Here is a 57,671-nt window from a genome sequence, read left to right as displayed (position 1 = left end):
TGACAGGGTGACGTTGAGGGCAGGGGAGATCACCTCGATGATCAGGCTGGCGTTGGCGGCCGTGGTGCCGGTCACACCGAGCTTGGGCGACAGCGGGTTGAGACTGGCATCCACCGCGAAATTGCCAACCGTCACTGGTTGCAGATTGGTGCCCACCCCCAGGCCTATCTGCGCGATATTGCTGGGGTTGCCCGCCTGATCTCGAGCGGAGACTCCTACCTGCGCACTGATCAGCTGATCCCAGGTCAGGCCGATATTGAGACCGGTCAGCAGGTTCAGCGAAGCGATGCCGGTGTTATTGGCGGTCACCGTTTGCGTTGCAGTCACGCCTCCGACATTGACGCTGATCGTCAGAGCAACGCCGGGGTCTGCGGATATGGTCAACAGGCTGCCAGCCAGCGATAGCACGGGCGTCGCCGGTGCGATGGTGTCGATGACGAAGCTCACCGGCGCGCCGTCTGCGCCATTGTTCACGTGAGCCGTGACCGTGGCGGCCCCTTGCGGATAGGCTCCATTGCCGGCCGAGGGCGTGAGCGTGGCAGAAAAGCTGCCAGCCAGCACTTCGGCGGCGGTGACTACATGCGTCTGGGTGAAGGTGAAGCCACCCTGGCCACGGAATGTGAGCGTCACGCTATCGCCCACGCGCATGCCGGGTTGCAGGCCGACCTGCACCTGGATGCCATCGGCAATCTCGGCAGCGTTGATGTAGGTGTCCGCCGCCTCGGCCACGGTAATGCTAGGCGGGGTCAGATTGGGCGCCTGAACCTGCGCGGCAGTGCTGGTATTGCCCGCCGCGTCGGTGGCGGTGATCTGCACGTTCTGGCCCCCTGTCAGAGCCGGTGACAGCGGTACCGTGAAGGTGCCATCGCTGGCTGCAGTGACCACGATGGGGGTACCGCTGCCGCCTATCAGGATGGATAGCTGGCTGTTGGCCTCGGCGAGGCCGGTCAACAGGGTACCGTTGGCGGATATCTGCCCCGTCGGTGTCAGGGGGGCCTGGGCATCTACCACCGCGTTACCGGCGACGCTGACGTTTCCGGAGGCATCGGTTGCTGTGACGGAGACAAGGCTGCCGTGCGTGAGTGGAACGGTCGGGGAAAAGCTCCAGTTACCGTTGACGTCGGCCGTGAGGTCGGCAATGACCTGGTTGCTCTGGTCGCGGATGATGACCCGACTACCCACTTCGGCCGTGCCGCTGATGACGCTTCCGTTGCTTGGGTTGATGACCGGGGCATTGGGTGCCACGGCATCCACCGTCACGCTGGCGGAGGTGCCAATATTGCCGACGCCATCCTGAGCCTTGATGTCGACCTTCACGCCATCGGCCAGGCGCGGGAAGGGCGAGAAGATCCAGTTGCCGGCGCCATCGGTCGGGACGCTGCCGATCTGCACGCCTCCGACCAGCAGGATGACCGTGCTACCGATTTCAGCAGTGCCTGACAGGGTGATCCCGTTGCTCGGATTAACCACCGGTGGCGGTGGTGGTGTGGCGTCCACCACGGTCGAGGCCGCCGGGCCGATATTGCCGCTAGCGTCCCGGGCCACCACCTCGACGGTGCTACCTCCAGACAACGGTGGGCTGGCGGTAAAGCTCCAGTTGCCGGAGCCATTGACCTGCGCAGTGCCGACCTGAACACCACCAACACTGAGAATAACCGTGCTGTTGGCCTCCGCCGTACCGCTGAGAAGGGTGCCGTTGGTTGCTTGGATTGTAGGCAGGGGCGGCGCGATGGCATCCACCACGACCACGGTGAAGTTGCTGGTATTGCCCAGGCTGTCCCGCGCTTCGACGACCAGAGGCGTCCCGTTGCTCTGGGTCGGGATGGTGATTGTCCATTTGCCGTCGGCGCCTACCGTGGCGCTACCCAGTATCGTGGCGCCAAGCCTGACCACTACCGTGGAGCCGATTTCCCCCGTCCCAACAACGGTCGTGGCATTGGCAGCCTCTGCTACTGGAATGGCTGGCGGCATTGCATCGATCACCAGGCTTGCGGGAGAGCTGCGGTTATTGGAGGCGTCGATCACCACCGCCGTGACCTGCACACCATCACCTAGGGGCGTGGTCGGTATGTGACTCCAGGCGCCTGAGCCATCAACGGACACGAGAACACTCAGTCCGTTGATGGTCAGTTCGACCGTGGTATTGGCCTCTGCTGTACCGGTGATGATATTGCCTCGGCTGGGCGCGATCACCGGTGGATCAGGTAGATCGGCATCCACCGTGGCCGTGCCGGGCAACACGCTGACATTGCCCGCCGCATCCGTGGCCCAAGCTTCAATGAGCGCATTGTCGGCTAACGGGCCGACGTTGTTCAGTTGCCAATAGCCATTGGCATCCACTGTGACAGTACCTGGTAGAGGAACTCCATCGACGGACAAGGTGATGGTGGTGTTGGCCTCCGCCGTGCCATTGATGGAGGTGCCGCTACTCGGCAGGACGATCGGGCTAGGTGGTGGCACCGCATCGACGACCGTGCTGGTGGACTGGCTGTTGTTGCCGACGGCATCCGATGCGACAGCGGTGATGGTGGTGCCATCAGGCAGTGCCGGAGTGGGCGTATAACTCCAGTCACCACTGCCGTTGACACTGATCGGGCCGGCCGTGGCGCCTGTGCTAAAAGTCAGGCTGATGGAACTGTTGGGCTCCGCGCGGCCGACGATCTCGGTGCCGTTGCTGGGGTTGATGGTCGGTGGGGCCGGCGGCTGGTTGTCGACCGTGGTAGTTACAGGCGTACTGGCGTTGCCAGTGGCATCCTGCGCGGTGACGCTGACCTGTGCATTGTTTGCCAGGGCTGTCGCTGGGGTGTAGTTCCAGTTACCAGCGCTGTCCGCTGTGACGGTCGCCAGTACGACGCCGCCACTACTGATGTTGACGCTGGCAAAGGCTTCGGTGATGCCTGTGAGCGTCATGCCATTGGTGGGTTCGATGGACACGTTCGGTGCCAGGTTGTCAGTGGTGCCGGTCGCCGGGCTACTGGCATTGCCGGCAGCATCGATGGCCACCACGCTGACAGTACTGTTATTGGCCAGTGCCGGCGTGGGGGTGTAGGTCCAGCGGCCATCCGGATCGGCGATGACGGTGTCGACCAGGCTGCCCCCCACGGAAATGGCAACGCTGGCACCTGCCTCGGTGAGCCCGGTCAGGACGCTGCCATTGCTGAGTTCCAGCGTGATAGAGGGCGGCGTGGTATCGATGACTGGATTGACCGGCGTACTGAGATTACCCGCTTCATCACGTGCCACGATGGTGATCTGCGAGCCTTCGGCCAGCGACGGATTCGGCGTATAGAACCAAGCGCCGCCGGGGCCGGGCGTGACCAGAATGGGGGCAGCATTGTCGATAGTGATCAGGATCACCGTGTTGGCATCCGTGGCGCCTTCCAGCAAGCTTCCGTTGCTGGGGTCGACACTCGGCGGTGCTGGCGGTTGGGCATCGATGGTCACCGCCACTGGCCCGGCCAGATTACCTGCCTCGTCGCGAGCAGAAACGCTGACCTGCGCGCCATCGGCGAGCGGCGGGTTAGGCGAGTAGCTCCAATTGCCGTTGGCATCGACCGGCACCTCGACCACACCGCCATTGGGCAGGGTTAGCAGTACCGTGCTGTCGGCATCCGCTGTACCGGCGATGGTGGTCGCATTGCTGGCCGTGATGCCCGGCAAGGTCGGTGCCACGTTGTCGGTGGTGGTGCTGACCGGTTGGCTGATGTTGCCGGCCGCGTCGATTGCCACGGCGCTGACCACTGTGCCATTGGGTAGCGCCGATGGTGTGACGGTGAAGCTCCAGTTGCCGAACGCATCGGTGACTGCATTGCCGATCAGATTGTCGTTGCCATCGATGAGTCGCACCGTGCTGTTCGGCTCTGCGGTGCCGCTGAGCATGCTTCCGGCACTAGGGTCGATGGTCGGTGCCGAGGGCGCGATACTGTCGACTGTAGTCGTAGCTGCCGGGCCCAGGTTGCCGGCCGCATCGGTGGCCGTGGCTCTTATCAAGGTACCGTTGGGCAACGCCGGGGTCAGGGCGAAAGTCCAGTTACCGCTGCCATCGACGACCGTGGTGCCGATTACAGTGCCACTGGCATTGGTCAGGTTGATGGTGGCTCCAATCTCGCCGGTACCGCGAACCTCGCTGCCATTGCTGGGGGAAATATGCGGGGCTGCTGGAGGTTGAGCATCGATGGTGGTGCCGCCACTGGTGCTGGTGTTGCCGACTGCGTCTCGTGCCACCGCGCTGACCTGGGTACCATTGGCCAGCGGTGGCTGCGGGGTGTACGACCATTTGCCGTTTGCATCGGTATTGACGATGGCCAATTGACCACCTGGTACGGTGCTCAGGATTACCTGCGTGCCGGCCTCGGCGGTTCCGCTCAACAGCGTGCCATTACTGGCTGCGACCACCGGTTCAGCAGGAGGCGCCGCATCGATCACGGTAGCGCTGGGCGTGCTGGTGTTCCCGCTGGTGTCGCGCACCGTGACGCTGACGGTAGCGCCGTCGGCAATCGGCAAGCCAGGGCCGGCGTTGTAGACCCACTTGCCGTCTGAGCCCGCCGTCACCTGTGCATTGATGCCCGGCCCGGTGATCAGCACGGTGCTGTTGGCTTCTGCCGTTCCACTCAGTTGCGAGCCGTTACTGGCATCGATCTGCGCCGGGGCCGGCGGCACGGCGTCCACAACTATCTGGATCGGAGCGCTGAGGTTACCGCTGCCGTCTCGCGCCACGGCAACGACATGGGTGCCATCAGCGAGAGCGGGAGTTGGGGTGTAAGACCAGTTGCCGCCATTGTCCACTGTAACGGTCGCGATGGGGTTACCGTTGCCATCGGTGAGTATCACGCTTTCGCCAAAGACGGCGCTGCCTGAGAGGGTGCTCCCATTGCTTGGGTTGAAGGTAGGTCTGTCTGGCAGGGTATTGTCCGTGGTGACGTTGGCCGAGGGGCCGCTGACATTACCTGCTGCGTCCGTGGCAGTAGCGTTGATCACCGTGCCATTGGCCAATGGCGGGACGACTGTCACGCTCCAGTTGCCATTGCTGTCGGCAACTGCGGAGAGCGGGGCGCCTCCAGTAGTGATCGTCACCGTGCTGCCGGGCTCGGCAGTCCCCGATACTTCATCACCATTACTGGGCTGGATGACCGGCGGCGGCGGCGGGGTAAGGTCGACAGTGGCGCTGACTGGGGCACTAGTATTGCCTGCAGGATCGCGTACCACCACGGAAACCTGAGTGCCATCAGCCAAGGCTGGGGAGGGCGTGATACTCCAGTTACCGTTGACGTCGGCAGTCACCTGGCCGATAGGAGCACCACCTGGGCCGGTGATGGTCACGCTACTGCCAGGCTCGGCTGTACCGGTGAATACCGTGCCGTTGCTGGGCTCGATAGTGGCTGCATCAGGTGCTGTGGTGTCGACGCGCACGGTGGTCGACGGGCTGGTGTTACCCGCCGGGTCGTGAGCGGTCACGGTCACTTCAGTGCCTTCGGCGAGTGGTGGGCTCGGGGTGAAACTCCAGGCACCGCCCGGGCCGACATTCAGCTCGCCCAACACCCGCCCATTGTCATCCACCAGGCGCACGACACTGCCGGGCTCGGCAGTACCGCTGATGCTGGTGGCGGTGATCGATACCACGATCGGTACGGCAGGTGGTTGTGCATCGACTGTCGTGGTGAGCGGGGCGCTGACGTTTCCAGCTGCATCCCGTGCCGTAATCGACAGTTGTGTCCCATCAGGCTGAGCGGGAGAGAGGAGGAGACTCCAGTTTCCCTGCGAATCGGCCACCACTACACCCAATGATGTGCCGCCTGCAGATACCTGGACACTGCTGCCAGGCTCTGCGGTTCCACTCAACTGGCTCGCGGTGTGATTGATCACGCCGATGCTGGGCGGTGTCACATCCAGAGTGAGATTGGCAGGAGCGCTTTGTGCTCCCTGGTCGATTGCCACGACCTTGATCGGCGTATCGGCGGACAAACCTGTGGGCGCCGTCGACCACCTGCCGTCCACGCCGACCTGAACAGCCGGCGCGACCAGCGCGCCATTGGCATTGCGTATCTCGATCGTGGCACCGGGTAACCCCGTACCACTGATTTCATTGCCGTTGGCAATGATGACAATGGGCGGATTGGGGATGTTGCTGGTCACGTCGACCGAGACGGGCGTGCTGCTGTTACCTGCCTGGTCACGAGCCGTGGCGGTAATGGTGGTGCCATCGGGAATCGGGGAACTCGGTGTGTAGGACCAGTTGCCATTCGCATCCACGGGGACGGAAACCGCGGCATTGCCGACGACCACGATGACCACGGAAGCGCCGACCTCGGCGGTTCCCGTGACGATATTGCCGTTGCTCGCATCCAGTACAGGTGGCGGCGGCGGGGTGGTATCCGGTGCGGTCAGGGAGACATTGGGGCTGGTGTTGCCTGCTGCATCCCTGGCCACCACGGTGATGGTCTCACCATTGCTCAGCGGTGGGTTGAGCGGAATCACGAACTGCCCACTGGGGCCTACCACTACCGAGGCATCGGGCTGGCCGTCACCATTGATGTCGATGCTGACCGTGCTGCCCGGTTCGGCGCGACCACTGACCTGAGAACCATCAGTGGAAACCTGCAGGTTGCTGGGGCGCAAAGGCGCAATATCGTCAGGAGCGGAGAGGGTGGTCGGACTGCTCAGGATCCCGTTCGCCAGGCGCACCCGCAACTGCAACTGTTCTCCGTTGTTCAGCGGCTGCAAAACGTTGATGGTGAACTGGCCGTTCACATCCACGAGCGCGGTGTAATCGGGTACTCCGTCGCCGTCTATGTCCAGCTCCACGGTGCTGCCAGGTTCAGCACGACCGGTGATGGTTCGGCCATCACTGCTCAAGCTCACATTGCTGGGCGGTGTCGCTGGACCAGGCTGCGTTGGCGGGTTGCCACCGCCGTTATCTCCGCTGCCGCCACCTCCGCCACTGCTACCGCTACTGGCCGCTGCAGCGCCTCCGGCAACCGCCAGGCCACCCGCCACCAGCATCCCTGTCGTGCCTAGACCACCTCCCGCAGCGGCTCCAGCTGCCGTCAGAGACTCGAAACCGGCTGCGACTTCCTCCGAGGCGTAGCTGGCAGTCATGAAACCTTCCGGTGAAACCGGGCCGAGCTCGACCTGCAGCAGTTCATCCTCGGTATTCACCAGATAGAGCCGGCTAGGTGGTTGGCCTTCGACGTAGAAATTGGTGATGCGAAGCGTCTCGCCATCCGTCATGCGGATCACCAGATCATTGCCGTCGCGGGAATAACTGGCTATGGCGTCGGGGGATAGATCCAGAGCGACATTACTGCTTTCGCTCAGAGAGAGGGTGCTACCCAAAGTGCGTTCGGTGCTCAGGGATACAGGTTGAGCGAGAGAGGAAACCTTTGCTGAAATCGCCATGGGCAGTGACATCCCTATCCGTTTGACAGAAGGGCTCTGGCATTACTTCCGCGGTCATGAACCCATGACGAAAACATATAGCAGGGGTTCGGAGATTTTCATGGCAGTTGCCTGCAAGCAATGTGTCTCAGTTTTTTTCAGCGTCTATGCAGCTCGGCACATCATGAAGTGATGTGATGCGGACTTTCTCTTTAAGAAATGCCGCACCTACTGGGGATTCCTGGCATTTCGCTCAGGAGTCGGAGGTTTGATTGGTCAGAAATCAAGAATTCTCTTCAGTGATAGAGATTCTGCTTTTATATTTCAAAAAATTATCAATCCGCGGTGACAGTGCGTTGCTGGTCGCTAGCAGTAGCATCTGCGATCCTGGGCTGGTTTTCCCAGGCGACTTTTCCCAGGCGACTTCGTCAACCGGAGTAGCGTTCCAGCGGCAACTCGAGTCATATCCAGTCGCTGTGAACTGAGGGACAGAATTGCGGGCAGAGAGACTATCGTAATGCATATAGATATTCGCATAATGTATATTATGTTAAATATCATGTGGCACAGCTACCCAGGGTTGTCCCGTTCATCTACGTCCGACCTGTGGCAGACGGTTCGCTTCAGGCACGGAAAGCACAACCCTGCCCGCTGGGGAGCTTCGTGCCTGATGCGCGAACACTGAGCCAAGCGCGATTACAGATGGAAATCGCCTGCGGCCTCCGGCTGGTAAAGCACTTTCCTGATCTCAATCCGGCGAGTCCGATCAGAAATTTTCCAGTCGATGGTGTCCCCCTCCTGATAGCCCAGGATGGCGGCGCCGATGTCGGAACATACAGAATGCTTCCCGGCGCTGCTGTCCGCGTCTTCCGGGTAGACCAAGGCCACTTCGATCGCCTCGTCGTCCAGTTGTAGCAAGGCCCTGGAGTTCATCGTGACGACAGTGCGCGCCACCTGCTGCGGCTCAACGACAATAGCTCGCTCAAGTTCATGCTCGAGTTCAACAACGGCTGGGCCCTGCTCGAGCACAATCAGGCTCTCGAGCCTGGCCTTGTCGATTTCAGTGATGCAGATACCAGTGGCGTCGCCAATGGCACCTTCGCGCAAGAACTGACGATAGCGCCCCGCCGTCATGGAAAATGACTTCAATGTCGGTGTTTCGTTCTCAAGCAGAAAACCACTGCGCAGAAAGGCTTTCAGCGAGCGCACGTTGTCCGGGTGGATCTTGGCGATGAGCTTCTCGGCCCGCATGTCGAGGAAAGCCAGTTTCATGCCTTCGCGGATCGTACGGGTGCCGAGGTTCCGACCCCATTTATCGCTGTCTCCGATGGCCAGGACTATCTCGCAATTCGAGCCAGTCTTGATGAGGCGGACAAAGCCCACCGGTTCGTCATGCCGGTCATAGGCCATGAAGAATCGACCGCCCTGGTTGAACAGATGGGTCAGGATCGGCAATTGAGTCCGATCGATGGCTTGCTCAATGGAGCGGGAAACATGGCGTGAGTCGCTCAGATAACAGGTGACTCGCTCATCTTCCAACCAATCCATCAGCGTCAACGCGTGTGCCCGAGTAATTTCAGGGCACAGCGAAATGAAAGGCTTGTTCATCTTCACCACATTTATATGTAAAGGATGAAAGCCCTTCATGGCTATGGCCATGACGGTTCTTTCGGCAACCGGTTACTTTAAGGCATAACGCGAGTAATGCCGAGCAGCCTGCGCATCTAGGGCGGCGTAACAGCTGATACGAGATTTCCTCATAGGCTGCGTTTACAAAGCTCGTCGCAACGTCAGTACTGTCCCCTTCCCAACTAGGATCAAAGGCTATGAACCACAGGCAAACTCCTCAAGCATGAAGAAACCCATTGATCCTGTGCCAATGAATCACGACACGCTCACTGCTCGCGAGGCCTGTCAGGTGTTGCGGGAGATCGCTTTGGGTATCCGCGTCATGCGCCGTGTAGATCGCTCGCCTCAACCAAACTGCGGTCTGATGACCATAGAGGTCGATGACTGGGTGATCAGGCTATATCGCGAGGATGAAACGTTGGATTACTGCGACAGTTGCCATTGCCCGGATGGGCGTGCCTACGCCTTCAGCGCATCGCAATATTTCGGCACGGATCCGCTCGAGCTGTTGAGCACATGGGAGCGCGCTCAACTGGAACGGCTCTTGATGGAGGCATACGCCCCCTCCCCGCTGCCGGACTTCAGTCCTGACCCGACTCGGTTTTGAGCATGCCAAGATGTGGCCATTGCTCGCGTGCTGTTTGCAGCTGCCTCGTGCGCTCTAGCGCCCGTTGATGATGTTCAGCCAGTTGCTGACGGAACTCCGCTGAAAGCTCCTGCGTAAGCAGGGTTTCGAAGCCTCGCCTGACCTGTATTTCAAGCTCTAACGCGGTGTTGAGCCTGGTTCGATCATCGACAGGCACGATCAGCGACTTCACCTCATACCACCAACAGTTCTGCCACAGTCCGACCAGACTGATGTGCTGTGCAGGACGGCCACCGTAGGTGGTGATCTGGGTGTGCAGGCAAGCGATCAATGCGCCATATTCCAGCTCGCGCTCGCTAAGGAAATCGCGCACTTCTGCAGCTTGAGCGCTTCCGGCGAGCTGCCGGCAGGTTTGTTGTCCATCCATGCAGGCGACCTGCAGATGGTTGAGGTGGGTGATGGTCTTGTCCAGCGTGGGCATGCGATACGCCTCCCGTCACGTTCGCGCAGTGAGCCTGGGGCGGGCATTAAGGGCCAGGCGGCGCGTGGCGCGCCGCTGGCCGACGATGAGTCAGCTCCGCGCGCGCTCTACGTCGCGCAGCGCCCGTACTTCATCGTGATTGCGCAGCACCCCTTCGTATTGGCGCTGCACGATGGCTCGGATATCGGTCGGCAGGTTCTGAGCGAGGGCCTCGCTGTAACGCTCCTTGGCCACGTCCTCACCACGTTCGGCTTCGTTGAGGATTGCCGCTTCGTCCTTGCCGGTGACCAATGACTTCAGGTCGACCCAGCGACGGTGCAGATCCGCTCCGATGCTGGTGCTATCTTCCGGCTGGCCACCATTCTCCAGTACGACTCTCTGCAACTCCTCAGCCGCCTCGGCGCATTGTCGCGAACGGCGTGTGAACAGCTGCTTGATATCCGGGCGAGTAATGTCCTCGGCACAGACCTTGAAACCGGCCTCACCGTCCTTGCAGGTCTCGATCAGTTTGTTGAGGGTGCGGACAAGTTCTTTGCGATCGTCAGTGAGATCCATGATTCGTCTCCGGGCCGAATATGACGGCCAATGCTGGGTGAATACCCCATGGCGGGGTGTACATGGAATCCGACGTACTGCTGTGGATGATCGTTCAGGTAATTTTGCAGGTGCTCTCCTGCGCCCCCTCCTCCTCTTCTCGACACCATGAGCCAGGGCCGCCACCTGTAGGGTTTCCCTGTGACCACATGAAAAATGCTGAACGCTGCACTGCAGCAGGACTCTGTTCCTTACAAGGGAACCCTGTGTGCCCTGCTGCCCCGAATGCATGACCCGAGCTGCGGCGCCGCACTGTTTCACGCCTTCTCCTTGCGGCAGTTCCTTTATTTCCATTGGCCTGCGTGCGCAAAGTCCCTGCCGGAGATGGGCCGAACTCATGCCCGGTACCACAGTCACAAAAACGTGACCGACACCGGCAACGAACGGAGCAAGGGAGAGCATCGATGCCACTACTGAAGCTGCTGCACTTCATGGCCCTGATTTGCTGGTGTGGTGCGCTGCTATACCTGCCGGCGATGATCGCGGCGGGAACCCGCAGCAGCGACGAACTCTTCTATCGCGATCACACCCATCTGACTCGTGCGGTGTTCAACCTGGTCGCTACCCCGGCTGCGCTGCTGGCGATCGGTTCGGGCACGGCCCTGTTCCTGCGCGACTCCCTTTTCGACGCCTGGCTGATCGTCAAGCTCACGACGGTAGCCGGCATGGTGATCTGTCACGCCCTGTGCGGTGTATTGATCCTGCGGATCGAGCGCGACCCGCAACCTGCGGTTGGGGGGCAGTGCGTGAGCATCGGTGTGCTCATCGCCACGTTGATCAGTCTCACCCTCTGGCTGGTACTGGCCAAACCCTTCTGAAAGAGGACTCGATATCGCCATGTACGGCTCCCGCTCACAGCCCATTGTCGGAGCAGAGGGATACTGCGGCGAATGTTCAGACGCTGGTATCCACCCCGACGCCATACTCGTACACCAGACGACCGCCCAGGTAAGCGGCGACAGCGATCAGCAAGGCTGTCAGCAGCGACAGATAGAGTCCCCAGAGTTCCATCCCCTGCTCCGCCCCGGCGTAGCGCAGCAACCAGTTCAGCGAGGCCAGCGACAGCATCATCACGGCGATGATGGCGTGGCACCAGGCAGTGATCTTGCGACGGATGCTGGTGACGGTGAGCAGATCGACCAGGCCGGCCAGGCTCGCTATCCAGCCGCCGAAGGCACCGACCCCGGCCAGCCACAGGCTGGCCCGTGCCCAGAATGGATCGCCCAGCAACAGGTAGGCGAGGTCGCTGGCCACCAGACCGAGCAATGCGGCAACCGGAAAGTGGATCATCATCGGATGCAACGGATGCCCGGCAATGGCTGCGCGACTGACGATAGGTTCGTTGACTTCGGCCATCCGGCCCTCCCAGAGCAGGTGAGTGAAGATACCCGGCAGCGCCAAAGACGTTACCCGTGCCTGCAATTGACCACACTCATGCTGGCAGTTCCGCTTATCTCTGCCTGTTCAGGGCCGCAATCGGCGCTCGACCCAGCAGGACCAATGGCTCGTGAGGTGGCGATCCTGTGGTGGGTAATGTGCGGTTTCTCCAGCGTCGTGCTGTTGGTGGTCACCGCGCTATGGGTGTACGCCATGCGCCGTGCACCGCGCCAGGTCGATGCGCAAAGAGCGCGGGTGATCACCTTGCGCTGGCTGGTCGGTGGCGGCCTGATATTGCCCAGCGCGAGCATCATCCTGCTGCTGATCTTCGGCATTCCCATCGGGCATCGCATGCTGCCGCTGCCCCTGGTCGGCGAGCAGCCCCTGCGCATCGAGGTGATCGGGCACCAGTGGTGGTGGGAGGTGCGCTACCCGGATAGCGGTGTGGTGACCGCCAATCAGTTGCACCTGCCTGTGGGCCGGCCGGTGGATCTGGACGTCACCAGCGCCGATGTGATCCACGCCTTCTGGGTGCCACGACTGGGCGGCAAGATCGACATGATTCCTGGCCGTCACAACAAGATCCGCCTGCAGGCCGACCTGCCCGGCACCTTTCGTGGTCAGTGCTCGGAGTTCTGCGGAACCCAGCACACCCACATGATCCTCAATGTGCAGGCGCATGAAGAAGACGACTTCGAGGCCTGGCTGCAGGCTCGCCGTGAACCGCAGGTCACCGCCCTCCCCGGCGCGGCCGGCGCAACCTTCGCCGCTCGCTGCGGCGAATGCCACCGCGTGGTGGGCATTACCGATGGTCAGCGAGCGCCGGATCTGACTGATCTCGGCTCGCGCGCCAGTCTCGGCGCCGGCGTGCTGGCAAACGAGCCCGGAGCCGTCCTGCGCTGGTTGCAGGAGCATCAGCGGCTCAAACCTGGCAACGCCATGCCGCTCAATGACGACCTCGACCCCGACCACCTCAGCGCCATCGCAGACTGGCTGGAGACCCTGGCACCGTGAGCAACGACAAGACCGACAAGGCCCACGATCTGGATCAGTTGCACGACCAGTTCAACGAAGTCTGGGGCAACCCGCGCGGCTGGAAAGCCCTGACCATCGTCAACCACAGCACCATCGGTATCCGTTTCATGCTCACAGGGCTGGGCTTCTTCCTGTTCGGCGGGCTGCTGGCCATGTTGGTGCGCACGCAGTTGGCGATACCAGGCTACACATTCCTCGAACCGGACATCTACAACCAGGTCTTCACCATGCACGGCACGGTGATGATGTTCCTGTTCGCCGTGCCGATGATGGAAGGTCTGGCGGTCTACCTGATCCCGAAGATGCTCGGCGCGCGCGACCTGGTGTTTCCGCGCCTGTCGGCCCTGGGCTACTGGTGCTACCTGTTCGGTGGGCTGATCCTTTGCGCCAGCCTGTTGCTGGGCATCGCACCGAAGGCCGGCTGGTTCATGTACACGCCACTGTCCAGTGCGGTGCATACGCCGGGGCCGAACTCGGACTTCTGGCTGATCGGTATCACCTTCGTGGAAATCTCCGCAGTATCGGCCGGCGTCGAACTGGTGGTGTCGATCCTGCGTACTCGCGCCGAAGGCATGTCGCTGAACAAGATGCCGATCTACGCCTGGTACATCCTGGTCATGGCGATGATGATCGTGGTCGGCTTCCCGCCGCTGATCCTCGGCAGCATCCTGCTGGAGTTGGAGCGCGCGCTCGGCATGCCGTTCTTCGAAGTGGCGCGCGGCGGTGATCCGATCCTCTGGCAACACCTGTTCTGGCTGTTCGGCCATCCTGAGGTGTACATCATCTTCCTGCCTGCTGCGGGCATCGTCTCGACCCTGCTGCCGGTGTTCTGCCAGCGCCCGCTGGTGGGCTATCGGTGGGTGGTGCTGGCGATCCTCACGACCGGTTTCATCAGCTTCGGACTGTGGGTGCACCATATGTTCACCGTGGGCATTCCACAGTTGGCGCAGGCGTTCTTCTCGGCAGCGAGCATGCTGGTGGCAGTGCCCACGGGTATCCAGGTATTCGCCTGGATCGCCACCTTGTGGCTGGGACGGCCGCAATACCACGTACCAATGTTGTGGCTGGTAGGCTTTCTGATCATCTTCGTCTGCGGTGGGCTGACCGGGGTGATGCTGGCCCTGGTGCCGTTCGACTGGCAGGTGCACGACACCCATTTCGTGGTGGCGCACATGCACTACGTGCTGGTGGGCGGCATGTTCTTCCCGCTGCTGGCCGGCATCTATTACTGGCTGCCGCATTTCTCCGGACGCATGCCATCGGCGCGCCTGGGCAAGTGGGGATTCTGGCTGGTGTTCATCGGCTTCAACGTCACCTTCCTGATCATGCACTGGACAGGGCTGATGGGCATGCCGCGGCGTATCTATACCTACGAGGCCGGCCTGGGCTGGGACTTGCCCAACCTGGTGTCGTCCATCGGCAGCTTCATCATGGCGATGGGGATTGCCACCATCCTGCTCGACATCGTCCTGCACTTTCGTTTCGGCCAGCCGGCGCCGAAGAACCCGTGGAAGGCCGACACCATGGAGTGGGCCACCAGCCTGCCGCCCTGCCCCTACAACTTCGTCAGCCTGGCCAAGGTCACCCAACGCCACCCGTTGTGGGAGAACCCGGATCTGCTGGAAAGCATCGCCCGTGGCGAGCACGCGCTAACGGTGATCGACCACGGTCGCCGGGAAACCTGGGGTGTCGAGCCGCTGACCGGCAAGGTGCGCGAGATCATCCACCTGCCCGGCAATAGCTGGCTGCCCTTCATCGCCTCCTGCTTTATCGCGGTGGTCTGCCTGGGCCTGCTGAGCAAGTTCTACTGGGTGTCGCTGGCGGCCACCGTCGCCGCGCTGGTAATTCTTTTTCGCTGGAGCTGGGAGAACGGCGCTCACCCGAACGCCGCACCGGATGCCAAAGTCCAGCCTGGCGAGCCACCGCTGCACTCGCGCACCTGCGACGGCCCCGGTCTGTGGGGCATGGGCGTGACACTACTGGCCAACGGTGCCCTGTATCTGGCGCTGCTGTTCGGCTGGTTCTACTTGTGGACGGTATCGCCCAACTGGCTGGTGCCCGATGCACCGGTGATCGATCAGCGCCTGCTGCTGGTCAGTGGCGTGTTGCTCGCCGTCGCGGTGCTCTGGCAGCGACCAGTGCTCAAGCGGCTGCGCAAAGGCCAGGGCGAACCGCGCACCCTGCTCACCTGCTTCGTCGGTATCGCCGCCCTCGGTCTGCTGCAATCGGCGCTGCTGTTATGGACGCTGTTGGGTGGCGATCTGGCGCCGCGCGCCACCGCCCATGACGCTGTGATCGTGGTGCTGCTGGTCTACAGCCTGGTGCATTGCCTGCTGGCGGCCATCCTCAGTGCCCTGCAGGCGCTGCGCGTGTATCACGGCTACGTCTGCGCGCTGACGCCATACGAGCCACTGGTAGTCGAGCAGCTCTGGCAATACAACCTGGTGGTGCTGTGGATCACCTACTGCTCGGTGGTGCTGTTCCCACCGACCTTCGGAGGTGTCTGATGCAGCCGCTGTGCTCACCCTACAACCCTATCCAGATTCCGCTCGGGCTGGTGCTGTGGAGCCTGTGGTTCGTCGCGCTTTACGGTGGTCTGTCGGTGGGCTGCGCACTCGCTCCGCCCGCGCCGGAGCAAGGCCAGTGGAACTGGCTGAGTGCCGTACTCGGTCTGTTCAGCCTGCTCACCATGGCGCTGCTGCTGTGGCTGGCACGGTTGTTCCAGCTAGCCGCCCGGCGTGAGGTCGAGCGCCATGCGCGCTGTTTCGCCGCGCGACTGGCCGCTGGCGTTCATCTGATCAGTGCCATCGCCACACTGTTTATCGCCATCCCGACTCTGAGCCTGCCTCCATGCGTTTGATCGGTATTGCCCTGCTTGTTTCGTTCCCTGGCATTGCCGCCGCTCACGGATTGTTCGACGGCCACCTCGAAGAACGCCTGCCGGTCTGGCTCAGTGCGCTGCTGCTTGGCACGGGCTGGCTGCTGTACATCATCGGTTGTCGCAAGGTGCGGCCGCATGGCCGCGAGGCGCTGTGGATGCACCTGGCCATGGTCATCACCGCGCTTGCGGTATTCGGCCCGTTCGACGACTGGGCGGAGAACAGCACCAGCCTGCATATGGTTCAGCACATGCTGTTCATGATCGTCATTGCCCCGTTCTGGGCGCTCGCCCGGCCGCTGCCGCAATGGCGCGCGGCGCTCGGCCCGAAGATTCAGCCGCTATACGCCAGCATCCTGCGCAGCGGTCGCTACCCGGTGGCGCTGGCCATGCTGCACGGCGCGATGATCTGGGTCTGGCACACCCCCAGCCTGTACATGCTGGCGCTGGAAAACACCTGGTGGCACGTGGTCGAGCATGCCTGCTTTCTGTTCAGCGCCTGGCTGTTCTGGTGGTCGTGCCTGCGTGCCAGTCCCAACCAGGTGCCACACGCGCTGATGGCCATACTGTTGACGCTGATGCACACCGGCTTGCTGGGGGCGCTGCTGACTTTCGGTAACACCCCCTTCTATGGCGAATCGCGCGACCTGGCTGACCAGCAACTGGCCGGTCTACTGATGTGGGTGCCGGGCAGCCTGGTCTACCTGGCCGCTGCTGGCTGGATCACCTGGCGCTGGCTGACCCGTATCTGGCGGCGACAGGTTGCTGCACAGGATGTCTGAAAGCCGGCAGCGGTATCGTTCGAGTATCTGAATATTCATCCCCACCACATATATCCACCTGTACTCCCCAGTGCATGGCCACCGATAGTGGCATTTCCAATTTTCGTTCAACGACTTTCTGTATTAAATCCAGTGGCGTGCTGGCCCGACTCGGCCTGTAGATATAGGTTCAATCTATTTTTTCTGTCACGATATATTCATGTCACCGAATACTCCCCATAAGACCTTGTAAATAAACGGCAGCGCCACATTTCATCGGCATATCAACAAGGCTGTTACCCCACCTTTCACACGCGGAAGATGAAGCGATTAACTTTCGCCGAGTGATGTCATTTTAATATTTATTAATACTGATCGTCCCGCTTGTTGGAATGCCGAACATATATGGCTATGTTTTGTGGGTGCTATTTAAAGGAGTCACACATGAAATACGATCTGAACGGTATTAGATCAGAGCTGGCCGAATATGATGTCAATATGACGTTACGTCCGGATAACAGTGTCATACTTACTGTCGTCCATAACGGCAAACGCCTCATGCGCGTTATCGACACGAGCATCACCACTCAGGAAGTCATTCGCTTGATCAAGTTCGATATGACACTGGATGCAGACTCGGGATCGATCGCCGAAGCGGTTAAACACTGCAACAACGACCTTCCGACCTACTCCCGCGAGCCCATCTTCCGTACCTTGCACTCTCGCTTGTGGGCCATCAGAAAGCTCAAGAACCAATGAGGAGTAGCGCTGATGCTCAAACCTCACGATTCGCGGGCTGTGAAGGCCAAGGTCGAAGATCTGATGAAGAAAATCCGGAAACAGTGTTCGGTTCAAGACCGGGTTGCCTGCGAGTGGCCCTATATCGCCGGTTCGACCTGCCTGCTGGTGCTGTTGGTTTGGCAACCCCTCCGGCAGCCGTCATTGACGCAGGCATTTGCCGAGCCAGACGCCCAACAAGCCACGGGAGTTTCCTACGCCGCCCAGCGCTCCCTGCAACAGATCGATACGAGCTGCACCGAGCGCGTTGTCGATGAACACTGTGGTCAGGAATGCAGCGTTGACAAGGCCACGTCCGCTCAGAGCGGCCGAGAATACGAGTTCAGTCGCTCGCTCCTGACCTGTGTGGCCAATCAGGCCAAACCGTCTCAGCAGGCCGAGACGGATAAACCCCACAACCTGATGATCGAAGTGATCAAGTCGAATCACTCGTTCTGACCCCAACGGGTCGATCCCTCCTTTTCTACGCCTTTCGTACTGCCTACACCACCCGGCTCATTGACCCAATGATCGGGGTGGTTGTCGACCGTTATAGATTTGCGCAAGGAGGATCGAGCATGTCGGACTTTCTCATCTATTCCGCCATGGCGGTGGCGGCCATCATCATTCTGATCGAACTGTGGGCAATCATCAGCGTCTTTCGCAGCGACGAACCGATTGCTACCAAGACGCTCTGGGCATTGTTCATCTGGATCGTTCCACTCATCGGCATTATTGCCTGGGTAATAGCCGGGCCAAGAGGCCACGGTAAAGGGCCAAGTTCTCCGGAGCACAGCAAGTGATCGAATCTAATATTCTGCCTGAGGCTTGCCTATTCATCCGGGCAGGGACGTCGGATGATTGAAGAAGTTGGCTTTCGCCAATGGATTATTTGCTTTTTACAGCACCTGTACATGCGTAAAGGTAAATAAAAGATTGGTACAACTGCCTGGGGTTTATTGTGACATGCAGTAATTGTGCACATACCGACGAGCAGTGTGCGCTGGCACGCCTTGATGATCGCAATATCCAATATGGAGGAGGCGTCGAGTTATACCGTGACGACGTTGATGACGGGTAAATCCAACTTGGTTATGGTGTCAGTCAACGACGTCTGGTCTTGCCGGTAAATATATTCGGCACGCCAAGCCACACAAGCAGAAACAAACTTTTACCAGCTTGAAGAATCCCTCACAGAGAGGATCACAACGATGAACACGAACAAGAAATCTGCGCCAAGGGATAAGCCTCAACCTGCAGAAGATCGTTGGCTATACGATGACCCAGGGAATGAAGATCCCGGCTCCCAGCTCGATGGGCCGGTTCCACTGCGTCCTCGTCCCGAGAAGCCCGCGGCGCCTGTCGACGTCGAACCACAGCAAGACGCGCTGCAGCGACGTCGATAGCGTTGATTCAGGCAGGGATGGCCTTGGCTCGTGCCTCACGCTCCCAGATGCGATGCTGCTTCAATGCACTTTCGAAGCGTGTGAACAGCGGATCGAAGCTGTCACCCGTCACCAGGCCCTGATCCTCGTCCAACCCCAGTAGGGAGGCCAGTTGAGCGGCGTCCCCACTCAAACCGATGGGTTTTAGGTGCTTGTAGGCCTCCATCAGAAAGTGCTTGGCTACCCCATCGCCTTGCAATGTCTTGAGAACATGATCACCGCCCGGCACGAATACCGCGTCAACGGTAATGGACGGATCCGTCGCGAACGAGCCAGCCGGTTGCAGGAGCTGGCCATCGGAACTCTTGAGCGCGGCCACCGACGGCCCGAGCAGCTTGGCTATGGCCCCGGCATTGTTCAGTGCCTTGAGCAGGCTGTTGACTTCATCGGCCTTGCAGCCTGGGGTAAGCATGACGGCTATGCGGCGGCCACGAATATCGTCGGGCAACAGATTGACCTGACTGAGCGCAGGCGAGACCTGAGCGCTGTCGCCAGAGGTGGCGGCCGAAGTGCTGTCCAGGTCGATTCCCAGGTTCTCGGCCACGCGAAGCGCCAGCAGCGGATCGATGTGGGCCAATATCTCCTTCACCTGGCGTTCGCGAATGAACACCCGCTCGACTTTCGACAGTTCGAAACTGTAGGCATCGACGATGTGCTGCTGCTCGGTCTCGCTCATGCTGCGCCAGAACAGGCTGGCTTGTGAGAAATGGTCTGAGAAGCTGGCGGAGCGAACCCTTACCTTGTTCCCTTGCAAGGGTTCGGGGTAGGAGCTGAATCCCCCCTTGCTGGCTGCCGGAGGCGTTTCCCGCGGCCAGTTGCCGTCTATCGAATTGGGCTCGTAAGCCGCCCTGCCCTTGTTGATCTGCTGCCGATGCGGGGCATCACGCTGGTTGTTGTGAAAAGGACAAAGCGGCCTGTTGATGGGGATCTCGTTGAAGTTCGGGCCGCCCAGCCGCAGTAGCTGAGTATCGGTATAGGAGAACAGGCGTCCCTGCAGCAGCGGATCATTGCTGAAGTCGATGCCCGGCACGATATGGCCGATGTGAAAGGCCACCTGCTCGGTTTCGGCGAAGAAATTGTCCGGGTTGCGATTGAGCACCATGCGCCCGACCAGTCTTACCGGCACCAGCTCTTCGGGCACCAACTTGGTCGGGTCGAGCAGGTCGAAACCGAAGCGCAGGGCGTCCTCCTCGTCCATGACCTGCAGGCCCAGCTCCCATTCCGGATAGAGCCCGTTCTCGATGTCTTCCCACAGGCCGCGACGATGGAAATCGGGGTCTTTGCCGGCAAGCTTCTGCGCTTCGTCCCAGACCAGGGAGCAGACGCCGGCCTTGGGCCGCCAGTGAAACTTCACCAGCTTGCTCTGCCCTTGCGCATCGACCAGACGAAAGCTGTGCACGCCGAAGCCCTGCATGGCGCGATAGGCGGTCGGGATCGCACGATCGGACATGGTCCACAGCACCATGTGGGCCGATTCGGGCGTGAGCGAGACGAAGTCCCAGAAGGTGTCGTGAGCCGAGCCGCCCGTAGGAATCTCGTTGTGCGGTTCAGGCTTCACCGCATGCACGAAGTCGGGAAACTTGATCGCATCCTGGATGAAGAACACCGGCATGTTGTTGCCGACCAGGTCGAAGTTGCCTTCGTCGGTGTAAAACTTCACCGCGAAACCGCGCACGTCGCGCACGGTGTCGGACGAGCCGCGTGGCCCCTGAACGGTGGAGAAGCGTACGAACACGGGGGTGCGCTTGCCGGCTTCGCCGAGGAAAGAGGCACAGGTCAGATCGCTTGCCGCTTCAGTCACCTCGAAGTAGCCATGGGCCGCAGCCCCCCGCGCGTGCACCACACGTTCTGGAATTCGTTCATGGTCGAAGTGGGTGATCTTCTCGCGCATGATGAAATCTTCCATCAGCGTCGGACCACGTTCCCCACCGCGCAGGCTGTTCTGGTTATCCGCGATGCGGGTTCCGGTATTGGTGGTCAACGCCTCGCCGGTCGCGTCCTCGCGGAACTCGTCGAGTTGATCGAGTTTGGGATTGCTGTTGGCTTTGTCGAGAGCATCGACTCCCGCCATCTGACTGTCACTGTCAGCTGTGTTCGCTTGGTCTTTCATGGGCTACTCCTGGCTAGGTGCAGAGGTGCGCATGGCTGCGCTACTGCATTCTTCGTGGCCCATTACGGGCGGCCACACCTCGGGGCGTTGCACGCCCGGTATTTTTTGGAGGTAGTCCGGAGTTGTTACGTTCGACTTGAATTTTTCCGGGACGGACTTCGCCATCACGCCGTTTCGCCTGCATCTACGCGGCTTCGCTGTGACCAATTTGTCCTGAACTTCGCTGCTGTCGTGCGCTTCTACCCCTGTGAATGCACAGCACTGGAGAATCAGACATGCCCCCATTGAAACCACTTGCCCTACTGGCCATCGCCGTTTTCGCGGCCTGCGCGGTGAGCACTCTTCAGGCCGCCCGCAAGGCCGGTGCGATCAGCACCGAGGATTTCGTGGAACAGGCATCGGCCAAAGGCATCACCGAGATCGAGATTGCCAGGCTGGCTCTGGAAAAAGCCCGCAGTGAAGCCGTCAGGGGCTTCGCACAGATGATGATCGATGACCATCGGCGGGCGAATCAGCAACTGGGCGAGTTGGCCAAGCGTAAAGGCCTCGATGTGTCGGACGATGCCGAGCTGATCAATCAGGCCAAGATCATGCTGCTCAAGCTTGGTAGTGAGGAGCGCTTCGACAAGGCTTACATGAACAACCAGGTGGTAGCTCACCGACAGGCTGTCGAGTTGTTCCGCCGCGGGCTGGATGTCGATGATGAGGAGATCGCTGCCTTCGCCCGTGAAGCCCTGCCCAAGCTGGAACAGCATCTGCAGCGTGCCGAACAGCTCAATGGCGAGCTGCCCGTGGACTGAGCGTTCCTTCTATCGACTCAGGCCCGTCTCAGGCGCTCGTAGTAGTAAGGCAGTTGCAGCAGTGCATAGCGTGCGGTGTCACGACGAACCTGGTTGCGCTCGCCGTTGAACTGCACCGTCTCGCTGACGATACCCTGATGCTGATCGAGACCTATGGCGCAGGCGATGCATTGCACACCGTCCATATCTCCCGATGCTTCAGCCAGCCCGGTATTGGCCAGCGCGATATCGGCGCCACTGCGTTTCAGCGCGCCTAACGCCATTTCTTGCGCCACCTCTTCGCTGGTCAAGCCGAAGTGCTCGATGGTCAGCGGGCTGACGCCGAGGCAATGCTGTTTGGCCTCTGGCGAGTAAGTCACGAAGCCGCACTCCAGCACCTTGCCGCTACCGGAAACCTCCGCTACCAGCGACGAGATCAGCCCAGCGGTGCAGGACTCCGCGGTACACAGCCTCAGCTTGTACTTGATCAGAAAATTCACTACCTGCTCGACGCTGTTCATCTATCGGAGCCTCGTCTAGGCGCAATCGAATGCGCAGTGGAAGCCTGACCTGCGAGCAAAGTTCAACCTTTTGCCGGGCCTTCCTCGCCCAACAAAAAAAGGTCGAACCTTTAACGCCGAAGTCCCGTCAGCAAAAGAGTGTGAGGAGATCGAAGAGAGGCGGCCGAAGGCCATCTGTCCCTGTCGTTCATCGGCCTCCATCGGCCCTCGTTATGGGGTGTTCTCGGTTCCAACCCTGGAGAGATAAATGGCAAGCGCTGCAACCTCCGCCCGTATACACGAATACCCCAGCCCCACGGCGGCCGCCCAGCCACCCACGCAGATGAAGACTCAGCCCTTGCAACGCAAGCGCGTGCTGTTCGTCACGTCCGAATTCGCCGACCTGATCAAATGCGGCGGGTTGGGTGACGTCTCCGCGGCACTGCCGCGTGCACTATCGGAAAAGCACGACATCCGCATATTGATTCCCGGGTATCGCCAGGTCGTGGAAAGCGGCCGGCCCATCCGCGTCGTCGGTCAGGTACCGGGGCTGGCCGCACTACCACCTTGCCAGATTGGCCGAATGGATCTGGCTGATGGGCTGATCGTCTACGTGCTGCTCAACCCGGTGCTGTACGAGCGCGATGGCTCGCCCTATGTCGATAGTCAGGGGCTGGACTGGGCCGACAACCATATCCGTTTCGCCCGCCTTGGCCTGGCCGCCGCCGAAATGGCCATGGGCGAAGCCGGTATCCAGTGGTGTCCTGAACTGATCCACGCCAATGACTGGCCAGCAGCCATGGCACCGGCTTACATGGCCTGGCGCGGGGCCACTGCACCTGCCCTGCTGACCATTCACAATCTGGCTTACCAGGGGCTGTGCGACATGCCGTGCAGCAGCGAGCTGGCAATTCCCGAGCAGGCCTGCGGCATCGATGGCATGGAGTTCCATGGTCGCCTGTCCTTCCTCAAGGCTGGTATCGCTTACGCCCAGCACGTCACCACCGTCAGCCGCAGCTATGCGCGGGAGATCACCACGGCGGAGTTCGGCTGCGGGCTGGATGGCATGCTGCGGGGCAAGGTTCAAACAGGTCAACTCAGCGGTATCGCCAACGGTATCGACGAGAGCTGGCATCCGCAGAGCGATCCCAATCTGTTGCGGGGCTTCGCTGCCGGTGAATGGGAAGGTAAAGATGCCAACGCCGCCTATGTGGAGCAGTGGCTGAATCTGGATACGGATGGCCCGCTTTTCGCGGTGGTATCACGCCTGGTGCAGCAAAAAGGCATCGACCTGACCCTGGATGTCGCCGAGTACATCGTCCGGCGCGGTGGCCGTATCGCAGTGATCGGCCAGGGCGAACCGGCGTTGGAGGTGGCGATGGCCGAGCTGGGCCAGCGCCATCCTAGTCGTATCGGCGTGCATATTGGTTTCAACGAGAGCGATGCGCGACGCCTCTATGCCGGTAGTGACTTTTTGCTCATGCCCTCGCGCTTCGAGCCCTGCGGCCTGAGTCAGATATACGCCCAGCGCTATGCCTCGCTGCCCATCGCGCGGCGCACCGGAGGGCTGGCCGACACCATCGAGGACGGTGTCAGCGGTTTTCTCTTCGATGAACCTCAGGCCGATAGCTATCGCGCGGCCATCGACCGCGCCCTGCAGGTGTACCAGCATCCGGAGTTGCTCGAGGCCATGCGCTGCCATGCCATGCAGGCGCCGCTCTACTGGCAACAGTCGGTACGTCCATACGACCGGCTGTATCAGCGCTTGCTGGCTCATGCCGGGGCTCACAGGGAAATACGCTGATGTACAGCCATGGCGCTCGGCCCATGGCCGATGGCCGCGTGCGCTTCGCCCTGTGGGCACCCAGTTGTCGACGTGTGGAGCTGGAGTTGCAGGACGGCAGACGATATCCGATGGATCAACAGGCGGATGGCTGGTTCGTGACCTTGCTCGAGTGCCCGAGCGACAGTGGCTATCGCTATGTGGTCGACGGCCAGCGAGCGGTGCCGGATCCGGCTTCGCGGCACCAGGTCGATGACGTGCACGGCTTCAGCCAGGTTCTCGATCATGCGGCTTATTCCTGGCAGCAGCATGACTGGAACGGTCGCCCCTGGCACGAGACGGTACTGTATGAGCTGCATGTGGGCCTGTTCGGCGGATATCAACAGGTCATCGAGCACCTGCCGCATCTGGCCGACCTGGGCGTCACTGCCCTGCAACTGATGCCACTGAACACCTTCGCCGGTACGCGCAACTGGGGCTATGACGGCGTATTACCGTTCGCACCGGCCAATGCCTACGGCACGCCCGACGAACTCAAGCAGTTGATCGACAGCGCTCACGGTTGTGGGCTGATGGTATTCGTCGACGTGGTCTACAACCACTTCGGCCCGGACGGCAATTATCTGGGGCTGTATGCGCGGCAGTTCTTCTGCGAAGAGCGCGTCACGCCCTGGGGCGCGGCCATCGACTTCGGCCAGCCACAGGTGCGCGACTTCTTCTGCGAGAACGCGCTGATGTGGCTGCTGGACTACCGTGTAGACGGGCTGCGACTGGATGCCGTGCACGCCATCGACGATGACGAATTCCTCAGGGAGCTGGCCTCGCGGGTGCGCTCAGCGATACCGCAACGACGCCAGGTGCATCTGGTGCTGGAAAACGAGCATAACGCCGCGCACCTGCTGCGTGATGGCTTTGACGCGCAGTGGAACGACGACGGCCACAACACCCTGCATGCACTGCTCACCTTCGAGAACGAAAGCTACTACGCCGATTACGCCCAGGCCCCGACACGCAAGCTGGCCACCTGCCTGGAGCAGGGCTTCGTCTACCAGGGCCAGGACAATCGCCATGGCCAGCCACGCGGCGAACCCAGTGCCGATCTGCCGCCACATGCCTTCGTGCTGTTCCTGCAGAACCATGACCAGGTGGGTAACCGCGCCTTTGGCGAACGCCTGACGCTGCTGGCTGACAACGATGCACTGAAGGCGGCCACCGTGCTCTTGCTGCTGTGCCCGATGGTGCCGCTGTTGTTCATGGGAGAGGAATGGGGCAGCAAACGGCCATTTCTGTTCTTCACCGATTACCACGACGAGCTGGCCAATGCCGTGCGTGAGGGGCGGCGCAACGAGTTTGCCGATTTTTCGCAGTTCGCCGCGGCGCACAGCCGCGAGGCCATCGCCGACCCCAACGCGCTGGCCACCTTTCAGCGTTCCCAGCCGGATCTGGCTCCCGCACTGGAGCCTGAGCAGCGGGAATGGCTGGCCTTCTACCGCGGCCTGTTGCAGGTGCGTCACAGCCGCCTGCTGCCAGGCTTGCAGCACGCACTGAGCCTCGGTGCTCAAGTGCTCGGCGATGGCGCCGTACTGGCGCGCTGGCGGCTGGGACATGGCCCGGCGCTGAACATCGCCATCAACCTGGGCACCAGCGCCGTATCCCTGCCCTTGCCTGCCGCTTACGGCGAGCGGCTGTACACCCTGCGCATCGATGATGCCGATCTGCGCCAGGAGCGATTGCCAGCACGCAGCGCCCTGGTCACCCTGGAGCCTGCACAATGAGTGATCGATTACTGGCCGAGCTGGCTGAGGCCGCTGACCTGTGCATCGACTGGATCGATGCGCACGGCCGCCCGCAACAGGTCAGCCCGGAAGCGCAGCGCAGCCTGCTGGAGGCGCTTGGCTACCCGGCGCAAAGCCCCGAGCAATTGCGCGCCAGCCTGGCCGCAGTGGGACATTCACGCCATGTGCCGGGAGAAGCGAATCTACTGTTTCAGGATCAGGGCCAGCCGCTGGCGCTGACGCTCTACCCAGCTGACAGCCTCTATCGCTTGACCGATGAGCAGGGCAACGTCAGCGAAGGCCGCCTCGACAGCGATGGGCGACTGCCGGCGCAGCAACGGACTGGCTACCACCAGCTGGAAATTCGCGATACCCAGCATACTCTCGCCGTCGCACCAGCGGCCTGTCTGTCGGTTCAGCAGCTGTGCGACAAGCCGCGCATCTGGGGATTGAGCGCTCAGCTCTATGGCCTGCGCCGCACGGGGGATGGCGGACTGGGTGACACATTGGCAGTGGCGGATCTGGCGCGGCACGCCGCCAACCATGGCGCCGATGCGCTTGCCCTGAGCCCGGTGCACGCGCAGTTCAGTGCGGATGTGCAGTGCTATGGCCCCTACTCGCCCTCCAGCCGGTTGTTCTTCAATACGCTGTATGCCGCTCCAGTCACCCTGCTCGGTAGCGAACGCCTGCAGCGCGCGGTTCACAGCGCCGGGCTACAGGACGAAATGGCGCGTCTGGAAACGTTGGAGCTGATCGACTGGCCGGCCGTGGCCACGTCTCGCCAGCGGCTGTTACGCCAGCTGTACGAGGATTTCTGTCAGGCGCCTGGTGATTTGCTGGAACGCTTCGAGGCATTTCGTACTGCCGGTGGCGAGGCCTTGCAGCAGCATTGCTGCTTCGAAGCCATCCATGGTCAACGTCTGCGCGAAGGTGCCGGTGGCGACTGGCGTACCTGGCCAGAGGCACTGCGCAATCCGATCCAGGGCGCCGTGACCCGTTTCGCTGTCGAGCACACCGAGGAGCTGCGCTTTCACGCCTTCTGCCAGTGGTTGATCGCGCACGGCCTGGAATCCGCCCAGTCCACGGCCAGCGGTGCCGGCATGGGCATCGGTTTGATCGCAGACCTGGCGGTGGGCGCCGATTGTGCCGGAAGCCAGGCCTGGTCGCGCCAGGATGAACTGCTGCCCTCGGTCACCGTCGGTGCGCCGCCAGACATTCTCAATCGCCTGGGGCAGAACTGGGGTGTATCGGCCTTCTCACCGCACGGGATGCGCCAGCACGGGTTTCGTGCCTATATCGAAATGCTCCAGGCCAACCTGGCCCACGCCGGCGGCATTCGCATCGACCATGTGATGGGCCTGCAACGTCTGTGGGTCATCCCCCAGGGAGCGGAGCCACAGCACGGCGCCTACCTGCGTTATCCGCTGGACGATCTGTTGCGCCTGCTAGCCCTGGAGTCGCACCGACATCGTGCCCTGGTCATCGGTGAAGACCTCGGCACCGTGCCCGACGGCCTGCGCGAGAAGCTTGCCGCACGCAACATCCTCGGCACCCGGGTACTGCTGTTCGAGCAGGATGACATCGGCTTCGTGCCGGCCGCTCGCTGGCCCTGCAACGCCCTGGCCACCACCACCACCCATGACCTGCCGACGATCAAGGGCTGGCTCGCCGGGCGTGATCTGGAATGGCGCGTCAGGGCCGGACAGCGGGACGCGGAGTTGCTGGAAAGCGATCATGCCGAGCGTGCTGGCGAGCGTGTCGCGCTACGCCAGCTTCTGGAGCGACAAGGCTCGGTGAGCGGCACGAGCGACGATGCCTGTCTGCTGGCCTGCATCGAGCATATCGGCCGTACGCCATCAGCACTGGCCCTGCTGCCGCTGGAGGATGCCTGCGCCCTGGAGCAGCAGCCCAATCTGCCCGGCCCTGGCGATGTGCATCCCAACTGGCGGCGACGCTATCCACTGCCGGTCAACGAGCTGCTGGAACAGCCGGCCACCAGCCAGCGCCTGGCCAGCCTGGATCGTGCGCGTCAGGAGGTCGGCGATGACTGAGCTGCGCTCGACCTTGCGCCTGCAGTTGCACAAGGACTTCACCCTCACCGATGCCGCAGCCCAGGTGCCCTACATGGCGCGGTTGGGCATCAGCCATCTGTACGCTTCGCCGATCCTTACCGCGCGGCCAGGCTCGCAACATGGTTACGACGTGATCGACCCCTGCCAGGTCAACCCCGAGCTGGGCGGCGAAGAAGCCCTGGTGCGCTTGGTGGACACCCTGCGCGCGCACGACATGGGGTTGATTCTGGATATCGTGCCCAACCACATGGCCGTTGGCGGCGACGGCAACCCCTGGTGGCTGGAGGTGCTGGAATGGGGCCAGAGCAGCCCCTACGCGGCATTCTTCGATATCCAATGGCAATCGCATGATCCGCTGCTCAGTGGCCAGTTGCTGGTGCCCTTCCTGCGCAGCGACTACGGCGAGGCGTTGCGCGAAGGCACGCTGGAGCTGCGTTTCGATGCCGAGCGCGGGCGCTTCCATGCTCAGCATTTCGAGCATCGCCTGCCACTGACTCCGCCAAGTTACGACAGCATCCTGCGGGCCAGCGATAATCCGGCGCTGCGCGCGCTGGGCCAGCGCTTCGCACGTCTGGGACGGGAGAGCGACAGCCGCGCCGAGGCGCAACGGCTGTGCGCTGAATTGGCGATCCAGGCGAGAAAAGTCGCATCGCTGCTGGTCAATTTTCAGGGCCGTGACGAAGCAACGCAGAAGCGCCTGCATGCCCTGCTCGAGCGTCAGCACTACCGCGTGGCCAGTTGGCGTACCGCGGCCGACGACATCAACTGGCGGCGTTTTTTCGACATCAACGAACTGGGCGCCCTGCGCGCCGAGCACCTGGCGGTGTTCGAGCAGACCCACGCCAAGGTGTTCGAACTGATCGAGCGCGGCCTGGTCGATGGCTTGCGTATCGACCATATCGACGGCCTGGCCAACCCGAGAGCCTATTGCAGCCGCCTGCGCCGACGTATCAGCCGCCTGCGTGGCAATGCGCCCTTCCCCATCTTCGTGGAGAAAATCCTCGGCCACGGCGAACTGCTGCCACAGGAGTGGCCGGTGGATGGCAGCACCGGTTACGAGTTCATGAACCAGATGTCGCTGCTGCAGCACGACCCGCACGGCGAGTTGACGCTCAGCGAACTGTGGCAGGACATCAGTGGCCGGCCCACGGCCTTCGACGACGAGGTACAGCAGGCGCGCCGGCTGGTGCTGGAAGGATCGCTCGCCGGCGATCTGGAGGAAGTCGCCCAGCGCCTGCTGCATGTCGCCCGCCATGACATTGCCACCCGCGACCTCACCCTCGGTGCGATCCGTCGGGCACTGCGCGAGCTGATCGTGCATTTCCCTGTCTATCGCACCTATGCCCAGGCCTGTGGCCGCTCGCAGCAGGATCGCCGCTTCTTCCAGCAGGCGCTCGATGGCGCGCGGCAGACGCTGGCCGAAGCCGACTGGCCGCTGCTGCCGCATCTCGACGACTGGCTGGGTGGCGCCTCCCTGCGAGCGCTGCCGCCGGGGCGGGCACGGCGCCTGCGTGCCCAGGCGCTGACGCGCTTCCAGCAACTGACCTCGCCGGTGGCGGCCAAGGCCGTCGAAGACACTGCCCTGTACCGCGCCGGCGTGCTGCTGTCGCGCTATGACGTCGGTTTCGATGCCGAGCACTTCAGTGCACCGGTCGGGCGCTTTCATCAGGTCTGCCGCGAGCGTGCAGCACAGCATCCGCTCAATCTGCTGGCCACTGCCACTCACGACCATAAGCGTGGTGAAGACTGCCGCGCACGCCTGGCGGTACTCAGCGAGCGCGCGGCCTGGTACGCCGAGCGCGTCAGGCACTGGCGGCAGTTGGCACAGGCGCTGCGCACCAGCGGTGCGGCGCAGGCTCCGGATGGTGGCGAAGAGGGCATCCTCTATCAGGCAATCATTGGCAGTTGGCCGCTCGGGCTACGGCCGGACGACATGCAGGGCCTGCAGCACTATCTGCAGCGCCTGCTTGGCTGGCAACGCAAGGCACTGCGCGAGGCCAAGCTCAACAGCGCCTGGAGCGCGCCGAATGAGGCTCATGAGGCCGCCTGCGCCGAATTTCTCGGCAAGCTGCTGTGCGAGCCCTCCGGGCAACTCTTGCGCAATGAACTGGCTGCTACCGTGGCCGCGATTGCCCCGGCCGGTGCATTGAATGCGCTGGTGCAGTGCGTGCTGCGCCTGACCACACCGGGTGTGCCCGACCTGTACCAAGGCTGCGAGTTCTGGGACTTCAGCCTGGTCGATCCGGACAATCGCCGCCCGGTGGATTTCTCGGCACGCCTGTCCGCCCTGCAAAGCGACGATACGCCGGCCAGCAAACTGACCAGTTGGCAGGACGGGCGCATCAAGCAGTGGCTGATCCAGCAGACATTGGCGCTGCGCGCCGCTCAGCCGCGCTTGTTCAGCCAGGGCAGCTATCACCCGCTTGGCGTGGTCGGCGAGCACGCTGGCCAGGTGCTGGCCTTCCTGCGCCGCCATGGTGATGAGCACCTGCTGGTGATCGTGCCGCGCCTGGCGGCTGGTCTGTTGGGCGAGCACGGCGTACCGCACGTACCCGCACAACGCTGGGGCGACACCACGGTGGTGCTGCCTGATGAACTGCGCATCTGGCAGGCCACCGGCCTGCTCGGGCCCTACCACGCAGAAAACGGCCAGGGCAGCGTGATGGTTGCGGCTGTGCTGGCTGAGTTTCCCGTCAACCTGATTCTTCTTGAGCCCCGTACCGGAGCAGGCGATGGACGCTCCTCGTAGAACGGGTGCGACCCGCCAGATCGTCAATGGCGGGTTTCACCCGCCCTACGGCGCAGAGCTCAAATAAGTCATTCCCCGATCATTACAGGAACCACGCCATGAGCATCGATGAACAGCGCATCCGCGAGTTTGCCTTCCAGATCTGGGAGTCCGAGGGGCGCCCCCATGGCCAGCATGAGCGGCACTGGATGATGGCCAGCAAACTGGCCGAGGCCGAGTCGCAAGCCCAACTCTCGACCGTACCCAAGCCGCGGCGTATCAGTAAACCCAAGACAGTACCGTTGAGCGAAGCCGAGCAACCGGCGCTGCTGAAAAAACCACGTGCACCGCGCACGCCTAAAACGCCAAAAGCCTGAGGTCATCCCCATGCGCAACCAACAGCGCTCACGCGTTACCGAAGGCACACCCTTTCCGCTTGGCGCCAGCTGGGATGGCCTGGGCGTCAATTTCGCACTGTTCTCGGCGCATGCCACACGGGTGGAACTGTGCCTGTTCGACGAGCGTGGCGAGACGGAAGTCGAGCGCATCGAGCTGCCCGAATACACCGATGAAATCTGGCACGGCTACCTGCCCGATGCGCGCCCCGGCCAGGTTTACGGCTATCGCGTGTATGGGCCATACGAGCCCGAAGCCGGGCACCGCTTCAACCCCAACAAACTGCTGATCGACCCCTACGCCAAGCAGCTGGTGGGCCAGTTGCAATGGTCGGAGGCGCTGTTCGGCTACACCATCGGCGATGCGGATGGCGACCTCAGTTTCGACGAACGCGACAGTGCGCCCTTCGTGCCCAAGAGCAAGGTCATCGACCCGGCGTTCACCTGGGGTGAACAACCACGCTTGCGCATTCCCTGGGATCGCACGGTGATCTATGAAACGCACCTGCGCGGCATCAGCATGCGCCATCCGGCCGTGCCCGAGCGCTACCGTGGCACCTGCGCCGGCCTGACCCACCCCGACTTGCTGCGGCATATCTGCGAGCTGGGCGTTTCCAGCGTCGAACTGCTGCCCATACATGCCTTCGTCAACGACCAGCACCTGCTGGAAAAAGGCATGAACAACTACTGGGGTTACAACAGCATCGGTTTCTTCGCCCCGCACCCGGCCTACCTGGCCAGCGGCAAGATCAGCGAGTTCAAGGAGATGGTCGCCCATCTGCACAGTGCCGGTCTGGAAGTGATCCTCGACGTGGTCTACAACCACACCGCCGAGGGCAACGAGCGCGGCCCGACCCTGTCCATGCGCGGTATCGACAACGCCAGCTACTACCGCCTGATGCCGGAGGAACGCCGCTACTACATCAACGATTCCGGTACCGGCAATACACTGGATCTGAGCCACCCCTGCGTGTTGCAGATGGTCACCGACTCGCTGCGCTACTGGGCGACCGAGATGCGCGTGGACGGTTTCCGCTTCGACCTGGCGAGCATCCTCGGGCGCTACGCCGATGGCTTCAACGAGCGCCACAGTTTTCTGGTCGCCTGTCGCCAGGATCCGGTGCTGAGCAAGGTCAAACTGATCGCCGAGCCTTGGGATTGCGGTCCGGGCGGCTATCAGGTCGGTGGTTTCCCGCCGGGTTGGGCGGAATGGAACGACAAATTCCGTGACAACGTGCGCGCCTTCTGGAAAGGCGATCGCGGCGAACTGGCCGAGTTGGCCAGCCGCCTCACCGCGTCAGGCGACCTGTACAACCAGCGTGGACGCAGGCCATTCGCGTCGGTCAATTTCATCACTGCCCATGACGGTTTCACCCTGCGCGACGTGGTCTCCTACGACCACAAGCACAACGAAGCCAACGACGAGAACAATCAGGACGGCACCGACCGCAACCTGTCGTGGAATCACGGTTGCGAGGGCGAAACCGACGACGCGCAGATTCGCGGCCTGCGCCTGCAACAGATCCGCAACCTGCTCGCCACCCTGCTGTTCGCCCAGGGTACGCCGATGCTGCTGGCCGGCGACGAGTTCGGCCGCACCCAGCACGGCAACAACAATGCCTACTGCCAGGACAACGAACTGAGCTGGGTGAACTGGTCGCTCGACGATGAAGGTCTTGAACTGGCTGCGTTCTGTCAGCGCCTGATCGCCCTGCGCCAGAGCTACCCGATCCTGCGTCGCCAGCGCTTTCTGGTCGGCCATTACAACGAGGAGCTGGACGTCAAGGATGTGACCTGGCTGGCTCCGGACGGCAGCGAAATGAGCGAGGAAAACTGGCACGACGAAGAAGCCCGTTGCATGGGCATGCTCATGGATGGCCGCGCGCAGCCGTCCGGGGTCAAGCGCAGCGGCGCCGATGCCACCCTGCTGCTGTTGCTCAATGCCGGGCACGAGGGGGGCGAGTTCCGCTTGCCCGAGGTGCACGGCGGGCGTCATTGGCTGTGCCTGATCGATACGCACACGGCACAAAGCGAGTCGGCATCGGTGCTGCACGAAGTGGTGGAATTGGCTGGGCGGTCGCTGCAACTGCTTGAACTGCAGCGCTGAGCATGGTGCATGGCGGCTGCGTAAACGAGCCGCGCAACGGGTTCAGGCTGGTGCAGGTAACGGGGCGCGCAGCCGCTGCTGCCCCCATACCGCCACCAGCAGAACCATGACGCCGGCGCATAGCGCGACCGCAAACCCGGCCTGCGCGCCACTATGGTCGACCAACCGACCGGATACCGCCGCACCCAGTGCTATACCGACGTTCAGCCCGGCCAGCAGCCAAGTCATGCCCTCGGTCAGGCGATGCTCGGGAACCAGACGTTCGACCAGCGACATTGCCACGATCATGGTCGGCGCGAAGAACAATCCAGCCAGCAGTACGGCCCCCGTCAATGTCGGGATACTGCTGGCCAATTGCAACGGCAAGGTCGTCAGTGCCGTCGCCAGACCACCCAGCAACAGCAAGCGGTGCAAGGGCATGGCCAACTTGAGCGTGCCGAACAGCAAGCCGGCCACGCAGGAACTCGCGGCATAGGCCGACAGCACCAGGCTGGCGGCTGCGGGGCGGCCCAATTGCTCGGCGAAGGCCACGCTGACGATATCCACGGTGCCCACGATGACGCCCATGCCCATCATCAGCAGCGCCAGCAGGCGCACGTTCCTCTCGCGAATCACCGAGCCTGATGCGGCCAGCCTGGCATTCTGTACCTGCACGGGCGGTTCGCTGCCGCGTTGCAGCACCAGGATGAACACGCCAAGCACCAGCAATAGCGAAACCGCCAACGGCCCGGCCTGTGGGAACAGCGCAATGCTCAACCCCACCGACAGCGGCGGCCCGGCAATGAAGGTCACTTCATCGAAGACCGTTTCCAGCGAATAGGCGGTCTGCAAACGTGGCTGGCCACGATAGATCACCGTCCAGCGTGCACGCACCATCGCCGAAAGGCTGGGCATGAAGCCTGCCAGCAAAGCGCCGATGAACAGGCTCCAGTCCGGCGCCTGCCACCACGAGCAGGCCAGCAGAAGCAGCATGCCGCCTGCACTGATTGCACTGGCCAGCGGCAACACCCGACCCTGCCCATGCCGATCCACCAGGCGGGAAACCTGCGGCGACAGCAGCGCATAGGTCAGCACGAAGGTGGCCGATACCGCACCTGCCAGCGCGTAGCTGCCACGCAACTGGGCGAGCATGGTGATGATGCCGATGCCCGTCATGGGCAGCGCGAGCCGCCCCACCAGGCCAGCCAGGACAAAGCCTGTAGCGCCGGGCGCAGTGAAGAGTTCTCGGTAAGGGTTGGCCATCTCGTTCTCCCGTGATTCGGCTCGTCTGGCAGCTCGCCAAAAGCAAATACATACACTGCGTATGATTAAGAGACTATATTTATACGCGCCGTATGTAAATAATCATGCGATCCGTATGTAAGGAGAGAACCATGGCTCGCCGTACCCGTGCCGAGATGGAAGAAACCCGCGCCCTGCTGCTGGCCACGGCGCGTAAGGTGTTTACCGAACGCGGCTACGCCGATACCTCGATGGATGACCTGACCGCTCAGGCCGGCCTGACGCGCGGCGCGCTCTATCACCACTTTGGCGACAAGAAAGGCTTGCTGGCTGCCGTTGTGCAGCAGATCGACGCTGAGATGGACGCCCGCCTGCAAGCCATTTCCGACAATGCCGACGATCCCTGGCAAGGCTTTCGCGGACGCTGCCAGGCGTACCTGGAGATGGCTCTGGAGCCGGACATCCAGCGCATCGTGCTACGCGATGCGCGCGCCGTGCTTGGCGGCGCCTCACCGCAAGCGCAGCGCCAGTGCGTCGAGTCGATGCAGCGTCTGATCGACGAGCTGATGCGCCGTGACATCGTCGCCAAGGCCGAGCCACAAGCACTGGCGGCACTGATCTACGGCAGCCTGGAGGAAGCGACGCTATGGATCGCCGCCAGCGACGACGGCAAGACGCGCCTGGCGCAGAGCATTGCCGCGCTGGAACTGCTGCTGCGCGGACTGCTGCTGAACAGCTAGCGCGGTGTGATCGCCCCGCGCGGTAAGCGGCCGGCCAAACAAAAAACCTGAACCCCTGTTTCCCGCAGTCACTCGAAAACACATGTGCCGCACTCGTGCGGCGACATTCGTTTGCAAGACCGGTAACGCCGGTTTCGGGAGACAGTTATGAAAGCAGTGGTATTCCACGACGTTGGTGACATTCACCTGAGTGCCGCGCCGGACAAAGCCATCGCCGCAGCGGATCCGCAAGGCGAGCCGTGTCCCAAGACCCCGTGCAGCTTATGAGCGACGCCGGGCAATGGACATGTCAGCCATGAATAGCACCCTCCCCAACCCCAAGGTGATCATCGACCGCATCACGCCGGTCAAGCGTTTGCGCGTACTGACGATCAACACGCACAAGGGTTTCACCGCACTCAACCGCCGCTTCATCCTGCCGGAACTGCGCAGCGCCGTGCAGGCCACGGGCGCAGACCTGGTGTTCCTGCAGGAGGTGCTGGGCAGTCACGCGCTGCACGCCAAGCGCTTTCATGACTGGCCGAGCGTGCCGCAGTACGAGTTTCTCGCCGACAGCATGTGGCCGCAGTTCGCCTACGGGCGCAATGCCGTCTACCCGGATGGCCATCATGGCAACGCGTTGCTGTCGCGCTTTCCCATCCTCGAACACCACAACCTCGACGTCACGGTCAGCGGCACCGAACAGCGCGGTCTGCTGCATTGCCGCCTGGATGTGCCGGGGCATGACGAGGTGCATGCTGTCTGCGTGCATCTGGGCCTGCGCGAGATGCATCGGCGTCAGCAGATCGGTCTGTTGCTGGATCTGCTGGCAACTTTCGATCCGGCTGCGCCGGTGATCGTCGCGGGCGACTTCAACGACTGGCGTCTGCGTGCGGATGAGCAGCTCGCGCCCCATGCGCTGGTCGAAGCCTTTCAGCACCGCCATGGCAAACCGGCCCGGAGCTTCCCGGCACGTTTCCCACTGCTGCGCCTGGATCGTATCTATACCCGCAACGCCACGGCCCATGCGCCGCAGGTGCTGTCGACGCGGCCCTGGTCGCACCTGTCCGATCACGCCCCGCTGGCCGCGGAGATTCATCTATGAGCGGTATCTGGCGGGACGGCAACCAGCTGCAGTTGCTGATCAACGGCGAAGCCTATTACCCGCGGGTGTTCGAATGCATTCGCCAGGCGCGCGTCGAGGTGTTGCTGGAGACCTTCATCATCCGTGAAGACAAGGTCGGCCTGGAACTACAGGAGGTGCTGATAGAGGCGGCACGTCGTGGTGTGCGCGTGGTGATCGCCGTGGATGGCTACGGTACCGCCGACCTGCAGCATGAGTACGTGGCAGCGCTGACGCGTGAGGGCGTCAAGATCCATGTCTTCGATCCCAGCCCACGGCGTCTGGGGATGCGTACCAACCTGTTCCGCCGCCTGCACCGCAAGATCGTGGTGATCGATGGCGAGCGCGCCTTCGTTGGCGGCATCAACTATTCGGCCGATCACCTCGGCGATTTCGGCGACATGGCCAAACAGGACTACGCCGTCGAGGTGATGGGGCCTGTCGTCGCCGATCTGCATGTCTGCACGCTACGCCTGTTGCGCCCTGCCCTGGCCGAGCCGAGCCCGGTGCAGCCAGCGAAAACACCGGTGGGTGATATGCGGGTGATGCTGCTTGAGCGCGACAACGAGCGCCATACCACCGACATCGAAGACGAGCACCTGGCAGCCTTCGAGTCGGCACGCCGACGCCTGGTGGTGGCCAATGCCTATTTCTTTCCCGGTTACCGGGTGCTGCGCGCCTTGCGCAATGCGGCACGACGCGGCGTGGAGGTGACGCTGATTCTTCAGGGGCAGCCTGACATGCGCTGGGTTCAGGCCTTTTCGCGCCTGCTCTACAACTATCTGCTGCGCGATGGCGTGGTGATCTACGAATACTGCCAGCGGCCGTTGCACGGCAAGGTGGCACTGGTGGATGACGACTGGAGCACGGTCGGCTCCAGCAACCTCGACCCGCTGAGCCTGGCGCTGAATCTGGAGGCCAATCTGGTGATCCGTGATCGCGCCTTCAATCAGCATCTGTATGACCACCTGATGGGCTTGTCAGTCGAACACTGCCAGCGCATCGAACTGGAGCGCGTGGTGCGCGGCTACTGGTGGCGTGCGCCGCTGGTGTTCCTGTGTTTCCACTTCTTGCGGCGTTTTCCGGCCATCGCCGGCTGGCTACCGGCTCACCGCAAGCGACTGAGGCCGCTGGAACCGGTCGACAAGCCCAATTGTTATGAAGAGGAAAAAACGGGATGAATGGCGTCAAAAACAAACCCTGGATGCGCTGGGGCAAGCGCGTACTCACGCTGTTCTTCCTGCTGCTGGTACCGACACTGTTGTACATGCTGGCGCGCAATCTGGATTGGGGCGAGGTACGCCAGGCGCTCAGCGACTACAGCATGCAGACGCTGCTGGTGGGCGCGCTGATCGCCTGCGCCAGTTACCTGGTGTTCAGTTGCTACGACCTGTTGGGGCGCCGTTACAGCCGCCACCACCTGCCAACGCGCCAGGTCATGCCAGTGGCGATGGTCTGCTACGCCTTCAACCTGAACTTCACCACCTGGATCGGCGGCGTGGCGATGCGTTATCGCCTGTACATGCGCCTGGGGCTGAGCGCGTCGACGGTGACGCGCATTCTCAGCCTCAGCCTGCTGACCAACTGGACGGGCTACATGGCGCTGGCCGGGGTGATCTTCTCCCTGCGCCTGGTGAAGTTGCCGGAGAGCTGGGCGCTGGGGGTGACGGGGCTGCAACTATTGGGCTTCACCCTGCTGGGGATCGTCAGCGCTTACGTTGGTATCTGCGCCTTCTCGCGACAGCGCGTGTGGCACTTCGGCGAGCGCTCGATCACCCTGCCCTCACTGGGCATGGCGCTGCTGCAGCTGTGCCTGGGTGCGAGCAACTGGGCATTGATGGCGGCACTGATCTATTGGTTGCTGCCGGAAGGCGCGGCCTACACCTCGGTACTCGGCGTCCTGCTGATCAGCTGCATGGCCGCTGCGGTTGCACATATTCCGGCGGGCCTCGGCGTACTCGAAACCGTGTTCCTGGCGTTGCTGCAGCATCAGTACAGTCAGGCCAGCCTGATCGCCGCCCTGCTCGCCTACCGCGTGTTGTACTACCTGCTGCCGCTGGTTCTGGCCAGTGCAACCTATCTGGTGTTGGAGAAGCGTGCGCGCACATTGCGTAAGAATGGCGAACAAAGGATCGAAACCCAGCCCGGTTAGCCGGGCTGGGCGATGATCCGCGTTTGTGCAGGGCACCTCATGCGTCTCGGCTTAACCAAAGGCCAACGCGGCTATGTCGGACTCGGTGCGCACAGCACACCCTACCGGATGTGCATGCCACCCGACGAATCGCGGGAACTCGCCAACCTATTGCACAGGTCTACTTCCCATCACCCTGCAAATCTGGAGGCACGATATGGCCAAGCCACTGCATCTGATCAGCTACATCCTGCATAACCAGCCCCATAGCGTCGAGGTCGAGTGCGAGCGTGAACAGCTCACGCCGGAGCAGGCCCGCGTTTACCTCAGTGTCCTGCACACCTTCGAGTGGCCTAACGAGTTCACCGACGTACAGGTCACGCGCATCCTGCATCCAAAGAAAGGCCAGGCGACGCCGGCGCACCGCGTCCAGCAGTAACGGCTTTCAGCCTTTATCGCGTGCGGGCACCGGTACCTGCCAGATGTCTCGCGCGTACTCGCTGATGGTGCGATCCGAAGAGAACCATCCCATTCGTGCAGTATTGAGCACGGCAGAGCGCCACCAGTCATTGGGCGTCTGCCAGCGCTTGTCGACTTGCCGTTGCGCAGCCCAATAGGCCTCGAAATCCGCGCAGACCATGAAGCGGTCGTCATATAGCAGAGCATCCACCAGGCCGACGTAACGTATCGGATCGTCCGGCGAGAATACCCCGGCGCGGATCGCGCCCAGTGCAGCTCCCAGCCGTTCCGAGTTGGCAACCACATCCCTCATCTCCAGTCCGAGACGCTGCCGTGCCGCGACCTGCTGCGCCGTCATGCCGAAGATGAACAGGTTCTCCTCACCGACCCGCTCGCACATCTCCACGTTGGCGCCGTCCAGCGTACCGATGGTCAACGCACCGTTGAGGGCGAACTTCATATTGCTGGTGCCGGAAGCTTCCAAGCCAGCGGTGGAAATCTGTTCGGAGAGATCCGCCGCTGGGATGATGGTCTCGGCCAGGCTGACGTTGTAGTTGGGGATGAACACCACCTTGAGCAGCCCGCGCACCGTGGGGTCACCATTGATGGTGCGACTGATGTCGTTGGCCAGCTTGATGATCAGCTTGGCCTGGCGGTAACTGGCCGCCGCCTTGCCGGCGAAGATCTTCACCCGCGGTACCCAGTCAGTGGTTGGGTCGTTGCGGATGGCCTGGTACAACGCCACGGTATGCAACAGGTTGAGCAATTGCCGCTTGTACTCGTGGATTCGCTTGATCTGTACGTCGAAGATCGCCTCGGTATCGAGCAGCAGGCCAGACTGGCGCTGCACCAGTTGCGCCAGCGCCTCCTTGTTGCGCCGCCGGCACAGGGCGTACTCGTCGCGGAAGGCTGCCTGCTCGGCCTGCGGCTGCAGTTGCTCCAGCGTGGTTTGCGGCGACTCCAGCACCTCGGGGCCAAGTGCATCGACCAGCAGGTGGGTCAGCAGCGGATTGACCTGAAACAACCAGCGGCGGAAGGTCACGCCGTTGGTCTTGTTGTTCACCCGCTGCGGATAGAGCCGGTGCAGGTCGCGAAATACCGTGTCGCGCATCAACCGCGTGTGCAGAGCCGAAACGCCGTTGATGCTGTGCGCACCGAGAAAGGCCAGGTTGCCCATGCGCACCCGCCGACCATTGTCCTCGTCGATCAGCGAAACCGCGCGCAACAGACGAAAATCATGGATGTCCTTGGCCCGCAGGGCGTCGATATGTTCGGCATTGATCAGGTAGATGATCTGCAAATGCCGCGGCAACAGACGCTCCATCAGTGCTACCGGCCAGGATTCCAGTGCTTCCGGCAGCAAGGTGTGGTTGGTGTAGGCCGTCGAGGCCACCGTCAATTCCCAGGCCCGCGCCCACTGTATCTGGTACTGGTCGACCAGCAGGCGCATCAGCTCGACCACGGCGATGGCCGGGTGCGTGTCGTTGAGCTGGATCGCCACCTGCTGCGGCAGGTTTTGCAGGTCACCGTGCAGGCGCAGGTGGCGTTCGAGCAGATCCTGCAGCGAGGCGGATACCAAGAAGTACTCCTGACGCAGGCGCAGTTCCTGGCCAGCCTCGGTGTCGTCGGCCGGATACAGCACCCGCGAGATGCTTTCCGCGCGCACTTCACCGGCGACGGCGCCGAAGTGATCGCCGGCATTGAAGCGATCCAGCTGCAGGTTTTCCTCGGCCCTCGCCCGCCACAGGCGCAAGGTGTTCACCGAAGCGCCGCGCCAACCGACCACTGGCGTGTCATAGGCGATAGCCCGTACGGTTTCCTGCGGCTGCCAGCTCTGGCTGATGCCACCGTCTTCCTGCACATGGCTGGTGACGCCCCCACCAAAGCCCACGCGATAGGCTACTTCCGGCCGTTCGAACTCCCAGGGGTTGCCGAAATCCAGCCAGGTCTCGGTCTGCTCGGCCTGCCAGCCATCGATGATCGCCTGGCGAAACAAGCCATGTTCGTATCGGATGCCATAGCCATGCGCGGGCAGACGCAGGGTTGCCATGCTCTCCATGAAGCAGGCAGCCAGACGGCCGAGGCCACCGTTGCCCAGTGCGGCATCGGGTTCGATCTGGCGGATGCGTTCTAGGTCGACGTTGAGTTCAGCCATGGCCTGACGCGCCACATCGAGCAAGCCGATATTGCTCAGGTTGTCGACCAGCAGCCGGCCGATGAGAAATTCCAGCGACAGGTAATAGACGCGTTTGTCGTCCTGCCGGGCAAGTTGGGCACTGGCCTCCTCCCAGCGGTCGACCACATGATCACGGGTAGCCAAGGCCAGGGCCTCGAACCAGTCATGGTCGAAGGCGTTCTCCGGATCTTTGCCCACCGCATAACGAAGTTTGGCCAGGATCGAGGCCTTGAATGCCTCTACCGTGCTCTCGGATTCATTCATGCGTCTTTCTCCTGACAGCGCTTCGCTCTTTCAGATTCAGTCAGCACGGCCTGCGATGAGTTCAGACTTTATCCGGCGCGAAATCCTCGCTTATCCAACACCCTGAACCTGGCCAATTGCGGCCTTGGTGATGCCGCTTTCAGGAACCCTGATGTTTCCGAAGCGCAAACCTGACTCAGGCATACGCCTGGACGAACATGTCTACAGCGGCAGAGAGGCGCAGCCCACTCACGGCCATCAAATGGCTACAGTCGATGCTACCCACTGCCAGCAGCAGGAAACGGACTGCTGCCTGCTCGGGGTCAGAGCATCGAGCAGATCGCGAAAGGCTTTCCTCAAGGTAGCTCTGATAGGGGCGGTAGCGTTGCCGCCAGCGTTTCTGGGGTATCCGGTTGGAGCGCAGCGCTATATGGGTGAGCGCATGAAACGCTGGGTGTTCACTTTGCAGTTGCAGTTCACGTGCGACTCTTTCCAGGCAGGAACGCAGTCCGCCCCGCACCTGACCTGGCAGTTTTGGTTCCGGCAATTCGCTCAGCCAGTGGTCGATGACCGCTCGATAGAGCCGCTCCTTGTCGCCAAAGTGCGCATAGAGAGTGGCCTTGGTCACCCCCGCAGAGTCAGCAATGGCTTGCATGTTCGCCTGGGCAAACCCCAACGCCGTGAACACTTCACTCGCTGCCAACAACATTTCCCGCTGGCGCCGCCCCTTCTGTGCGGATTGGCTCATGACCAGGGGTCCCAGCGCCGGAACAGTACGCTGGCATTCACGCCGCCAAAACCGAAACCATTGGAGAGCGCATGGGTGATCGGCATTTTGCGAGCGTTGAGCGCGACCAGGTCGAGCCCTTCCGCGGCATCGGCCGGTTTGTGGAGGTTCAGCGTCGGCGGCACGATCTGGTCGCGCAGCGCCAGCACGGTGAAGATCGCTTCGATGCCGCCGGCAGCGCCGAGCAAGTGGCCGGTGGCGGATTTGGTCGAACTGATCGCCACGCCTGCACCCCCGCCGAACAGCGCCTGAATGGCCGCCAGCTCGCCGTTGTCGCCAACCTGAGTGGAGGTGGCGTGGGCATTGATGTGCTGCACGTCGTTCGGGCTCAGGCCCGCCTGCTGCAGCGCCTGTTGCATGGCGCGACGAGCACCGCTGCCATCCTCGGGGCCGGCGGTGAGGTGATAGGCATCGGCGCTGGTGCCGTAACCCACCAGTTCAGCCAGCGGCGTGGCACCGCGTGCAAGGGCATGCTCCAGCGACTCGATCACCAGCAGCCCGGCGCCCTCGGCCATGACGAAGCCATCGCGGTCACGATCAAACGGCCGCGAGGCTTGCTGCGGGTGCTCGGCGAAGCCGGTGGACAGCGCGCGAGCGGCCGCGAAGCAGCCCAGGGTCACACGGTCGATCGCCGCTTCCGTACCGCCACAGATGGCGATGTCGGCCTCGCCACGTCTGATCAGGCGAGCTGCGTCGCCAATTGCCTGGACGCCTGCCGCACAAGCGGTGACCGGCGCGCCGAGCGGGCCTTTGAAGCCGTTGCGGATGGACACATGCCCGGCCGCCATATTGGCCAAGAACGATGGCGCAGTGAACGGCGAAAGCCTGCGCGGCCCGCGTGAGTCGGTGGTGCGCACCGCCTCGGCCATCGCGCCAAAGCCGCCCACACCCGAGGCGATGATGGTTGCGGTGCGTGCCTGCTCTGCTTCGCTGCTTGGGTGCCAACCCGCCTGCTCCAGCGCTTCGTGAGCGGCAACCAGCGCGAACTCGATGAAACGGTCCATCTTCTTGCGCTCTTTCGGCGGGATGATCCGTTCGGGCTGGTAGCCCGCCAGCGCATCCTATTCGAACGTGGGCACTTGACCGCCGACCGCCACGCCGGTGCCTTCGGTGATTTCCGCTGGCAACGTGCGAATGCCTGAGCGCCCCGCCAGCAGGCGGCGCCATACTTCATCCACACCACAGCCCAGCGGCCCGACGATACCGGTGCCGGTTACCACGATGCGTTTCTGCTGTTGAACGTTGCTCATTGGAACCTCTCTGTATCGGTCGGCGCTCTCCCGAGCCGCAGGAAAACGCTGACCGGCAGTTGCGTCAGGCTTTCGCCATGCTGTTTGACCAATCGTTGCGCTCGCTGGGGCGGATCTTGAACCAGATGGAGTACATCGCCGGCAGGAACACCAGGGTCATGATGGTGCCGACGAAGGTGCCGCCGATCAGGGTGTACGCCAAGGTGCCCCAGAACACCGAATGGGTAAGCGGAATGAAGGCGAGGATGGCCGCCAGCGCGGTCAGCAATACCGGTCGGGCTCGTTGTACCGTGGCCTCGACGACGGCATTGAACGGGGCGAGCCCCTCGTTTTCGTTATGGTGGATCTGCCCGATCAGGATCAGCGTGTTGCGCATCAGGATGCCCGACAGTGCGATCAACCCGACCAGGGCGTTGATGCCGAACGGCTGCTGGAACAGCAGCAATACCGGCACCACGCCAATCAGGCCCAGCGGTGAGGTGAGAAACACCATCACCATCGCCGAGATCGAGCGCACCTGCAGGATGATGATCAGCAGTGTCAGAGCAATCATGATCGGCAGCAGCGGCAGAATCGCCTTGCTGGCCTTGCCGGACTCCTCGAAGGAGCCAGCCATTTCGATGCGGTAGCCGGCAGGCAACGTCTCGATGATCGGTTGCAGGTCTTTCCACAGCGCTACCGAGACGTCGGGCGGCTGCAGCTCTTCGGCGATGTCGCCACGCACGGTAATGGTCGGAGTACGGTCGCGACGGCGCAGGATCGGGTCTTCCATGCGTACACCCACTTCACCGATCTGCGACAGCGGAATGCGCTGACCAGACGAACCGACCAGCGTGAAGCCTTCGATCTTCGCCGGATCGAGACGGATATCCCCCGCAGCACGACCAACCACTTGCACCGAGCGAATGTCTTCGCGCACCGATGTGATCGGCACGCCGCTGAGCAGGAACTGCAGCTGCTGAGCGACCGCGTTGGAAGTCAGGCCAACGGCTTGCAGGCGATCCTGATCCAGCGAGAAATGCAGCGTTGGCGCCAGCGGCCCCCAGTCGGCATTCACCGTGCGCATCATCGGGCTGGCCTGCAACACGTCCTGCACGCGAGAGGCGATTTCACGCAGTTGCATGGGATCCGGCCCCATCACCCGGTAGGCCACCGGGTACGGCGAGTACGGGCCGAAGACCAGTTGCGTGACGCGAACCTTGGCTTCGGGCGCCAGCCCTTCGGAGGCCGCTTCTCGGAGGCGCAGCTTTAGGGCTTCGCGGGCCTCCTGGCTGTCCGTCAGCACCACGATCTTGGCGAACGACGGATCGGGCAGTTCTGGCGCCATGGCCAGGAAGAAGCGCGGTGGGCCCTGGCCGATGTAGGAGGTGACGATCTTGGCTTCTTCCTGTTCGCGCAGCCACGACTCGACCTTGATGGCAGTGGCGTTGGTCTGCTCGATGGAAGTGCCGTAAGGCATCTGCAGTTCGACCAGCACCTCGGGTCGATCAGAGGTTGGAAAGAACTGTTTCTTCACCAGCCCCATACCGAGCACGGCCACCACGAACAAGACGATGACCGCGCCTGCCACCAGCCATTTAAGGGCGATGACCCGCACCAGCAGCGTGCGGAAACGGTTGTAGTGGCGGGTGTTGTAAATCGCCGCGTGGCCGCCTTCGACCTGCTTGATATCGGGCAGCAACTTCACGCCCAGGTAAGGCGTAAACGCCACTGCTACCACCCATGAAGCGATCAGGGCAATGCCGACGATCCAGAACATGTTGCTGGTGTATTCACCCGCCGTGGACTGGGCGAAACCGTTGGGCATGAAACCGATGGCGGTGACCAGGGTGCCGGAAAGCATCGGCGCGGCGGTGTGGCTCCAGGCATAGGCCGATGCCTTGAAGCGGTCGTAGCCCTCCTCCATTTTCACGACCATCATTTCGATGGCGATGATGGCGTCGTCCACCAACAGGCCCAGGGCGAGAATCAGTGAGCCGAGGGTGATTCGGTCGAAATTCTTGCCCGTGGCGGCCATCACCACGAAGACGATGGCCAGCGTCAGAGGTACGGCAGCGGCGACCACGACGCCAACGCGCCAGCCCATGCTGATGAAACAGACCAGCATGACCACCAGCAAGGCGACGAAGAACTTGACCATGAACTCATCGACGGACGAGGTGATGTTGACCGCCTGATCGGTGACTTTATCGAGCGTCATGCCCAGCGGCATCTCTTCGTTGATGCTCGCCGTCTCGGCGTCGAGCGCCCTGCCGAGATCGAGGCCGTTCCAGCCCTCGCGCATCACCACACCGAGCAGCAATGCAGGCTCACCGCCATTGCGCACCAGAAAGGTGGCCGGGTCTTCGTAGCCGCGTTCCACCGTCGCTACGTCAGAGAGCTTCAGCGTGCGACCTTGCACGGCAATCGGGGTTTCGCGGATCTTCACCAGCTTGTCGAAGGCGCCATCCAGGCGCATGACCACCTGCGGCCCGCTGGTTTCCACCGAACCGGCAGGCGTCAGCGCGTTCTGGCTGTTGAGTGCGGCAAAGATGTCCTGCGGCGTTACGCCCAGGGTTGCCAACCGGTCATGGGAGAAGGAGACGAAAATGCGCTCGGCCTGTTCGCCGATGATGTTGACCTTCTTGACCCCCGGCACGTGCAAGAGGCGCTGGCGCAGCGACTCGGCGTCACGCACCAGTTGGCGCTGCGGTTCACCCTTGGCCTTCAAGGCATACACCGCGAAGGTCACATCGGAGAACTCGTCGTTGATCATTGGCCCGATAACGCCGGCCGGCAACGTCTTGGCTTCATCGCCCAGTTTCTTGCGGGCCTGGTAGAACTCTTCCTGCACCTGCGACGGCGGCGTGCTATCGAGCAACGACACCATGGTGAATGCCAGCCCTGCACGGGTGTAGGTTTCACTGCGGTCGTACCAGCGCAGCTCCTGCATGCGCTTTTCCAGCGGCTCGGCGACCTGATCCTGCATCTCCTGGGCAGTGGCGCCTGGCCAGGCCGTGATGATGGTCATCTGCTTGACGGTAAACGGTGGGTCTTCCGCCCTGCCAAGCTGGAAGAACGCCAGTGTTCCAGCCACGGCGATCAACAGGATGAGAAACAACGTGATGGCGCGCTCACGCACGGCAAGGGCGGAAAGATTGAAACGCCCCTCGCTCATGGCTGACTCCCGGCGACCGACGGGCCAGTTGCCTGGGCAAGCCTGACCTCTTCGCCATCACGCAGCAGATGAGCACCGAGGGCCACCACCTGCTCACCGGCGTCGAGCGTGCCAGCGACACGTGCCGTGTCATCACCGATGCCCAGCACTTGAACGGGGCGCCAGGAGACTTTCGCCGGCTCGCCAGCGATCACCCACACGCCGCTGCCATTGCCGGGGTCGTAAAGCGCGGCGACGGGGACTTGCAGCACTGGCGTGGCGTTCTTGCCCTCTGCGATATTTAGGGTGATGGTCGAGCCGAGTGGTGCATTCGCCAGCGCGCCGTCAAGCACATACCTGGCTTCGAAGGTACGGGTGGTGGCATCAGCGGCCTCGGAGAGCAAGCGCAGCTTGGCTGCGACGGCAGCGCCGCTATTGCCATACAACGTGGCTTGAGCCATTGAACCCGGCGCCGGACGCAGGGTTTCGGGGAGGTGCACGATGGCCTCACGCTGCCCTGCCCGCGCCAATCGCACCACCGGTTGCCCAGCGCTGACCACCTGGCCTGGCTCGGCCATTGTGTCCATCACCACGCCATCGGCGTCGGCCAGCAACGCCGCGTAGCCCGTGGCATTGCGCGCCACATCAGCCTGAGCCTGGGCCGCGCTGAGCTGAGCCTTGGCGGAGTCAGCGGCAGCCTTGATCTGAGCGTAGGCCGAAGCCGACACCGCACCAGCAGCGACCAGCCCGCGATAACGCGCCTCGTCGTCAGCCGTCTGCTTGGCCAGCGCTCGGGCGGAAGCAACGGTCTCCTGTTGCGCACGCGCCTGCAATTGCAGGTCGATGGGGTCGAGGCGCATCAGCGGCTGGCCGCGTTTGACCGTTTCCCCGGTGTCGACCAGGCGCTCGAGGATCTTGCCCGACACGCGGAAGCCAAGGTCACTCTGGGTACGGGCGACGACCACACCGGTGAATGAACGAGAAACCTCGAGCGAGTGCTCGACCGCCGCGGCTCTGACCAGCGGCGGCTTGAGCCGTGGGTCTTGATGGACTGACGAATCGCCACACGCCACCAGGAGGATAGGCAGTAGGCAAAGAGCAAAAGTGGCGGATTTGAGGCGCATGGGTTCCATTACTCAAGAGCAATACAGGAACCCCATTCTTAGACTAGTGACCAACTCTGTCAATGGTCACAATCAATCTATCAAGGCGCCAAGCTTCGTAATATCAGTGCCGGCAAGTGCACAGCCGCCTCGGGAGCCGTGTCCAGGTTGTATTGCAACTGAGCAGGATTGACGTAGGGCAGGATGATCAGAAAGATCGCCCTGGTGGCCTCGTCCAACGGCGTCTTGCGCTCGAACTCGCCAGATGCGCGACCGTCGAGCAGGATCTGCTGAATGATTGCGCGTATGCGTACCTGGTGTGCCACTGCGGAAGGCCACTGATCACGCGAAGCGACCGCTGCGATGTCATAGAGCTTGCGATCATGGAAGAAAAGATCGCTACCAGCCTCTGAAATAGAGCGAAACAGGCACCTCAGTTTTTCAGACGCCGTCGGCGCGCCGGCAATGGCCGCGTCGACAATCTCCATGATCATCGCCAGGCGATTGGTGCAGATCACCGCACCGATGGCCTGCTTGGACTCGAAGAACTTGTAGATATAGGCCTTGGAGAAACCGATGGCCTTGGCGAGATCCGAGACGGTGGTCTTCTCGTAACCGTAATGGCTGAAATGCTCGGTTGCAGCGCTGATGATCTGATCGCGAATCTCGTGATCCAGCGGTCCGCGTATGGGTGAGGTATTCATATTTTCGTTCATGCCTACAGCTTAACCCTGTAGTGGGCTGATTGACAGAAAGTGACCAATCTATAATATGGTCACAACTTGAATTGGTCTCAGAGAAACCTCATGCCTCCCTTCCGTCTTCTTGCTCTCGCGGTAAGCACCAGTCTGGCAGCAGGCTGCGCGGTTGGCCCGGACTACCAGCGTCCGGATGCTCCACTGGCCGAACGATACATTGGCCAGGCCGCAGTAGAGAGCCGAAGCGCGACGACCACTGCCAGCTTCGCGGCCTGGTGGGAAGGCTTTGGCGACCCACAACTGAGCGCGCTGGTCAGTCAGGCGCTCGCGCAGAACCTCGACATGGCCCAAGCCCAGGCACGGGTCGTTCAGGCAAGGGCCGGCCTGGGTGTAGCCAATGCGGCTCTGCTGCCCTCCGCAACAGTCAATGGCCAGGCAGCACATGCTTACCAGTCGGTGGAAACCCCACTGGGCCAGGTGCTCGACACCGCACCCGGCTATGACCGCTATGGTAATAGCTACGAGGCCAATCTCAACGCCAGCTGGGAACTGGATGTGTTTGGTGGCCTGCGCCGAGGCCGTGAAGCCGCACTGGCCGAATATCAGGCATCCGAGGCCGGCGTCGTCGCCACGCGACTGGCCGTCGCGGCGCAAACCGCCGATGTCTACACCACCATCCGTGGCCTGCAGACGCGGCTGGCGATTGCCCAGCGGCAGGTCGACACCCAGCAGGAGCTGTTGGAGAAAGTACGCCTGCTGCACGAGCAGGGGCTTGCCGCCGAATTTCAGGTACAGCAGACCGAGGGCCAGCTGTCGCAGGTCAAGGCCAGTGTGCCGGTGCTGCAGGCGGGCCTGGATGCGGCCATGAATGCGCTGGATGTGATGCTCGGCACCCCGCCCGGCACCCATCGCGCCGAGCTGGCCAGCGCAAGCGCCATCCCACGCGCGCCGCAACTGACGGCCACCGGCTCGCCAGCTGATCTGCTGCGCCGCCGCCCCGATCTGATAGCCGCCGAACGTCGCCTGGTCGCCGCCAATGCCCGTATCGGCATGGCGATCAGCGAGTACTATCCAAAATTCTCGCTCAGTGCCCTGCTCGGCAGTGCCACCACGCAAAGTGGCAACCTGTTCGGCAGCGGCGCCGCGCAATCGGCCGGCGTGCTGGGCCTGCGCTGGCGACTGTTCGACTTCGGCCGTATCAACGCGCAGATCGACAAGGCCAAGGGCCAAGAAGCAGAGGTGATCGCGGCTTATCGGCAGTCGGTTCTAAGAGCCAGTGAAGATGTCGAAAACGCCTTCTCGGCACTGGTCAATCGCGAGGCTCAGGCGACCACCCTGGCAGCAGGCGAAACATCCCTCACGGGTGCCAGACAGTCGTCGTTCATCGCCTATCAAAGCGGCGCGGCCAGCCTGATCGAAGTGCTCAACGCCGACGAAGCCTTGCTGCGAGCTTCGGATGCCAGAGCCCAGGCGCAGACGGAATCTGCGCGCGCCGCCATTGCGGCATTCAGGGCACTGGGCGGAGGTTGGCAGGCGGAACAACTGGCCAAACGCTGATTTTCAAGAAACCGCATCGGCTCAATCTCGCGGATGGATTCGAGCTTCACACCGAGTTCCACCATCGCCTTGAGCTGCCCTTTGTACACCCTTGCGGTGCCCTGTGAGGCCGGAGCGGCGTGCCCGGTTTTCAGCTCGTGACTGCATGAATGCCGCTGGTTCTGCAGCCGCCCCACCGATCAAAAACCCTGAACTTCGTACCGATGGCCTGGCTCACAAACGATGAAGGCCACCGTTATGGAGAGACCACCATGCAAGCCGCCGTTCCTATCTTTCTGCTGGGCTGGATGACCGCCGCCGACGCCTTGGCCGATGCCTGCTATGTCAGCAGTCGCTCGTCCAGCGACGCTATTCGTGAAGTGGAAAAAGAGTTGTGCTACGAATTCGTCGGTATGTCGCAGGGCGATATCGACTGGTCCTGCAACAACGAAAGCGATGAGATGATCAACACCCAGCAGCAAAAGGTCGCCAGTTGCTCCAGCGACAGCATCGGTACCTGTGAGGCCGCGCTGACTCAGGAAAGCCTGAGCAACTACCGCTCCACTGCTGAAGATGAAGACCAGGCGCGCCCAGCGATACCGAACGACGCCAAGGTCGTCACCCACTATTACAACGTGGGTGACCTACGCCAGGTACGACTCGATTGCGAGAACGCAGGCGGCACCTGGCGAGGTAAGCAATGACCCCACACAGCAGCGTGGTATGGCTACCCGTTCAAGGCACCAGCAGTCAGCACGAAAGCGCCGTGCAGCAGATGTTGGCTGAGAAGCTGGGCCAGTTGCTCGGCTGCCCATTCATAGGCGACTACTCGACCAGCCTGCCCTCCGGAGGGCGTCATTACTTCCTGCCGGACGACACCTTGGTAGGCGATGTTTCGGCGCTGGGCATCGACAGCGATCAGGATCTCTTCGGCGGTGTGGTCGAGCACGCTTTCGTGGCGACCAAGGCCATCAGCCATCCTCTGATCAGCGAGCACAGCCGGCACCCTGACGGTTGGTCGGAGAACTTCGCACTGCAGGTCGATCAGGTCACGCTGCCCGGCTTCACCGCGTTCGATCTGGACGATGCTCACAGCGCCGGTCGGCGTCTGCTGCGCGATGGGCCGCTGCGCCTCAAGCCGGTCCTGGCCCGTGCGGGACGCGGGCAACAGTCGATCAATGACCTGCCAGAGCTGGAGGCCGCCCTGGCAGCGCTGGATGCACAAACCGTGCGCGAGCATGGCCTGGTGCTGGAGGAAGAGCTGCGTCAGCCCTACACCTACAGCGTCGGCCAGATCACCGTGGCAGGCGTCACACTGAGCTACTACGGCAGCCAGCACCTGACCCGCGACAACCACGGCCATTCGGTATACGGCGGCTCAGAGCTGATCGTGGTCAGAGGCGATTATCTGGCCCTGATGGCCCTGACCATGCCGCGTGCGGCGCGCCTGGCCCTTCAGCAGGCGCGGATCTACGAACTGGCTGCGTTCGAGGCCTATCCCGCCCTCTTAGCTTCTCGGCGCAACTACGACGTGGCCTGTGGCGAGAGCCGCACCGGCAAGCAGCGTTGCGGCGTACTGGAGCAATCCTGGCGGGTTGGCGGGGCCAGCCCAGCGGAAATATTCGCCCTGGAAGCCTTTGTCGACGACCCGACGCTGCGGCAGCTGCATGCCTCGACCTTCGAGCACTATGGCGACATCCCACCTCCGCGCGGCGCCATCTGCCTCTATCAGGGGCACGACAATGAATTGGGTATGCTGAGCAAGTACGTCAAGGTGGAACGGGCATGAGTGCACACAGCCAGACGCTGGAAATCCTGGTCGACGACGAAGCTATCGCCGCCACCCTCCTCTCGCCGCCGGCCAAGGTGCCTGGCGTACTCTTCGTCCACGGCTGGGGCGGCAGCCAGCAGCGTGACCTGGCGCGTGCCCGAAGCATTGCGGGGCTTGGCTGCGTATGCCTGACCTTCGACCTGCGTGGCCACGAGAAGACCATCGCCGCGAAGGAGAGCGTGACCCGCGCGCACAACCTGGCCGATATCATCGCCGCCTACGACCGCCTGGCCGAACACCCTGCCGTCGACAGCGACTGCATCGCGGTGATCGGCAGCAGCTACGGTGGTTATCTGTCCACCCTGCTCAGTACGCAGCGAACAGTGAAATGGCTGGCCCTGCGGGTACCCGCGCTGTATTGGGACGAGCAATGGCACACGCCCAAAGGCCAGTTGGACACCATGCGCCTGCAGGAATACCGGCGGCGGCCATTACGCGCCGAGGACAACCGGGCGTTGCGCGCCTGCTCGGCGTTTAGTGGCGACGTGCTGCTGGTGGAGTCCGAGCACGATGACTTCGTGCCGCACGCCACGCTGATGAGCTACCGCGCCGCTTTCGACAAGGCTCATTCACTGACCCACCGTATCCTCGACGGCGCCGACCACGCCCTCAGCGAAGACCGCGACCAGCAGGCCTACACCCAGATTCTCGGCAACTGGATCAGCGAAATGGTCATTGGTGCGCGGGTCGGCAACTACCCGCATCAGTTGGTGCGCTATTCCTGACACCACGGGCATGGGTGGATCGGTGCGCATGGCGCACCCTACAAATTCCCCGCGCGCATGCCCCCAGAGTAGGGTGCGCCGCGCGCACCGGCTTTTGGCTTTTGCACTGTAACCGCAGTGCGCCGGCCTAGGCGGCCCCGCGACACCCTACGGGCGGAGTATCAATGTCGCCAACGGTGGCAGTTGCAGATTCAGCGAATCGGCCTGGCCATGAGCCGCTACAGCGTCGCTGTGCAGTTCACCGTGGGTGCCCGCCCCCGAACCACTCCAGCGGCTCTCGTCGGTATTGAGCAGCACTCGCCAGCTTCCGGCCTTTGGCACGCCAACGCGGTAGCCATCGATCACTTGCGGCGTGAAGTTGTGCACCACCAGCAGCGATTCGCCGTCCCGGCCGTGCCGCAGCCAGGCGAACACGCTGTTGCGGGCATCATCACCGATCAGCCATTGGAAACCTTCGGCACGATCATCCAACTGATGCAGCGCCGGCTCGCCGCGATACAGCTGGTTCAGCTCACGAAGCAGCGCCTGGGTGGCGGCATGTTCGGGGTACTGCAGCAGGTACCAGTCCAGTTGCTGGTCGTGATTCCATTCGCACCACTGGCCGAATTCGCAACCCATGAACAACAGCTTCTTCCCCGGATGCGTCCACATCAGCGCCAGGAACAGGCGCAGGTTGGCGAACTGCTGCCAGCGATCGCCCGGCATGCGCCCGAGCAGCGAGCGCTTACCGTGCACCACTTCGTCGTGGGAGATCGGCAGGATGAACCGCTCGGAAAACGCATAGTGCAGGCCGAAGGTGATCAGGTGATGGTGGTGCAGGCGGAACATCGGGTCTTGCTGGATGTAGCTCAGGCTGTCGTTCATCCAGCCCATGTTCCATTTGTGGGTGAAGCCCAGGCCGCCCTCCTGCACCGGCCGGCTGACGCCCGGCCAGGCGGTGGATTCCTCGGCGATCATCAGTGCGCCCGGAACCTCGTGGCGCACCACCTCGTTGAGGTGCTGGAGAAATTCGATGGCCTCCAGGTTCTCGCGTCCGCCGTGACGGTTGGGTATCCACTGCCCGGCTTCGCGCGAATAGTCGCGGTACAGCATCGAGGCCACCGCATCCACGCGCAGACCATCGACGTGGTACTCACGCAGCCAGTACAGCGCGCTGGCCAGCATGAAACCGTGCACTTCGGTGCGCCCCAGGTTGTAGATGCAGGTGTTCCAGTCCGGGTGGAAGCCCTCGAACGGGTGCGCGTACTCGTACAGCGCGGTGCCGTCGAACTCGGCCAGACCATGGGCATCGTTGGGAAAATGCCCCGGCACCCAGTCGAGGATCACGCCAATACCGGCGCGGTGGCAGCGATCGATGAACGCCGCGAAACGCTCGGGGCCACCGAAGCGCGCGGTCGGCGCGAACATCGACAGCGGCTGATAGCCCCAGGAGCCGCCGAACGGGTGCTCCATGATCGGCATCAGCTCGATATGGGTGAAGCCGAGATCCTGCACATAGGGAATCAGCCGGTCGGCCAATTCGTCCCAGCTTGGCGGGTGGCCTTGCGTCCACTGCCAGGAGCCGGCATGCAGCTCGTAGATTGCAAGCGGCGCCTGCGGGCCATGGCGCTTGTCGCGCGCGCTCATCCACTGCTCGTCCTGCCAGGCGAAAGGCTCGGCCTGCGGCACGCGCGATGCGGTTGCTGGCGGCATTTCGGTGGCCTGGGCCAACGGATCGGCACGTAAAGGCAGCATGCCGCCCTGGCCGAGGATTTCGTATTTGTAGCACTCGCCCGCCTCCAGGCGCGGAATGAACAACTCCCATATGCCCGCAGGGTAGCGTAGGCGCATGGGGTGGCGGCGGCCGTCCCAGCTGTTGAAGTCGCCGACCACGGAAACCCGCTTGGCGTTGGGCGCCCAGACGGCAAAACGTACACCCGGTACGCCTTCGTGCTCGACGGGCCGTGCGCCGAGGCAGCGCCACAGCTCACGGTGATTGCCTTCGGCGAACAGGTAAAGATCGGTTTCGCCCAGCAGCGGGCCGAAAGAATACGGGTCTTCACACTCCTGCACACCGCCAGGCCAGTGGATGCGCAGCCGATAACGCTGCGGTCGTGCCAGGCGCAGTTCGAACAGGCCGTCCGGGTCGCTGAGCTGCATGGCGCCGAGTGATTCGCCGTCATCCGTCAGCAGGTCAACCGCATCGGCGCCGGGCAACCAGACGCGGATCAGAACCCCATCGCCGTGCGCATGAGGGCCGAGAAAGCCGAATGGGTCGCCCTCCTCGGCACGTCGCAAACGTTCCACTGTGTCGTGATTCAAGTCCGTACTCCCGGTAGTTGGCGCGCCAGATCCGCCAGCCCCTGGAGCGGTACATCGATCCAGTCGGGGCGGTGGCCGCTTTCGTAAACGATTTCATAGGCCGCTTTTTCCAGGCAGAACAGTTCGAGGGCTGCGTTCTCACCGTCGCGCTCATGCCATTCGTGCGGCAAGCCGTTGGTGGCTAGCCGGTAGGCATCCAGGAAGGCGCTGCGGGCCGTGCTGCGGTAGCGCGCCACCACGTTGCGCACTACCTGCTGGGCCTCCACGGCGCCCTCTACCCCGCCAGCATTGCGCTGCGCCACGGCAGCGGCGTAGTCGAATGATCGCAGCATGCCGGCCACGTCCTTGAACGGGCTGTGGCGTTGGCGGCGCTCCTCCAGCGAGCGGTTGGGCTCGCCCTCGAAGTCGATGATGTAGGCGTCGCCCTGCACCACCAGCACCTGGCCCAGATGCAGGTCGCCGTGCACGCGAATGCGCAGGCCGCCAGCGGCCTGGGTCGCCAACTTGGCGGTCGCCTCCAGCAGCGGATGTTGCCTGTCGAGCAGCCAGTTCGCCTGTTGGGCATCCGCCTCCCCCAGGCTGTCGCGATTACGCCCCAGCACCTCGAGGGCCTGCAGCAACTGGCCGGTGATCGACTCGGCCCAGTACACGCTGTCCTGCTCATCGCTGAGCTGGTAGCCGAAATCCGGGTTCTCCACCTGGCGCGCCAACACTGCATGCATCTCCCCTGCCCGCCTACCGAGCACGGCCGAGAACTGAGCCAACTCGCTCAGGGCATCCAGCTCGGGGTCGACTGTGCCACCTGCAAGCGCGTCGCGGATGGCGCGGTCGAGGGTGTTGAGCGTCCATTGCCAGGCATCGCCCTGGTTATCGAGGTAACGCTGCACCACCATCAGCGTGTGCGACTGGCCGTCATCGTCGACCCGCACCACTTCGCCGAGAAACGGCGCGGCGTTGGCATAGCCATGGTCGGTGAGAAAACGGCCCATCTCCACTTCCGGGTGGATACCGGGGAAGCCACGGCGCAGCAGCTTGATCAGCAACCGCTCACCGAGCAGCGCCGAGCTGTTGGATTGCTCGGCCGACAGCAGTTTGAAGGTGCTTTGATCAAGTTCCCCAATCGCCAGCAGGCCAGGCTCGACACGGAACTGGATCTCGCCAGCGGCGCTGCGCAGCATGCTTTGCTCACGTAGCAGACTCAGGATGTGCTGGCTGAATTGCGGCAGACTGAAGGCATCGGTCAGCAGCTCGACACGTCGGCCACGGCGCAATCGAGCCAGGGCAAGCTGTTGCGGCAGGTCATTGCCGACGGCACGCTCGGGCACCGCCGCCAGCGGTAGCCGATAGCGCTCGACACCCGCCGCGCCCAGCACTTCCACCTCAGCCAGCAGGGGTGCATCCGTGTGTTCGGCCAGCGGAATGACGTAGAGCAGGCGCACGCTGCTGCTTGGCCGCTCCTGGCCAGCGAACCAGCGGCGCTTGGCCAGATAAAGCGGCAGCGATTCACGCTCCAGGGTTTGCCGTGGCCGGTCGTTCATCACCTCGGTCAAGGCGCGGCCGAGCACCAGGGTCTGCAGTTCCGGCATGCGCTCAACCGGTTTCAGGTGCCAGCTGGGCATCTGCGAGGCGTCGGCCAGGTAGAACCAGTAGAAGCCATAGGGAGGCAGGGTCAGCAGGTAGGTGAGCCGACCGATGGGCGGGAACGAGGCGCCGCCAATCATTTCCACCGGCACCCGGTCGCGGTAGTCGGCCAGTTCCAGTTCGACGGCCTGGGCCGCGCTGGACAGGTTGGCAATGCAGAGAATGTGCTCCTCGTTACCCTGCTCGTTGGTGTAAACGCGCAGATAGGCAAGGATGCGCCGGTTGCTCGGTGCCAACATCACCAGCGAGCCGCGGCCGAAGGCCTTGTGCTGGTTGCGGATGGCGAGCATGCGTCGCGTCCAGTTGAGCAACGAGTGCGGGTCACTCGCCTGGGCCTCGACGTTGATGGTGTGATAACCGTACAGCGAATCCATGATCGGTGGCAGCACCAGGCTGGCCGGGTCGGCCCGGGAGAAACCGCCGTTGCGATCCACCGACCACTGCATCGGTGTGCGCACGCCGTCGCGGTCGCCCAGGTAGATATTGTCGCCCATGCCGATCTCGTCGCCGTAATACAGCGTCGGTGTGCCGGGCATCGACAGCAGCAGGCTGTTGAGCAACTCGATACGCCGTCGATCACGGGACACCAGGGGTGCCAGACGGCGGCGGATACCCAGGTTGATACGTGCGCGACTGTCGGCCGCGTAGTAATTCCACAGGTAGTCGCGCTCGTCGTCGGTGACCATCTCCAGGGTCAGTTCATCGTGATTGCGCAGGAAGATCGCCCATTGGCAGTTCGGCGGAATGTCCGGCGTCTGGCGCAGGATGTCGGTGATCGGGAAACGGTCTTCCTGGGCGATGGCCATGTACATGCGCGGCATCAGCGGGAAATGGAAGGCCATGTGGCATTCGTCGTCTTCACCAAAATAGGGGCGCGTGTCTTCCGGCCACTGGTTGGCCTCGGCCAGCAGCAGGCGATCCGGGTAGCGCGCATCCACCTCGGCGCGGATGCGCTTGAGCACCGCGTGAGTTTCCGGCAGGTTCTCGCTGCTGGTGCCGTCGCGCTCGATCAGGTACGGGATGGCATCCAGGCGCAGGCCGTCGACGCCCATGTCCAGCCAGAAGCGCATCACCCCGAGCACGGCTTCCAGCACCTTGGGATTGTCGAAATTGAGATCCGGTTGGTGCGAGTAGAAGCGGTGCCAGAAGTACTGGCCGGCCACGGCGTCCCAGCTCCAGTTGGACTTCTCGCTGTCGATGAAGATGATCCGCGTGCCGTCGTACTTCTCGTCAGTATCCGACCAGACGTAGTAGTTGCGCGCCTTGGAGTTCTTCTTCGCCTTGCGGGCGCGCTGGAACCAGGGATGCTGATCCGAGGTGTGGTTGATCACCAGTTCGGTGATCACGCGTAGGCCACGCTTGTGCGCCTCGGCGATGAAACGCCGGGCATCGGCGAGGCTGCCGT

40 protein-coding genes and 1 pseudogene (2 of these 41 running past the window's edge) are annotated in these 57,671 nt (G+C 62.5%); 25 read left to right on the top strand and 16 right to left on the bottom strand.

Annotated elements, in window-relative coordinates; genetic code table 11:
- Both C7A17_RS23565 and C7A17_RS23560 read right to left on the bottom strand, forming a co-directional pair.
- Positions 1–7,395 carry the 5' portion of an Ig-like domain-containing protein gene (locus C7A17_RS23565; RefSeq protein WP_106743133.1) on the bottom strand. The gene continues 717 nt to the left of window position 1, outside the view, so 7,395 of the gene's 8,112 nt are visible here — the first part of the coding sequence; its start codon is at positions 7,393–7,395; the stop codon falls past the left edge of the window.
- 675 nt (positions 7,396–8,070) lie between these two features.
- A complete protein-coding gene (locus C7A17_RS23560) occupies positions 8,071–9,033 on the bottom strand; it encodes a bifunctional GNAT family N-acetyltransferase/nucleoside diphosphate kinase regulator (protein WP_106741226.1) in 963 nt (320 codons plus the stop codon).
- Between the two features lie 193 nt (positions 9,034–9,226).
- Between C7A17_RS23560 and C7A17_RS23555 the strand changes: the two genes are divergently transcribed.
- Positions 9,227–9,610: a DUF7693 family protein gene (locus C7A17_RS23555; protein WP_234035843.1), complete on the top strand. Its 384-nt coding sequence runs from the start codon at positions 9,227–9,229 to the stop codon at positions 9,608–9,610.
- On the opposite strand, the gene C7A17_RS23550 is transcribed toward C7A17_RS23555, so the two are convergent.
- A complete protein-coding gene (locus tag C7A17_RS23550; protein ID WP_106741221.1) occupies positions 9,585–10,070 on the bottom strand; it encodes a PA2169 family four-helix-bundle protein in 486 nt (161 codons plus the stop codon). The genes C7A17_RS23555 and C7A17_RS23550 overlap by 26 nt on opposite strands.
- Positions 10,071–10,160: 90 nt before the next feature.
- Positions 10,161–10,625 (bottom strand): PA2169 family four-helix-bundle protein, encoded by a 465-nt coding sequence (locus tag C7A17_RS23545; RefSeq protein ID WP_106741218.1) that lies wholly within the window; start codon positions 10,623–10,625, stop codon positions 10,161–10,163.
- 443 nt (positions 10,626–11,068) lie between these two features.
- Between C7A17_RS23545 and C7A17_RS23540 the strand changes: the two genes are divergently transcribed.
- The gene (locus C7A17_RS23540; protein WP_106741216.1) at positions 11,069–11,482 is read left to right on the top strand and encodes a CopD family protein; all 414 of its coding nucleotides are present in this window, start codon (positions 11,069–11,071) and stop codon (positions 11,480–11,482) included.
- A gap of 76 nt (positions 11,483–11,558) precedes the next feature.
- Here C7A17_RS23540 and C7A17_RS23535 read toward each other — a convergent pair whose 3' ends face one another.
- A complete protein-coding gene (locus C7A17_RS23535) occupies positions 11,559–12,020 on the bottom strand; it encodes a DUF2231 domain-containing protein (protein WP_106741214.1) in 462 nt (153 codons plus the stop codon).
- A gap of 144 nt (positions 12,021–12,164) precedes the next feature.
- On the opposite strand from C7A17_RS23535, the gene coxB reads away from it, so the two are divergent.
- The 7 genes from coxB (at position 12,165) to C7A17_RS23500 (ending at position 18,295) form a co-directional block, all read left to right on the top strand.
- Positions 12,165–13,055 (top strand): cytochrome c oxidase subunit II, encoded by an 891-nt coding sequence (coxB, locus tag C7A17_RS23530; RefSeq protein WP_106741211.1) that lies wholly within the window; start codon positions 12,165–12,167, stop codon positions 13,053–13,055.
- A complete protein-coding gene (ctaD, locus tag C7A17_RS23525; RefSeq protein WP_106741209.1) occupies positions 13,052–15,583 on the top strand; it encodes a cytochrome c oxidase subunit I in 2,532 nt (843 codons plus the stop codon). Before coxB ends, ctaD begins: the two co-directional genes overlap by 4 nt.
- Positions 15,583–15,936, top strand: a complete 354-nt coding sequence (locus C7A17_RS23520; protein ID WP_106741206.1) for a hypothetical protein — start codon at positions 15,583–15,585, stop codon at positions 15,934–15,936. Before ctaD ends, C7A17_RS23520 begins: the two co-directional genes overlap by 1 nt.
- Positions 15,927–16,736: a cytochrome c oxidase assembly protein gene (locus tag C7A17_RS23515; RefSeq protein ID WP_106741203.1), complete on the top strand. Its 810-nt coding sequence runs from the start codon at positions 15,927–15,929 to the stop codon at positions 16,734–16,736. The genes C7A17_RS23520 and C7A17_RS23515 overlap by 10 nt, the downstream gene beginning before the upstream one ends.
- A 423-nt stretch (positions 16,737–17,159) precedes the next feature.
- Positions 17,160–17,474 carry a hypothetical protein gene (locus C7A17_RS23510; protein ID WP_106741201.1) on the top strand — a complete coding sequence of 105 codons (315 nt, stop codon included), beginning with the start codon at positions 17,160–17,162 and terminating at the stop codon, positions 17,472–17,474.
- 12 nt (positions 17,475–17,486) lie between these two features.
- Positions 17,487–17,951, top strand: coding sequence for a hypothetical protein (locus C7A17_RS23505; protein WP_234035842.1), 465 nt, complete (start codon positions 17,487–17,489; stop codon positions 17,949–17,951).
- Between the two features lie 119 nt (positions 17,952–18,070).
- Positions 18,071–18,295, top strand: coding sequence for a PLD nuclease N-terminal domain-containing protein (locus C7A17_RS23500; protein ID WP_106741198.1), 225 nt, complete (start codon positions 18,071–18,073; stop codon positions 18,293–18,295).
- 610 nt (positions 18,296–18,905) lie between these two features.
- On the opposite strand, the gene katE is transcribed toward C7A17_RS23500, so the two are convergent.
- The gene (gene katE, locus C7A17_RS23490) at positions 18,906–21,047 is read right to left on the bottom strand and encodes a catalase HPII (RefSeq protein WP_106741193.1); all 2,142 of its coding nucleotides are present in this window, start codon (positions 21,045–21,047) and stop codon (positions 18,906–18,908) included.
- Between the two features lie 275 nt (positions 21,048–21,322).
- Here katE and C7A17_RS23485 point away from each other — a divergent pair, with 275 nt between their 5' ends.
- Positions 21,323–21,847 carry a DUF4142 domain-containing protein gene (locus C7A17_RS23485; RefSeq protein ID WP_106741191.1) on the top strand — a complete coding sequence of 175 codons (525 nt, stop codon included), beginning with the start codon at positions 21,323–21,325 and terminating at the stop codon, positions 21,845–21,847.
- Between the two features lie 17 nt (positions 21,848–21,864).
- On the opposite strand, the gene C7A17_RS23480 is transcribed toward C7A17_RS23485, so the two are convergent.
- On the bottom strand, positions 21,865–22,347 hold the full coding sequence (locus C7A17_RS23480) for a CinA family protein (protein WP_106741189.1): 483 nt from the start codon (positions 22,345–22,347) through the stop codon (positions 21,865–21,867).
- 247 nt (positions 22,348–22,594) lie between these two features.
- Between C7A17_RS23480 and glgA the strand changes: the two genes are divergently transcribed.
- From glgA to glgX, 6 genes are all read left to right on the top strand, one after another.
- Entirely contained in the window at positions 22,595–24,130 is a 1,536-nt protein-coding gene (gene glgA, locus C7A17_RS23475; RefSeq protein WP_106741187.1) for a glycogen synthase GlgA, read from the top strand.
- Positions 24,130–25,884: a malto-oligosyltrehalose trehalohydrolase gene (treZ, locus tag C7A17_RS23470; protein ID WP_234035841.1), complete on the top strand. Its 1,755-nt coding sequence runs from the start codon at positions 24,130–24,132 to the stop codon at positions 25,882–25,884. The genes glgA and treZ overlap by 1 nt, the downstream gene beginning before the upstream one ends.
- On the top strand, positions 25,881–27,935 hold the full coding sequence (gene malQ, locus C7A17_RS23465) for a 4-alpha-glucanotransferase (protein ID WP_106741184.1): 2,055 nt from the start codon (positions 25,881–25,883) through the stop codon (positions 27,933–27,935). The genes treZ and malQ overlap by 4 nt, the downstream gene beginning before the upstream one ends.
- A complete protein-coding gene (locus C7A17_RS23460) occupies positions 27,928–30,705 on the top strand; it encodes a malto-oligosyltrehalose synthase (protein ID WP_106741182.1) in 2,778 nt (925 codons plus the stop codon). Before malQ ends, C7A17_RS23460 begins: the two co-directional genes overlap by 8 nt.
- Positions 30,706–30,803: 98 nt before the next feature.
- Positions 30,804–31,061 carry a DUF2934 domain-containing protein gene (locus C7A17_RS23455; protein WP_106741180.1) on the top strand — a complete coding sequence of 86 codons (258 nt, stop codon included), beginning with the start codon at positions 30,804–30,806 and terminating at the stop codon, positions 31,059–31,061.
- Between the two features lie 10 nt (positions 31,062–31,071).
- A complete protein-coding gene (glgX, locus tag C7A17_RS23450; protein ID WP_106741177.1) occupies positions 31,072–33,186 on the top strand; it encodes a glycogen debranching protein GlgX in 2,115 nt (704 codons plus the stop codon).
- Between the two features lie 42 nt (positions 33,187–33,228).
- Here the strand turns inward: glgX and C7A17_RS23445 are convergent, their stop codons facing one another.
- Entirely contained in the window at positions 33,229–34,428 is a 1,200-nt protein-coding gene (locus C7A17_RS23445; RefSeq protein WP_106741174.1) for an MFS transporter, read from the bottom strand.
- A gap of 131 nt (positions 34,429–34,559) precedes the next feature.
- Here C7A17_RS23445 and C7A17_RS23440 point away from each other — a divergent pair, with 131 nt between their 5' ends.
- The 5 genes from C7A17_RS23440 (at position 34,560) to C7A17_RS23420 (ending at position 38,819) form a co-directional block, all read left to right on the top strand.
- Positions 34,560–35,147, top strand: coding sequence for a TetR/AcrR family transcriptional regulator (locus tag C7A17_RS23440; protein ID WP_106741171.1), 588 nt, complete (start codon positions 34,560–34,562; stop codon positions 35,145–35,147).
- 295 nt (positions 35,148–35,442) lie between these two features.
- Positions 35,443–36,231, top strand: a complete 789-nt coding sequence (locus tag C7A17_RS23435) for an endonuclease/exonuclease/phosphatase family protein (RefSeq protein ID WP_106743125.1) — start codon at positions 35,443–35,445, stop codon at positions 36,229–36,231.
- Positions 36,228–37,430 carry a cardiolipin synthase ClsB gene (gene clsB / locus C7A17_RS23430; RefSeq protein ID WP_106741168.1) on the top strand — a complete coding sequence of 401 codons (1,203 nt, stop codon included), beginning with the start codon at positions 36,228–36,230 and terminating at the stop codon, positions 37,428–37,430. Before C7A17_RS23435 ends, clsB begins: the two co-directional genes overlap by 4 nt.
- Positions 37,427–38,401, top strand: a complete 975-nt coding sequence (locus tag C7A17_RS23425) for a lysylphosphatidylglycerol synthase transmembrane domain-containing protein (RefSeq protein WP_106741166.1) — start codon at positions 37,427–37,429, stop codon at positions 38,399–38,401. The genes clsB and C7A17_RS23425 overlap by 4 nt, the downstream gene beginning before the upstream one ends.
- 196 nt (positions 38,402–38,597) lie before the next feature.
- Positions 38,598–38,819 carry a hypothetical protein gene (locus tag C7A17_RS23420; RefSeq protein ID WP_106741163.1) on the top strand — a complete coding sequence of 74 codons (222 nt, stop codon included), beginning with the start codon at positions 38,598–38,600 and terminating at the stop codon, positions 38,817–38,819.
- Positions 38,820–38,825: 6 nt separating this feature from the next.
- Here the strand turns inward: C7A17_RS23420 and C7A17_RS23415 are convergent, their stop codons facing one another.
- From C7A17_RS23415 to C7A17_RS23390, 6 genes and pseudogenes are all read right to left on the bottom strand, one after another.
- Positions 38,826–41,279, bottom strand: a complete 2,454-nt coding sequence (locus C7A17_RS23415) for a glycogen/starch/alpha-glucan phosphorylase (protein WP_106741160.1) — start codon at positions 41,277–41,279, stop codon at positions 38,826–38,828.
- A 175-nt stretch (positions 41,280–41,454) separates the two neighbouring features.
- A complete protein-coding gene (locus C7A17_RS23410; protein WP_106741158.1) occupies positions 41,455–42,006 on the bottom strand; it encodes a TetR/AcrR family transcriptional regulator in 552 nt (183 codons plus the stop codon).
- Positions 42,003–43,295: pseudogene (fabF, locus tag C7A17_RS23405) on the bottom strand (beta-ketoacyl-ACP synthase II). The gene C7A17_RS23410 and the pseudogene fabF overlap by 4 nt, the downstream one beginning before the upstream one ends.
- Positions 43,296–43,359: 64 nt before the next feature.
- On the bottom strand, positions 43,360–46,452 hold the full coding sequence (locus tag C7A17_RS23400; protein ID WP_106741155.1) for an efflux RND transporter permease subunit: 3,093 nt from the start codon (positions 46,450–46,452) through the stop codon (positions 43,360–43,362).
- Positions 46,449–47,555 carry an efflux RND transporter periplasmic adaptor subunit gene (locus tag C7A17_RS23395; protein WP_106743122.1) on the bottom strand — a complete coding sequence of 369 codons (1,107 nt, stop codon included), beginning with the start codon at positions 47,553–47,555 and terminating at the stop codon, positions 46,449–46,451. Before C7A17_RS23395 ends, C7A17_RS23400 begins: the two co-directional genes overlap by 4 nt.
- Positions 47,556–47,635: 80 nt before the next feature.
- The gene (locus C7A17_RS23390) at positions 47,636–48,250 is read right to left on the bottom strand and encodes a TetR/AcrR family transcriptional regulator (protein ID WP_106741152.1); all 615 of its coding nucleotides are present in this window, start codon (positions 48,248–48,250) and stop codon (positions 47,636–47,638) included.
- A gap of 90 nt (positions 48,251–48,340) precedes the next feature.
- Between C7A17_RS23390 and C7A17_RS23385 the strand changes: the two genes are divergently transcribed.
- From C7A17_RS23385 to C7A17_RS23370, 4 genes are all read left to right on the top strand, one after another.
- A complete protein-coding gene (locus C7A17_RS23385; protein ID WP_106741149.1) occupies positions 48,341–49,789 on the top strand; it encodes an efflux transporter outer membrane subunit in 1,449 nt (482 codons plus the stop codon).
- Between the two features lie 251 nt (positions 49,790–50,040).
- Positions 50,041–50,472, top strand: a complete 432-nt coding sequence (locus tag C7A17_RS23380; protein ID WP_106743119.1) for a hypothetical protein — start codon at positions 50,041–50,043, stop codon at positions 50,470–50,472.
- A complete protein-coding gene (locus C7A17_RS23375; RefSeq protein ID WP_106741146.1) occupies positions 50,469–51,557 on the top strand; it encodes a DUF3182 family protein in 1,089 nt (362 codons plus the stop codon). The genes C7A17_RS23380 and C7A17_RS23375 overlap by 4 nt, the downstream gene beginning before the upstream one ends.
- The gene (locus C7A17_RS23370) at positions 51,554–52,324 is read left to right on the top strand and encodes an alpha/beta hydrolase family protein (protein WP_106741143.1); all 771 of its coding nucleotides are present in this window, start codon (positions 51,554–51,556) and stop codon (positions 52,322–52,324) included. Before C7A17_RS23375 ends, C7A17_RS23370 begins: the two co-directional genes overlap by 4 nt.
- A gap of 147 nt (positions 52,325–52,471) precedes the next feature.
- Here C7A17_RS23370 and glgB read toward each other — a convergent pair whose 3' ends face one another.
- The gene (gene glgB, locus C7A17_RS23365; RefSeq protein ID WP_106741141.1) at positions 52,472–54,625 is read right to left on the bottom strand and encodes a 1,4-alpha-glucan branching protein GlgB; all 2,154 of its coding nucleotides are present in this window, start codon (positions 54,623–54,625) and stop codon (positions 52,472–52,474) included.
- Positions 54,622–57,671: the 3' portion of a maltose alpha-D-glucosyltransferase gene (gene treS / locus C7A17_RS23360; protein WP_106741138.1), read on the bottom strand. The gene runs 256 nt beyond the window's last position; 3,050 of the gene's 3,306 nt are visible here — the last part of the coding sequence; its start codon lies beyond the right edge, outside the window — the gene reads right to left on this strand; the stop codon is at positions 54,622–54,624. The genes glgB and treS overlap by 4 nt, the downstream gene beginning before the upstream one ends.

The sequence above is a fragment of the Pseudomonas mendocina genome (assembly GCF_003008615.1).
GTDB lineage: Bacteria > Pseudomonadota > Gammaproteobacteria > Pseudomonadales > Pseudomonadaceae > Aquipseudomonas > Aquipseudomonas mendocina_C.
The sequence above is the reverse complement of the archived record's forward strand: the minus strand, read 5'-3'. Positions and strand labels throughout refer to the sequence as shown.

Bases quoted from the DNA above. Each gene is read 5' to 3' on its own strand.
- C7A17_RS23480 (WP_106741189.1), bottom strand. From the start codon at position 22,347: ATGAACAGCGTCGAGCAGGTAGTGAATTTTCTGATCAAGTACAAGCTG.
- C7A17_RS23500 (WP_106741198.1), top strand. From the start codon at position 18,071: ATGTCGGACTTTCTCATCTATTCCGCCATGGCGGTGGCGGCCATCATC.
- katE (WP_106741193.1), bottom strand. From the start codon at position 21,047: ATGAAAGACCAAGCGAACACAGCTGACAGTGACAGTCAGATGGCGGGA.
- C7A17_RS23510 (WP_106741201.1), top strand. From the start codon at position 17,160: ATGAAATACGATCTGAACGGTATTAGATCAGAGCTGGCCGAATATGAT.
- C7A17_RS23400 (WP_106741155.1), bottom strand. From the start codon at position 46,452: ATGAGCGAGGGGCGTTTCAATCTTTCCGCCCTTGCCGTGCGTGAGCGC.
- C7A17_RS23445 (WP_106741174.1), bottom strand. From the start codon at position 34,428: ATGGCCAACCCTTACCGAGAACTCTTCACTGCGCCCGGCGCTACAGGC.
- C7A17_RS23415 (WP_106741160.1), bottom strand. From the start codon at position 41,279: ATGAATGAATCCGAGAGCACGGTAGAGGCATTCAAGGCCTCGATCCTG.
- C7A17_RS23560 (WP_106741226.1), bottom strand. From the start codon at position 9,033: ATGGCCATAGCCATGAAGGGCTTTCATCCTTTACATATAAATGTGGTG.
- C7A17_RS23535 (WP_106741214.1), bottom strand. From the start codon at position 12,020: ATGGCCGAAGTCAACGAACCTATCGTCAGTCGCGCAGCCATTGCCGGG.
- C7A17_RS23395 (WP_106743122.1), bottom strand. From the start codon at position 47,555: ATGCGCCTCAAATCCGCCACTTTTGCTCTTTGCCTACTGCCTATCCTC.
- C7A17_RS23440 (WP_106741171.1), top strand. From the start codon at position 34,560: ATGGCTCGCCGTACCCGTGCCGAGATGGAAGAAACCCGCGCCCTGCTG.
- coxB (WP_106741211.1), top strand. From the start codon at position 12,165: ATGGCTCGTGAGGTGGCGATCCTGTGGTGGGTAATGTGCGGTTTCTCC.
- C7A17_RS23545 (WP_106741218.1), bottom strand. From the start codon at position 10,625: ATGGATCTCACTGACGATCGCAAAGAACTTGTCCGCACCCTCAACAAA.
- C7A17_RS23515 (WP_106741203.1), top strand. From the start codon at position 15,927: ATGCGTTTGATCGGTATTGCCCTGCTTGTTTCGTTCCCTGGCATTGCC.
- C7A17_RS23455 (WP_106741180.1), top strand. From the start codon at position 30,804: ATGAGCATCGATGAACAGCGCATCCGCGAGTTTGCCTTCCAGATCTGG.
- C7A17_RS23375 (WP_106741146.1), top strand. From the start codon at position 50,469: ATGACCCCACACAGCAGCGTGGTATGGCTACCCGTTCAAGGCACCAGC.
- C7A17_RS23555 (WP_234035843.1), top strand. From the start codon at position 9,227: ATGAAGAAACCCATTGATCCTGTGCCAATGAATCACGACACGCTCACT.
- glgA (WP_106741187.1), top strand. From the start codon at position 22,595: ATGGCAAGCGCTGCAACCTCCGCCCGTATACACGAATACCCCAGCCCC.
- malQ (WP_106741184.1), top strand. From the start codon at position 25,881: ATGAGTGATCGATTACTGGCCGAGCTGGCTGAGGCCGCTGACCTGTGC.
- C7A17_RS23460 (WP_106741182.1), top strand. From the start codon at position 27,928: ATGACTGAGCTGCGCTCGACCTTGCGCCTGCAGTTGCACAAGGACTTC.
- C7A17_RS23505 (WP_234035842.1), top strand. From the start codon at position 17,487: ATGCTCAAACCTCACGATTCGCGGGCTGTGAAGGCCAAGGTCGAAGAT.
- C7A17_RS23540 (WP_106741216.1), top strand. From the start codon at position 11,069: ATGCCACTACTGAAGCTGCTGCACTTCATGGCCCTGATTTGCTGGTGT.
- C7A17_RS23550 (WP_106741221.1), bottom strand. From the start codon at position 10,070: ATGCCCACGCTGGACAAGACCATCACCCACCTCAACCATCTGCAGGTC.
- treZ (WP_234035841.1), top strand. From the start codon at position 24,130: ATGTACAGCCATGGCGCTCGGCCCATGGCCGATGGCCGCGTGCGCTTC.
- C7A17_RS23410 (WP_106741158.1), bottom strand. From the start codon at position 42,006: ATGAGCCAATCCGCACAGAAGGGGCGGCGCCAGCGGGAAATGTTGTTG.
- clsB (WP_106741168.1), top strand. From the start codon at position 36,228: ATGAGCGGTATCTGGCGGGACGGCAACCAGCTGCAGTTGCTGATCAAC.
- C7A17_RS23425 (WP_106741166.1), top strand. From the start codon at position 37,427: ATGAATGGCGTCAAAAACAAACCCTGGATGCGCTGGGGCAAGCGCGTA.
- C7A17_RS23485 (WP_106741191.1), top strand. From the start codon at position 21,323: ATGCCCCCATTGAAACCACTTGCCCTACTGGCCATCGCCGTTTTCGCG.
- C7A17_RS23435 (WP_106743125.1), top strand. From the start codon at position 35,443: ATGAATAGCACCCTCCCCAACCCCAAGGTGATCATCGACCGCATCACG.
- C7A17_RS23390 (WP_106741152.1), bottom strand. From the start codon at position 48,250: ATGAACGAAAATATGAATACCTCACCCATACGCGGACCGCTGGATCAC.
- glgX (WP_106741177.1), top strand. From the start codon at position 31,072: ATGCGCAACCAACAGCGCTCACGCGTTACCGAAGGCACACCCTTTCCG.
- C7A17_RS23380 (WP_106743119.1), top strand. From the start codon at position 50,041: ATGCAAGCCGCCGTTCCTATCTTTCTGCTGGGCTGGATGACCGCCGCC.
- C7A17_RS23370 (WP_106741143.1), top strand. From the start codon at position 51,554: ATGAGTGCACACAGCCAGACGCTGGAAATCCTGGTCGACGACGAAGCT.
- C7A17_RS23385 (WP_106741149.1), top strand. From the start codon at position 48,341: ATGCCTCCCTTCCGTCTTCTTGCTCTCGCGGTAAGCACCAGTCTGGCA.
- C7A17_RS23520 (WP_106741206.1), top strand. From the start codon at position 15,583: ATGCAGCCGCTGTGCTCACCCTACAACCCTATCCAGATTCCGCTCGGG.
- C7A17_RS23420 (WP_106741163.1), top strand. From the start codon at position 38,598: ATGGCCAAGCCACTGCATCTGATCAGCTACATCCTGCATAACCAGCCC.